Consider the following 56304-nt stretch of genomic DNA (forward strand, 5'->3'; position numbering starts at 1 on the left):
ACAGGGCGAGGATACCAGCAGCAAATTATCGCTGGTCTGCACGTACTACAAGCTGACCATGAACGGTAAAGAGCTGGTAGAAATCGACGTCCTCAACATGATTGAGAAGGTGAACGGCGTCGACCGACTCGACCAGCACCGCCGCAATATCGGCCTGTAATTTTTCCCCGGCCAGCATGCCTGGCCGGTTAATCCCGAATCCGTAAACAGCGAGAAAATCATGAGCAAAGAAAACATCGTCACCCTGGAAAACCCCATCAAACGCGGCGAGCAGGTAATCGAAAAAATCACCCTGATGAAGCCCAACGCCGGAACCCTGCGCGGTGTCAGCCTGGCCGACGTTGCGCGCTCTGAAGTCGACGCCCTGATTAAAGTGCTGCCGCGTATGACCAGCCCATCACTCACCGAGTCGGATGTCGTCATGATGGATTTACCCGATTTGATGGCGCTGGCAACAAAGGTGATCGGTTTTTTGTCGCCGAATTTGGCGGATTAAATTTTCCGAAAGATATGTCGGTCGATGACCTGATGGCGGATATCGCGGTGATTTTTCACTGGCCGCCATCAGAGTTATATCCCATGAGCCTGACCGAGCTCACCACCTGGCGCGAAAAGGCGCTACAGCGAAGCGGAAACACGAATGAGTAACGACGTTAAATTGCAGGTATTACTCAAGGCTGTTGACCAGGCGACCCGCCCGTTTAAAACCATCCAGACAGCGAGCAAAACGCTGTCTGGTGATATCCGGGACACTCAAAAATCACTGCGTGAACTGAATGGCCAGGCATCCCGTATTGACGGGTTTCGCAAAACCAGCGCGCAGCTCGCCGTTACTGGTCATGCGCTTGAGAAAGCAAAAGCTGAGGCAGAAGCTTTAGGTACTCAGTTTAAAAATACTGAACGCCCGACCCGTGCGCAGGCGCAGGTACTGGAATCAGCTAAACGCTCTGCGGAAGGATTACAGAAGAAATACAATAGCCTTACAGAGTCAGTTAAGCGGCAACAGCGTGAGCTCGGCGCAGTGGGAATTAATACCCGTAATCTTGCTAACGATGAAAAAGGGCTAAAAAACCGAATAAGCGAAACGACGTTACAGCTCAATCGCCAGCGTGAAGCACTGGCGCGCGTCAGCGCGCAACAGGCAAAGCTAAACGCGGTGAAGCAGCGATATCAGGCCGGTAAAGAGTTGGCCGGAAACGCGGCGGCAATGGGGGCCGCAGGTGTTGGTATGGCAACGACCGGAACGCTGGCCGGTGTGGCGCTTATGAAGCCGGGATATGATTTTGCGCAAAAAAACTCCGAGTTACAGGCCGTGCTCGGCGTGGCGAAAGAATCAGCCGAAATGATGGCACTGCGAAAGCAGGCCCGCTTGCTGGGCGACAATACTGCCGCCTCTGCTGATGATGCGGCAGGCGCTCAGATTATCATCGCGAAAGCGGGCGGCGATGCGGCAGCAATTCAGGCAGCGACACCCGTCACGCTTAATATGGCGCTGGCTAACCGTCGGACGATGGAAGATAACGCCGGTTTGCTAATGGGGATGAAATCAGCCTTCCAGCTCACTAACGATCAGGTCTCTCACATCGGTGATGTCCTGTCGATGACAATGAATAAAACCGCCGCCGATTTTGACGGGCTTAGTGATGCGCTGACATATGCGGCGCCGGTGGCAAAAAATGCCGGTGTCAGTATTGAGGAAGCCGCTGCAATGGTTGGTGCACTACATGATGCGAAAATTACGGGGTCAATGGCTGGTACTGGGAGCCGTGCCATTTTAAGTAGACTACAGGCACCAACCGGGCAAGCCTACGCGGCGATTAAAGAGCTCGGGATTAAAACGGCAGACAGTAAAGGGAACACCCGCCCTATATTTACCATTCTGAAGGAAATGCAGACCAGTTTTGAAAAAAATAAGCTGGGTACCGGTCAACGCGCTGAATACATGAAAACGATATTTGGCGAAGAGGCCAGCTCTGCCGCTGCTGTTTTGATGAACGCAGCTCAATCGGGAAAACTGGACCAGCTCACTGCTGCATTTAAAGCCTCGGACGGAAAAACTGAGGAACTGGTTAACGTCATGCAGGATAACCTCGGCGGCGACTTTAAAGAATTTCAGTCGGCGTATGAGGCTGTTGGCACCGACCTGTTTGACCAGCAGGAATCCTCATTACGCAAACTGGTGCAGACAGCGACCGGATACGTGCTCAAACTTGATAAGTGGATCCAGCGAAATAAAGAGCTCGCGCAGACGCTGGGGGTGATTACCGCCGTGGCGCTAGGCGTGGTGGGGATGATTGGGGCCATTGGGCTGATTGCCTGGCCGGTGATAACGGGCGTAAATGCCATCATCGCCGCTGCGACCGCGCTCGGTACCGTATTTACAACGGTGGCCGGAGGCATCATTACCGCTATTGGTGTGATTTCCTGGCCGGTTGTCGCTGTTGTGGCTGCGATTGTCGCCGGGGCATTGCTCATCCGTAAATATTGGGAGCCCATCAGCGCATTTTTCGGCGGCGTGATTGAAGGGTTGCGGGTCGCATTTGCGCCAGTAGCTGAACTGTTTACGCCGCTTAAACCGATGTTTGACTGGCTGGGCGGAAAACTTAAAGCCGCATGGGACTGGTTTAACAACCTGATTGCGCCGGTCAAATCATCGCAGGAAACCTTAAACAGTTTTCGTGATGCCGGTGTGTTGTTGGGTCAGCGCCTGGCTGACGCTCTTACGTTACCGCTTACAGCATTCAATAAGCTGCGCAGCGGTATTGATTGGGTGCTTGAAAAGCTCGGCATTATCAACAAAGAGTCCAGCACGCTTGACCAGACTGCCGCAAAAGCAAATGCAGCCACGCAGGGTAACTCTTATATCCCAGCTATCAGTACTTATAGCGGCTATCAGGTATATCAACCCGTCACTGCACCCGCCGGACGTTCTTACATCGACCAGAGTAAAAGCGAATATCACATTTCCGTTGATGGTGGTGGTAACGGCACGCAGCTCGATCGCCAACTACAGGATGCGCTCGAAAAATTTGAGCGTGAAAAACGCGCCCGCCAGCGTGCCAGCATGAACCACGACGGATAGGAGGTGACGAGAAATGATGCTCGCACTCGGTATGTTTGTTTTTATGCGCCAGACGTTGCCACACCAGACGATGCAACGCGACGCAGAATATCGGTGGCCGTCAAACTCCCGCGTTGGTAAACGGGATTCGTTTCAGTTTCTGGGGCCGGGTGAGGAAAAAATCACCCTGGCCGGAGTGCTTTACCCTGAGCTCACCGGCGGAAAGCTGACGATGACGGCTATTCGTCTGATGGCTGACCAGGGGCGGGCCTGGCCGTTACTGGACGGTACCGGCACGATTTACGGTATGTATGTCATCAATAATATCAGCGAGACAGGAAGCCTGTTTTTTGCTGACGGAACGGCGCGCAAAATTGATTTTACGCTGACGCTCACCCGCGTGGATGAATCCCTTGCGGCGCTGTATGGCGATATCGGCGAACAGGGCAAATCGCTAATTGGTAAGGCGGGTAATATGGCCTCCTCAGCGGCTGGCATAGTGGGGATTAGCTGATGCTGGATATGCTGAATCTGAATGCGGGTGGCGTACTGACGCCCGATTTTATGCTGATGCTCGACAGCAAAGACATTACCGGCAATATCAGTAACCGATTGATGAGCCTGACGATGACCGACAATCGCGGATTTGATGCCGACCAGCTCGATATCGAGCTTGACGACGCTGACGGGCTGGTCGAGCTGCCGTTACGCGGTGCGGTACTGACGCTTTACCTCGGGTGGAAAGGCGTTGCGTTGACGGGTAAGGGAAGTTTTACCGTCGATGAAGTTGAACATCATGGCGCGCCGGATACGGTGACCATTCGCGCCCGCAGTGCGGATTTTCGGGGAACGCTGAACTCACGTCGGGAAGAGTCCTGGCATGATAAGACGCTCGGCGAAATTGTGGCGGCGATAGCGGCACGTAACAAACTGACGTCGAGCGTCATGGCGGAACTGGCCGGAATAAAAATTCCGCATATCGACCAGTCACAGGAATCAGACGCCAAATTTCTAACCCGTCTCGCCGAGCGAAACGGCGGTGAGGTTTCGGTAAAAGCGGGGAAGTTACTTTTTCTGAAAGCCGGTCGTGGAGTGACTGCCAGCGGAAAAGCCATTCCGCAGGTCACGATCACCCGCAGCGATGGCGACCGCCATCAGTTTTCCATTGCTGACCGTGGGGCGTATACCGGCGTTACGGCAAAATGGTTGCACACCAAAGACCCGAAACCTCAGAAACAAAAGGTAGCATTAAAACGTAAACCTAAAGAGCAGCATTTACGCGCGCTACAGCACCCGAAAGCAAAACCAGTAACGAGGAAAAAAGCGGTGAAGACGCCGGAAGCCAGGGAAGGGGAATACATGGTCGGCGAGGATGACAACGTGTTTGCCATAACGACAATTTTTTCAACCAAAGCCCAGGCCATGCGAGCCGCCCAGGCCAAATGGGACAAACTGCAACGTGGTGTTGCTGAGTTTTCTATCAGGCTGGCGACGGGGCGAGCAGACCTTTACCCTGAGACGCCGGTACAGGTTGCGGGCTTTAAGCGCGTCATAGACGAGCAATCATGGACAATCGCGAAGGTTATGCACTCTCTGAGTAATAGCGGCTTTACGACGAGCTTAGAGCTAGAGGTGAGGTTATCTGATGTGGAATATGATGCCATAGATGATTAAGCGGGAAACAACCCGTAATTAAACGGGTTGTGGTCTTCTTCATTTTGAAATGTATAAGTGGGTGTTTTCATACATCAAACTTTTTGCTTCATCGTCCATCAGTTCACCCATTTTTTTACACGTAATTAGAGGGTTTTCGAACGTGTAGCCCTGAGCTGAAAATTTATTAACGACGTGTATCTCTTTGGCCTTTTTGAGATATCCATCAGGGGCATTTTTAACCCAAATAGGGGTGCAGACCCCCGATGATATCAATGCTTCATATGCATCCGAGGTTACAGTGGCAGTTGGTAACTTTACTTCCACAGAGTCCGTGTTATCCACAATTCCAATGGACTGCCACGGTTTAAGGCTTTTAATTAAAGTTTGAGCATCAAGGCTTTGCGAAATGGCATTGCTTGAAAGGGCTGCGACAGTACATAGAAGCGTTATTTTGAAGAGTTTCATGGGCATCCTTATCAACTAACTATGAATGTCTTTCGCTTTTGGTGAGTTGTTGTGTATCATTTATTCACATTATGTGAATGTAGGGGTGTAACAATGTTCCATTGTCCGAAATGCCAGCACGCGGCACATGCGCGTACCAGTCGCTATCTAAGTGAGAATACCAAAGAGCGTTACCACCAGTGCACTAACATAAATTGCAGTTGTACGTTTGTAACGATGGAATCGGTGGAGCGTTTTATTGTTACACCAGGTACGATAGTACCGGCCCCACCTCACCCGACTGTCGGTGGTCAGCGGCCATTGTGGCTCTGATACATTTCCGGTAAATGCCCGCCGCATGCGGGTTTTTTTATGCGCTCAGGAAACTAGTGATAAAAAATTCACCGCCATTTTATCGCCATTCAAAAACGGAGCAACAAAAAAGCCACTCGCTAGAGTGGCTTAATTATATGATTTTAAAGATAAAAATTGGTGGCCCCTGCTGGACTTGAACCAGCGACCAAGCGATTATGAGTCGCCTGCTCTAACCACTGAGCTAAGGGGCCGTGGCGAGGGATTATAAAGTAACTGGCAGATGCAATCCAGCCTAAAACGCGCGGCTGCTGTTTTTATAAACAACGCATTTTCAATCCTTTATAATTAGCTTTTAGCTATTGAGCAGGGGACAAGATGATTAACGATATTCTGGCACCGAACCTGCGGGTGGTCTTCTGCGGGATCAATCCGGGAAAATCCTCCGCCCATACCGGCTTTCACTTCGCGCACGCGGGAAACCGCTTCTGGAAGGTGATTCACCAGGCCGGCTTTACCGACCGGCTGCTGAAGCCGGAAGAGGAGCTCCAGCTGCTCGACACCCGCTGCGGGATCACCATGCTGGTGGAGCGTCCGACGGTGCAGGCCAGCGAAGTGGCGCTGCAGGAGCTGCGCAGCGGCGGGCGAGAGCTGGTGCGCAAAATAGAGGAGTATCAGCCGCGGGCGCTGGCGGTTCTCGGCAAGCAGGCCTTCGAGAAGGCATTTCAGGCGCGCAGCGTGAAGTGGGGCAGGCAGCAGGCGACCATCGGGGCGACCGAGCTGTGGGTGCTGCCGAATCCCAGCGGACTGAACCGGGCGACGCTCGATAAGCTGGTGGAGGCGTATCGCGAGCTTGACGATGCGCTGGCGACGCGCGGGCTATAGCCTTCGCGCCTGGGGGTAAACGCCGGGCAAAAAAAAAGCTCCCCGTGGGGAGCTTTTTGCATTTATTGCCTGACGATTAATCGTCGAGGAAGCTACGCAGAACCTCAGAGCGGCTCGGGTGGCGCAGCTTGCGCAGCGCTTTCGCTTCGATCTGACGAATACGTTCGCGGGTGACGTCGAACTGTTTACCCACTTCTTCCAGCGTGTGGTCGGTATTCATGTCGATACCGAAACGCATACGCAGGACCTTCGCTTCACGGGCGGTCAGGCCGGCCAGAACGTCGTGGGTGGCAGCGCGCAGGCTTTCCGTGGTGGCGGAATCCAGCGGCAGCTCGAGGGTGGTATCCTCGATGAAATCACCCAGATGCGAATCTTCATCGTCGCCGATCGGCGTTTCCATGGAGATCGGCTCTTTGGCGATTTTCAGCACCTTACGAATTTTATCTTCCGGCATCAGCATGCGCTCGGCCAGCTCTTCCGGCGTCGGCTCGCGGCCCATTTCCTGCAGCATCTGGCGAGAGATACGGTTGAGCTTGTTGATCGTCTCAATCATATGCACCGGAATACGGATGGTGCGCGCCTGATCCGCGATGGAGCGGGTGATTGCCTGACGGATCCACCAGGTTGCATAGGTGGAGAACTTGTAGCCGCGACGGTATTCGAACTTATCTACCGCCTTCATCAGGCCGATGTTACCTTCCTGAATCAGGTCGAGGAACTGCAGGCCGCGGTTGGTGTATTTCTTGGCGATAGAAATAACCAGACGCAAGTTTGCTTCAACCATCTCTTTCTTCGCACGGCGGGCTTTCGCTTCACCGATGGACATACGACGGTTGATATCCTTAACCTGCTCGATGGTCAGGCCGGTTTCTTCTTCAATCTGCTGCAGCTTCATCAGGCCGCGCTGAACGTCTTCTTTGACGTCGTGCAGCTTTTCAGACCACGGTTTGTTCATGGCCACGGCCGCGTTGAACCAGGTTTCGCTGGTTTCGTTGCCGGTGAACAGAGTGATGAAGTTTTTCTTCGGCATTTTGCACTGTTCGACGCACAGCTTCATGATGATGCGTTCCTGAGTACGCACTCGGTCCATCATGCTACGCATGCTGCCGACCAGGTAATCGAACTGTTTCGGTACCAGGCGGAACTGTTTAAAGACTTCAGACAGCTTGAGAATTTCTTCCTGTGCTGCAGCGTGGCTACGGCCTTTTGCTTTGATGGTGTCGCGGGTCAGTTCGTACTGCGTACGCAGCTCACCGAATTTCTCGCGCGCCAGCTCAGGGTCGATGCTGTTGTCGTCATCGCTGCTGTCGTCGTCTTCTTCTTCTTCATCTTCTTCGTCGTCATCCATCTCTTCCTGAGACAGTTCGGAGCCGACGTGCGTGGCGGTTGGCGCCATGTCTTCTTCGGCGTTCGGATCGACGAATCCGGTAATCAGGTCTGACAGACGCGCTTCTTCAGCTTCAACGCGATCGTACTGTTCCAGCAGATAGGTAATGGCTTCCGGATATTCGGCAACGGAGCACTGGACCTGATTGATCCCGTCTTCGATGCGCTTAGCGATGTCAATTTCGCCTTCGCGGGTCAGCAGTTCCACGGTACCCATTTCGCGCATATACATGCGCACCGGGTCGGTCGTGCGTCCGATCTCTGATTCAACACTGGACAGAACCTGTGCAGCAGCTTCTTCTGCATCTTCGTCGGTGTTGTTGCTGTTTTCAGCCAGCAGCAGATCGTCGGCATCCGGTGCTTCTTCCATCACCTGAATGCCCATATCATTGATCATTTGGATGATGTCTTCGATCTGATCGGAGTCGACGATATCTTCCGGCAGATGGTCATTGACCTCGGCATAGGTCAGATAGCCTTGCTCCTTACCACGTTGGACAAGAAGCTTCAGCTGTGACTGCGGGTTTTGCTCCATAAGACGGTATCCACACTTAATTCGTTTGATTGGTGTTGGCAGACAAACTGCCAGCATTTAAAGCGAGGGCGTACTTATATTATTGCCGCTGCGCCTCAGCGCGGCTGTCGGGGGCTTCCCGAACGATATTCGGCACTTAAGCCGTGCAATTCATTTTTTTGCCAGCTCCTGGCTGATAGTCCAGAGCTCCCGGCGTTCCTCGCTGCTTAAGCCGTGCGTGCGATCGCGAGCTATCAACTCTTCCTGTCGCAGTTCAAGCAGTGAATCAAACATATGGTTGAGCGAGTCGGTGAAGGTTTTTTCCGCGATATCTTTATCTGCTATATCGTCCCACATCGACAGTTTTTCAAGGGTGGCGGCCTCATTTGTGCCGCGATACTGCTCTAAAAGTTGTCCGGTGGTCAGACCTGGCTGAGACAGACAGGTGTTAACCAGTTCGCTGAATAAGCCCAGTCCCGGCATTCTACGCTGATCCAGGCCCGCTAAAGGCGGTACCAGCGGTGCCAGATCCGGATTTTGCACCAGCAGTCCTATCAGTATACGCATGGTCGTGCGTTTTAGCTGTGGAGCAGGGCGCGGTGCGCCATTTTCTGTCAGCTTTGGCATTAAACGTTCAAGCTGGGCGTCATCTAAAATCCCCAGCTTGTTGCCCAACTCCTGGCGCAGATAGATGCGCAGCGTCTCGCCTGGAACTTGGGTTATCAGCGGCAGCGCCAGCGTGCTGAGCTGCGCGCGCCCGTCCGGGGTGCTCAAATCAACCTGCGGCAGCAGGCTGTTAAACAAAAACGTGGAGAGCGGCTGAGCCTGCTCCATCCGCGCTTCAAACGCGGCCTTACCCTCTTTACGCACCAGCGTATCCGGGTCTTCACCGTCGGGTAGAAACATAAAGCGCAGCTGGCGGCCGTCGGTCATATACGGCAGCGCGGTCTCCAGCGCTCGCCAGGCTGCCTCGCGGCCCGCCCGGTCGCCGTCGTAACAGCAGATGACCTGATTGGTCGCCCGGAACAGCAGCTGAATATGGTCGGCTGTCGTCGAGGTGCCAAGGGACGCGACGGCATAGTTAATGTCGTACTGCGCCAGCGCTACGACGTCCATATAGCCTTCGACAACTAACAGGCGCGGCGGTTCGGCGTTGTTCTGCTGCGCTTCATACAGGCCGTACAGCTGACGACCTTTATGGAAAATATCGGTTTCCGGGGAGTTAAGGTACTTCGGCAGGGCATCACCCAGCACGCGACCACCAAAACCAATTACCCGGCCTCGCTTATCGCGGATCGGGAACATCACCCGTTCGCGGAAGCGGTCGTAACTGCGTCCCTTATCGTTAGTCACCAGCATGCCGGCGTCGATAAGCGACTGGCGGTTTTCTTGATTGCCGCCAAAACGTTTTAAAACGTTATCCCAACCGGGTGGCGCGTAGCCAATCGCAAAGCGCGCAATGACCTCGCTGCTTAAACCACGCTTGTCCAGATACTGGCGCGCAGGGTCGGCGGCGGGTTGCTGCAAAGACTGCTGATAAAACGCATTCAGACCATCCATCAGCTGATAGAGACTTTGCCGTTGATGGCGCTCTATCTGACTGGGTCCATTGCCCGCTTCGTACGGCACTTCAAGGTTGTGCATGGCGGCCAGCTCTTCGACCGTCTCCACGAACTCGAGCTTGTCGTAGTTCATCAGGAAGTCGACGGCGTTGCCGTGCGCACCGCAGCCGAAGCAGTGATAAAACTGTTTTTCACCGTTGACGGTAAAAGAGGGGGTTTTTTCGTTATGAAATGGACAGCACGCGTGGTAGTTCTTGCCCTGCTTTTTGAGCTTTACCCGCGCGTCGATAAGATCGACGATGTCGGTTCGCGCCAGCAGGTCATTGATAAATACGCGTGGGATTCGTCCAGCCATAGGCCCCGTAATTATACACCTGATCCAACAAGCTGCTTCAGCGCCGATGCGCCCCTGCCGCCGACGTCAGTCAGCTCCCGGGATTCGCTCTTATGCTGCTTTGATGCATCCTGAAGGGGTGAGTGTATATGCTAATGCATAAACGAAAATAAGCCGCGCATTCCTTCCGGAAGCACGGCCTTACAACTTACAACTCAGCCTGAATTGAGGGCTTTAGCCCTCAACAGATTAGTACAGACGAGTGCGGCGTGCGTTTTCGCGAGCCAGTTTCTTCGCGTGACGTTTCACTGCAGAAGCTTTAGCGCGCTTACGTTCGGTAGTCGGTTTTTCATAGAACTCACGACGACGAACTTCCGCCAGAACACCTGCTTTTTCACAGGAACGCTTGAAGCGACGCAGAGCTACGTCGAACGGCTCGTTTTCACGTACTTTAATTACCGGCATGTGCCTCTCACCTTTGATTAATTCGGTTTGCTGCTGGCATCAGCGCCAGCTTATTTCAAAATGGTGCGGAATTTTACTGCAACTACTGCTGCTTTGTAAAGCACCTGCGCCCTTTTTGAAAGGACTTTTATAAGGGTGAGGAGTATACACGAGGGTTCTTGCTGGGGCGAACAAAGTTTTATGTCCGCCGCGCCGGCGAGCGTCCCGCGCCAGGCTTTTACCGCCCGCCCTGGCCGCGTATCCCTTGTGGGCTCCGGCCCCCGTCGCGCTGCTGCCTGTAATTCTTAGGGTATACATCAACCCGCATTGGTCCTAAACTGCGCGGTATTAGAGCGAGGTAAAACAAGACATGCGTGTACTGGGTATTGAAACATCCTGCGATGAAACCGGCATCGCCATTTACGACGATAAGCAAGGCCTGCTGGCCAACCAATTGTATAGTCAGGTGAAACTTCACGCTGACTACGGCGGCGTGGTGCCTGAGCTGGCTTCGCGCGATCACGTGCGTAAAACGGTACCGCTGATCCAGGCGGCGCTGAAAGAGGCCGGACTGACGGCGAAAGATATTGATGCGGTTGCCTACACCGCCGGGCCGGGGCTGGTCGGCGCGCTGCTGGTTGGCGCCACGGTGGGCCGTTCGCTGGCGTTCGCCTGGAACGTCCCGGCGATCCCGGTACACCATATGGAAGGGCATCTGCTGGCGCCGATGCTGGAAGATAATCCGCCGGACTATCCTTTTGTGGCGCTGCTGGTTTCCGGCGGCCATACCCAGCTGATTAGCGTGACCGGCATTGGCCAGTATGAGCTGCTGGGCGAATCGATAGACGATGCGGCAGGGGAAGCGTTTGATAAGACCGCCAAGCTGCTGGGTCTCGATTATCCCGGCGGCCCGATGCTCTCTAAAATGGCCGCCCAGGGCAGCGAAGGCCGTTTTGTCTTCCCGCGGCCGATGACCGATCGCCCGGGGCTGGATTTTAGCTTCTCTGGCCTGAAGACCTTTGCCGCCAACACCATTCGTAATAATGAGAATGACGACCAGACCCGGGCGGACATTGCGCGGGCGTTTGAAGATGCGGTGGTGGATACGCTGATGATTAAGTGCCGTCGGGCGCTGGATCAGACCGGCTTTAAGCGGCTGGTGATGGCGGGCGGCGTGAGCGCCAACCGCACGCTGCGCGCGAAGCTGGCCGAGATGATGCAAAAGCGCGGCGGGGAAGTGTTTTACGCCCGCCCCGAGTTCTGTACCGACAACGGCGCGATGATCGCCTATGCCGGAATGGTGCGCCTGCGGACCGGCGCGAAGCCTGACCTCGGCGTCACCGTGCGCCCGCGCTGGCCGCTCGCCGAGCTGCCGGCGGCCTGATCCTGCTCACAGGCCGACCTCGCGTCGGCCTGACTTTTTGCACTCTACTGTTCTTCGCTATTCCATACTCTTACACAGCGAGCAAATGGCCCCCTGATGTTTTGCCGAGTGCATCACGTCCGGACGCTCGTACTCTTCCCGGCAGGTCACGCAGCGATACACGGTGGTGGAGGCGTTCCCCTGCGCGTCATAGCGCGGTTCGGCAATGCCATCATCGTGCTGTTTGATGTAGTAGCGCCCGCGGGTCAGAATGCCCATCAGCGGCGTCATCACTAGCGCTATAACCAGCGCAATCAGCGGCGAGAACGGGGCGAGGGTGGCGCCGAGCAGGCCGAAGAACGCGCAGATAGAGAGCCCGGCGGCGAGAGCAAAGGAAACCACCCCCACCGGGTTAACGTTATAGATCATTCCCCGACGATACTCCGGCTGGGCCGGCGCCAGCTTCAGCAGGCCCTTATTGACGGTAATATCGGTCGCCACCACCACGACCCAGGCAATGGCGAAGTTGGAGTAAAAGCCGAGGATCCACGACAGGGCGCTGAACATATCGCCCTCCATCAGCGCCAGCGCAATGGCGAGGTTGACGACAACAAAGACGATCCGCCCAGGATAGCTGCGGGTGGTGCGCGTCCAGGCGCTGGTCCAGGCCAGCGAGCCGGAGTAGGCGTTGGTGACGTTAATTTTAATCTGCGAGATAACCACCAGCACCACGGCCAGGGTCAGTGCCAGCCAGCCGGGCACCATGTTATCAAAGACGCTGACGAACTGCTGAACCGGCTCGGTGTTATGTACCGCCGGGAAGCGGGTCAGCAGGTAGAAGCCGAGGAAGGCGCCAATAATCTGCTTGATCGCCCCCAGCACCACCCAGCCCGGACCGGCGGAAAAGACCGCCAGCCACCAGCTCCTGCTGTTCTCCGCCGTTTTCGGCGGCATAAAGCGCAGATAGTCAATCTGCTCGCCGATCTGCATGATCAGCGACAGGCACACCCCGGCGCCCAGCATGATGGCGGTTAAATCCACGCGCGAGGCGTCGTTCTTGCCGGCAAAGTTCATAAAGCCATCCACCAGCTGCGGGTCTTTGGCGATAAGCCAGGCCACCGGCACGACCATCAGCACCAGCCACAGCGGCGTGGTCCAGACCTGCAGACGGGTCAGGGCCTTCATGCCGTAAACGACCAGCGGCAGCACCATCAGGGTGGCGATGAGGTAGCCCATCCACAGCGGGATCCCGAGGCCAACCAGCAGCCCCTGCGCCATAATCGAGCCCTCAAGGGCGAAGAAGATAAAGGTAAATCCGGCAAAAATGATGCTGGTAATGACCGAACCAAAATAGCCGAATCCGGCGCTGCGGGTGATTAAATCGAGGTCGATGTTATAGCGAGCGGCGGTGATCGCCAGCGGAATACCGGTCAGGAAAATCACCAGCGCGGCCAGCAGAATCGAGTAAATGGCGTTGGTGGTGCCCCACGCCATGCCGATGCTGGCGCCGATAGAAAAGTCGGCCAGGTAGGCTATGCCGCCCAGCGCGGTGACGGCGACGACGCCTGGCCCCCAGCGGCGAAAGCTCAGCGGAGCGTAGCGCAGGGTGTAATCTTCTAATGTTTCACGGGAGCCGGCGGTGCCGGTTTGCGCAGGTAGCTCAGTTTTTATATCCAGTGACGACATAGTCATTCCTTAATGGTCAGGTATGACTGTAATTAGCAAACCTTATGCCACTTCGTAGAGCAGGCGCCGCAGGGGCCGCGGGGGAGGGGAGGATAAAAAGAGGGCGTCGAATGCACCATCCGGGCGCGGGCGCGTCCGGATGGTGCACGGCCTAGCGGCGCAGCATGCCTTTGTCTTCGAGGAAGTCAATGATGCTCTGCAGGCCGTCGCCGCTTTTCAGGTTAGTAAAGGCCCACGGACGCTCGCCGCGCATCCGCATGGTGTCGCGCTCCATCACTTCCAGCGAGGCGCCCACATACGGTGCAAGGTCGGTTTTGTTGATCACCAGGAAGTCCGATTTGGTGATCCCTGGGCCGCCTTTACGCGGGATTTTCTCCCCTTCCGCCACGTCGATAACGTAGATGGTCAGATCGGCCAGCTCGGGGCTAAAGGTTGCGCTAAGGTTATCGCCGCCGCTTTCGACGAAGATAAGCTCGAGGTTACCGAATTTTTCGCTCAGCGCTTCCACCGCCGCCAGGTTCATCGACGCGTCTTCGCGGATGGCGGTGTGCGGACAGCCGCCGGTTTCGACGCCGACGATCCGTTCCGGCTCCAGCGCGCCGGCTTCGGTGAGGATGCGCTGATCTTCTTTGGTATAGATATCGTTGGTGACGACGGCCAGCTGATACGTATTACGCATGGCTTTACACAGCGCTTCCAGCAGCGCGGTTTTCCCGGAACCGACCGGGCCGCCGACGCCCACGCGCAGCGGATGTTTGTAGTTGTTCATGCTTTCTCCTAAGAACGGAATAGTCGGGAATACTGCGTTTCATGTCGGGCGGAGGCGATGGCGGTCAGCGGCGTGGAGGAGCCGATCGCCTCGTCCGGGGCGGCAAGCGCGCTGTCCATATCCGCCGCATAGCGATCGCACAGGCGGATGATCAGCTGCTGCGCCGCCTGTTGCCCAAAGGGCACCAGCTTAACGCCGGCCATTACCGCGCCCTCAATCCAGCTGTAGCCGAGGCTCAGCGCCAGGTCGGGGAGGCTAATTTGCCAGCGCACGCCAAGCCAGGCCATGCCGGCCAGCTGGCTTTGCTGGCACAGCGTCCGCCACTCTTTGGGACACTCCGGCTGCCAGTCGGCAAGCAGTCGGGTGAACGCCGCCCCGCGATTACGCTCCTCTTCGCGCAGCTCGCGGGTTTCTCTGCAGGCGAGCAGGTACGCCGCCCAGCGCTGAGCCTCGGCCAGGTTATTATCTTCGCAGGCGCGATAGAGGCGGGCGAACAGCGGCAGATCGACGGTAAAAAAGCTCTGCTCCATCTGCTGCAGCTGCCAGCGCTCGAAGGCCGGTGTATCGGCCACCCAGCCCGCTTCTACTGCCCACTCCAGCCCCTGCGACCAGCTATAGCCGCCGACCGGCAGGTTGCTGCTGGCCAGCTGCATCAGCCGCAGGCGTTTTTCCGGCGACGGCATTTAGTGACCGTGCCCGTGATGGTGGTCGTGGCCGCTATCGTGATGATGACCGTGGGCGTGCCCGTGGCTCTCGCTGGCGTAGGCGCCTGCTTCCGGTTCGAACGGCAGGTGGGCGAAGCTCACCTGCAGGCCGAACTGGCGCAGCATATCGTCCAGCACGTGGTCGTGGTGGTAGCGCAGCTCGCCGGGCATAATCTGCAGCGGAACGTGGCGGTTGCCGAGGTGATAGCAGGCTTTCGCCAGCGTAAACGGATCCTCGCAGCGCACGACGGAGACGCCCTCATCGGCGGCAACGACCGCGACGAACTCGCTGCCCTCTTCATTGCTCAGCACGTCACCGCCCCGCAGCAGCAGGCCGCGCGGCAGCAGCAGGCCCGCTTCGCGCCCGTCGTTAAGGGTGACTTTGATTCGACTTTTTACCCGCACATCAATCGGCAGCGTGACGCTGGCCGTTGCCTGCACCGGCGCATCCACGCGTTGGGTCAGATACAGCATCCGGACTCCTTAAAACAGAAAGTAACGTTGCGCCATCGGCAGCACTTCTGCCGGTTCGCTGGTGATTAGCTCCCCGTCAATACGCACCTCATAGGTTTGCGCATCAACGGTAATATTGGGCTGCAGGCCGTTATGGATCATGTCGGCCTTCTGCAGCGTTCGACAGCCCTTCACCGTGGCCGTGGCGCTGTGCAGATTGAGGCGCTGCGCCACGCCGCTCTCTACCGCCGCCTGCGACAGGAAGGTCAGCCGGCAGTGATGGCGGGCGCTGCCCAGCGCCCCGAACATCGGCCGATAGTGCACCGGCTGCGGGGTGGGAATCGAAGCGTTAATATCGCCCATTGGCGCGATGGCAATCATCCCGCCCTTCACCACGCACGCCGGCTTCACGCCGAAGAACGCCGGGGACCACAGCACCAGGTCCGCCATCTTGCCGGCCTCAATCGAGCCGACCTCGTGGGCGATACCGTGGGTCAGCGCCGGGTTTATGGTGTATTTCGCGATATAGCGCTTAACGCGAAAGTTATCGTTGTCGCCGCGCTCTTCCGCCAGCGGACCGCGCTGGACCTTCATGCGGTGGGCGACCTGCCAGGTGCGCAGCACCACCTCGCCGACGCGGCCCATGGCCTGCGAATCGGAAGAGGTCAGCGAGAAGGCGCCGATATCGTGCAGGACGTCCTCGGCGGCGATGGTCTCGCGGCGAATGCGCGATTCGGCAAACGCCACGTCCTCCGCGATGTCCGGGTCGAGGTGATGGCAAACCATCAGCATATCGAGATGCTCATCGATGGTATTGACGGTGTAGGGCAGCGTCGGGTTAGTCGAAGAGGGCAGAATATTGGGGTGCGCGCAGGCGGTAATAATATCCGGCGCGTGGCCGCCGCCGGCACCTTCGGTATGGAAGGTGTGGATGGTGCGACCGCCAATTGCCGCCAGGGTATCTTCGACAAAGCCGGACTCGTTGAGGGTATCGCTGTGCAGCGCGACCTGAACGTCCATCTCATCGGCGACGGTCAGCGCGCAGTTGATAGCCGCGGGCGTCGCGCCCCAGTCTTCGTGGATTTTCAGGCCAATCACGCCAGCCGCCACCTGCTCGCGCAGCGCGTCAGGGTTGGAGCCGTTGCCTTTACCCAGCAGGCCGATGTTAACCGGCAGGCTATCCGCCGCCTGCAGCATCCGCGAGATATACCATGGCCCGGGCGTGCAGGTGGTGGCGTGGGTGCCCGCCGCCGGCCCGGTGCCGCCGCCGACCATGGTGGTGACGCCGGAGACCAGCGCCTCTTCCGCCTGCTGCGGGCAGATCCAGTGGATATGCGTATCGACGCCGCCGGCGGTGACTATCTTACCTTCGGCGGCAATGATTTCCGTCGCCGCGCCGATAGGGATGGTGACGTCAGGCTGGATATCCGGGTTGCCCGCTTTGCCAACGGCGAAGATGCGCCCCTCTTTGACGCCGATATCCGCTTTCACGATCCCCCAGTGATCGACGATCAGCGCGTTGGTCAGCACCAGATCGACGCACTCCGCTGAGAGCATTTGCCCCTGGCCCATGCCGTCGCGAATCACCTTTCCGCCGCCGAACTTCACCTCTTCGCCGTAGGTGGTGAGATCGTCCTCGACCTCTATCCACAGCTCGGTATCCGCGAGGCGAACCTTATCGCCGGTGGTGGGGCCAAACATATCGGCATAGGCCTGGCGTGAAATATTACTCATCGGTTGCCTCCAGTTTTCCCATCACCGCCCCGCGAAAGCCGTACACCGCGCGGGAGCCGGCAACGGCAACCAGCTCCACTTCACGCTTTTGCCCGGGTTCAAAACGGACCGCGGTACCGGCGGCGATATTCAGGCGATAGCCCGTCGCCTGCTCGCGGTCGAACTTCAGCGCCGGATTCACTTCGGCGAAGTGATAGTGCGATCCCACCTGAATAGGCCGGTCGCCGTGGTTTTCAACGATTATGCTGCGGGTCATGCGGCCAACGTTAAGGGCTATCTGGCCGGGCTTCACTTGGTACTCACCTGGGATCATCGCGACACCTCAGATTATCGGATTGTGGACGGTGACCAGCTTCGAGCCGTCCGGGAAGGTGGCTTCGACCTGGATATCGGGGATCATTTCGGGCACGCCCTCCATCACCTGACTGCGGCTCAGGACGTGGCGGCCCTCTTCCATCAGCGCCGCCACGCTATTGCCGTCGCGGGCGCCCTCCATAATAAAGGCGCTAATTAACGCCACCGCTTCCGGGTAGTTCAACTTCAGCCCGCGGGCCAGGCGGCGCTCCGCCACCAGCGCGGCGGTAAACAGCAGCAGCTTATCTTTCTCTCTGGGGGTCAGTTCCATAGCGTTCTCTTAGGTCAGCCAGATTCGGGGAGGAACCGGGAGTTTCCCGGTCAGATGCGGGCGCATAAACTGCCAGATATCGCGCATCGCCCGCTGGCACAGCAAATTATCATCACTTAAAAATCGGACCGTCAGCAGGCCGTCGGTGAGGCTGGCGCCGGCGTAGGTAGCAAGCGCGGTGAGCCGTTCGCGCACGCCGTCGAGCAGGGTCTCGTTGGCCGGATAGAACAGCAGCGTTCCTATCCACGGCCGCTGGGCAATGCAGGCCAGCTGGCCGTCGGCGAGACGCAGGCGTTCTACCAGCAGCGGCGTCTCATCAACCCACACCTCCAGCCGATTCGCGAGGGTGCCGTGGCTAAAGGTTTCGCCCATCACCGGGCGGCCGAGGCACAGCAGATCCCAGGCTAAAAGCGTGCTGGTAGCGCGAAGATGGAAGGTGGTCTGCAGATTAGCCCGCGCGCCGGGGAAAAAAATGGCGTCCTGCGGCAGCCATTCAAGAATAGCGTGCGGCGCGACGGTGAAGCGCTGGTGCAGATGCGCCTGCGCGCCGCTGCTGCGGTAAAACTTGCTGGCGCCGGGCATGGTCATCAGCGCGTGGCTGCCGTCGTCGAGGGCGGCGGTAATCGTCAGCTCGTCGCCGCCAACGATGCCGCCCGGCGGATGCAATAAATAGAGGTGGCAGGTTTCTTCTTCGGGATAAAAAGGGCGCTGGACGGTTAACGGGCCAACGTGACGGGAAGAGGTCAGGACCGTTTTATCGCCGATAGATTGAAAGCGGAGATCCAGCGTAGCCTGCCAGCCTTTTTTTGTCTGTGGTAACACGGTGCTGTGCAATGTTGCGCCCCTGCAAACTCAAGAAAAAACAGCAGCGATGAGTATTGATCGGCCGCAAAGCATCCCGATCATATGAAAAGCTTATGCTTATTATCCCCGTAAACCGCCGCCGGCTGCGGATAGGGTCCATCCCTGGACCTTCCCCCGCAGGCGGGATCGCTACATGTTGAACGGTTGAGGGGCGGTGGGTAAAAGGCGCTCAGCGCGAGCGCCCGGGGGGAACGCTATTTATCCTGATAATCCTCGGCGTCGATATCGTAGCCCGACGGTTCCCAGCGGATGGCCAGCAGCGACAGCAGGCCAATGAGCGGCGCCGCGGCGATAACCCAAAATACGCGCGTATCCAGCGCCGCAACCAGCAGCGGGAAGAGGAACAGCGACAGCGTTGAGCTGCTGCGCATCAGGGTTTGGTTGAGGCCGACGCCAACGCCGCGTAGCGACGTCGGGTAGCTCAGCGAGGCAAAGGTCATGGTATGCGCGCCGGGGCCAAAGCCCTGGCCGAAGAGGAACAGCGCCAGCATGGCCACCGCGACGATCCCTTCGGTGGCCCCTTCCGGGCGGCCAATCAGCGCCAGCCCCAGCAGCGCCGCCAGCTGGCAGCCGTATCCCGCCAGCGACATTTTCCACGCCCCAAGGCGCGGCACCAGCCGTACCGCCAGCAGCCCGCCGACGAAGGCGAAGAGCAGGTTCAGGACCAGCGAGATCAGGATCGTGGTTAGCATCGACTGCACGAAGAAGCTGGAGATAATCACCGGCAGGCCAAAGGCGACGGCGTTATAGGCGAATGACGAGACCACCGAGAGCAGCGTCGCCAGGGTCGTACGCCGCAGGTAAACCCCCTGGAACAGGCGTAAATAGTTGCTCCACTGCGCCTTTTTCACCACCGGCGCCGGTTTATCCAGCGCGTCCTGCGCCACGTGGGCGTTGATGTTGTACGCCTGGCGCAGAATCGAGGCCGCTTCACGCAGGTTGCCCTGATTGGCGGCCCAAACCGGCGACTCGCTCATATAGCGGCTGCGAATGGCGATAATCACCAGCGCGGGGATTGCGCCGAAGCCGAGGATCAGCCGCCACAGCCAGTCGCTGTGGCTTTCCGGCAGCGCGGCGTAGAAAAACAGCACCAGCAGGTACGAAACGCTGATGGCGGCGTACCAGGTCGGGCACCACATGGCGACGCTGGCGGCTTTGTTTCCCGGCCCTTTGAGTTTAGAAAATTCGCTCAGGAAGGCCATCGCCACCGGCAGGTCGATGCCCACCCCGAGCCCCATGACAAACCGGGCGCCGGTGAGGACGTATTCGTTGGGCGCCAGCGCGCAGGCGATTGCGGCAACCACGAAGAACAGCATATCCGCCATAAAGACGCGGTAGCGGCCGATTTTATCCGTCAGATAGCCGCCCAGCAGCGCGCCGACGATGGCGCCGAAGGTGATGGCCGAGGCCACCATGCCGGTGCCGGCGGGCGTCAGGTTGAATTCACGGGTAATGTCCTTCAGGCCAAAGGCCAGGGAGCCAAGATCGTAGGCATCGAGAAAAATGCCGCCCAGCGCGATGCCCATGACGATGCGCGCGTTGTTGCGCCCGCTGCTGCCCTCGTTAATCAGGCGCGAAACGTCCGCCGCGCCGCGTATCCATTTAACTTCCCCGTCGGGTGACCCTGCCGCTGCAATCGGCGCCGAATTGATTACGTCTGTCATATTATTGTTCTGTTGTGTCTTATCAGGAGATTCAGAGTAAACATCGCCGGGCGGGCGAATAAATCATTTTTGGTTATAAGACATAACTAAGTGATTGTTACGAAAGGTTTATCTTTGAAGCGGCGGCGCGGAGGAATGATTGGCTGTCAGGCTGGGGAATCAAAAGATATTGTCGGGGAAAATCGTGCCCGGCGGCGCCGGGCGCGGCGGTTATTTCTGCTGCGGCTTTTTCCTGTTCTTCTTCAGCCGGGCCCAGATTTTGGTCTCCTGGCGACGCCACAGGCGCTGGATGTTGTCGTGATGGCGCAGGAGGATCAGGCAGGAGAGCATCGATACCGGAAAGGTGTACTGCGGCTTGAACCACCAGACGTAGAACGGCGCAATAAGCGCGCTGACGATAGCGCCGAGCGAAGAGTAGCCGCTGAGCAGAATGGTCAGTAGCCAGGTTCCGGCCATGACGCCGGTTAAATCCCAGCCGATGGGGGCAATGGCGCCGAAGGCGGTCGCCACGCCCTTGCCGCCGCGAAAATTAAAGAACACCGGCCAGATATGACCAATGCAGGCGGCGATCGCCACCAGGCCCAGCCAGAAAGGGGTCAGACCGAGTGCCCATGCGCCCCAGACCGGCAGCATGCCTTTGAGCACGTCGAAAATAAGCACCGTTACGGCCGCTCCCTTGCCGCCAATTCGCAGGACGTTGGTCGCCCCGGGGTTGCCTGAGCCGCTATCGCGAGGGTCGGGCAGGCCGGCGAGGCGGCAAACCAGAATGGCGCTGGAAATTGAGCCGCAGAGGTAGGCAAGGATAACGAGTCCAGGCGCGATTGCACTCATCAGCTGTTCCATTTTGAAAGTGTCGTTTTATCCCCGTCATCCTTGGCGCGGCCGGTGCGTTGGCTCTCCTCGCGCCCCCGGATACATAGTGATGCTATGCTCCCGGAAGCTCGCTGCGCCGCCGCCTTCCTGCAACGCAAATTATTTAGGGGATGTCTTTGCATCTGTGGATAATACGCATAATTCGCCGGAAGTGGTATCCGGTTTAGCCAAAAAGCAGGCAGGTCGTGATGGATATTGTATTTATAGAGCAACTTTCGGTAATCACCACTATCGGTGTTTATGACTGGGAACAAACCATCGAACAGAAGCTGGTGTTCGATATCGAAATGGCGTGGGATAACCGTAAAGCGGCGTCCAGCGATGATGTGAGCGATTGCCTTAGCTATGCCGATATTAGCGAGCTGGTTATCAACCACGTTGAGGGGGGGCGCTTTGCGCTGGTGGAGCGCGTCGCCGAAGAGATTGCCGATCTGCTGCTGGCAAAATTTTCCTCGCCGTGGGTGCGGATTAAAGTCAGCAAGCCGGGAGCGATTGCCCGCGCGGCCAACGTCGGTGTCATCATTGAGCGTGGCCTTAATCTGAAACAAAACTTTTCAGGTCATATTGATTAAACAAATTGGGCTTATACAGGTCTTAGTGCCGGCCATCAGGTTATTTATTTGCCATCTTCTCCTCGAACGGGGCTCGAATTCCTCACGTACTCCGTGTACGCTCCGGAATTGACGCGCTGTCCGAGGCCAAACTGGCTGCCCCAATGACGCCTGATGGCATGGCTCGTAGTGCCTGGTTTTTTCATTTTACTTTTAAAGGGTTTATGGGATGAGCGATATACACTCGCTGCTGGTGGCGGCAATATTGGGTGTGGTTGAAGGTTTGACAGAGTTTTTACCTGTTTCCAGTACCGGTCATATGATTATTGTTGGCCATTTACTGGGGTTTGAAGGTGATACTGCAAATACATTTGAGGTGGTCATTCAGTTAGGTTCAATTCTTGCCGTTGTCGTGATGTTCTGGCGTCGTTTGTTTGGCCTGATCGGTATTCATTTCGGTAAACCACCTGTGCATGAAGGGCAGGGCAGCGGTCGCTTATCGCTTATCCATATTCTGCTGGGGATGATCCCGGCGGTGGTGCTGGGCCTGATATTCCACGATACCATTAAGTCGCTGTTCAACCCGATAAACGTGATGTACGCGCTGATTGTCGGCGGCGTGCTGCTGATTGCCGCTGAGGTGCTGAAGCCGAAGGAGCCGCGCGCGGTAGCCGTTGACGATATGACCTATCGTCAGGCGTTCGTGATTGGCTGCTTCCAGTGCCTGGCGCTGTGGCCGGGCTTTTCTCGCTCCGGCGCGACGATTTCCGGCGGTATGCTGATGGGCGTGAGCCGCTATGCGGCCTCTGAGTTCTCGTTCCTGCTGGCAGTACCGATGATGATGGGCGCCACCGTGCTGGACGTTTATAAAAGCATCGGCTTCCTGAACGCCAGCGATATTCCGATGTTTGCCGTCGGCTTTATTATGGCGTTTATCGTGGCGCTGATTGCGATTAAAACCTTCCTGCAGCTGATTAAACGTATTTCGTTTATTCCGTTCGCAATCTACCGCTTTATCGTGGCGGCAGTTGTTTACGTGGTCTTCTTCTAAGACCCTGGCCCTCAGTCTTTTGGCTGAGGGCAGCGTTCTTCCTTCCACTGCGCGATGGCCGCAATACGCCGACGCGTCAGCTCCTCGCGAATCTCCGGCCCTTTAAACCCTTGTTCTACCACCTCTTTCGTCGATACCGACTGAGCGACATGCCACGCTTCAAGCAGCAGGCGCCCCTGCGGATAGTCGCAGGCCTCGAAGCCGGTTCGGCCGCGGACGTCGGCTTCGCTGGTGAGGGCAATTTTCTCCACCCGCTGCGGCTTGCGCCAGGCGTCGATGCTGTCGAACAGCTTGACCAGGGTTTTGGGCTGCAGAATCGGCAGGGTATGAATCAGATCGTGAAATTCGGCGACCAGCTTCGCCAGGTCGCGGATCTCATTCGGGACGCGCAGGCGGGCGCAAAGCTGCTCGACCAGCTTGACGCCGGCCAGCCCGTGGCCGTGATGACGTGGCCAGAGCTCTTTTGGCGTCAGCCCTTTGCCCAGATCGTGACACAGGGTCGCGAAACGCACGTCGATTTCCGGCGACAGCATGGCCGCCATGCTCAGGGTCATCAGGGTATGCAGGCCGGTGTCGATTTCCGGATGCCATTTGGCCGGTGCGGGGACGCCGTACAGCGCCTCGATTTCCGGGAACAGCACCCCGAGCGCGCGGCAGTCGCGCAGGGTCTGGAAAAAGACCTGCGGATTGCGGGTGCCCAGTGCGCTCTCGGTCTCTTTCCATACCCGCTCCGGCGTCAGGTGCGCCAGCTCGCCGGCATCGGCCATCGCGCGCATCAGCGCCATGGTGTCATCCGCAATGCGGAACCCGAGATGGGCGTAGCGGGCGGCAAAGCGCGCTACGCGCAAAACGCGCAGCGGATCTTCGCTAAAGGCCGGTGAAACGTGGCGCAGCAGGCGCTGGCGCAGATCGGACTGGCCGCCGTAGGGGTCGATAATCTGGCCGTCTGAGTCCTGGGCCAGGGCGTTAACCGTCAGGTCGCGGCGGAGCAAATCCTGTTCGAGGGTGACGTCGGGCGCGGCGTAGCAGGTGAAGCCGGTGTAGCCGGCGCCTGACTTACGCTCGGTTCGCGCCAGGGCGTACTCTTCCCGGCTTTGTGGGTGCAGGAACACGGGAAAATCGCGGCCTACCTGCTGGTAGCCCGCGTCAAGCAGCTCTGAGGGCGCGGCACCCACCACCACCCAATCTCTGTCTTTGACCGGTAGTCCGAGTAATGCATCCCGGACGGCACCGCCGACCAAATAAATCTTCACGCCTGCTTCTCCCGTATCCACTTTGCGCTGGATGATACGTAAGTCTGGCAGAGAAGACGAATTAGTTCATCCACCGATCTTTACGCTTGCGGCTCGGGATCAGGTGCGGCAGCACCAGACCAAGCAGCAGGCCGACGCCCAGCACGCCGCCGCCGTACATAAACCACTGCATAATGATGGTGCGCTGCTTATCATCAAGCTGCAGATTAGCGGCATTGACCTTTTTCTGCGCGACAACCAGCTCATTTTTCAGCTTCTGGTTCTCATCTTTCAGGGCATTAATGGCGTTATCGCTCCCGGCGACCTTTTTCTGCATGTCTGCAGTGCGCTGGTTCCAGGTGGTGTCGATGTTATTAAGCTTATCGGTCAGGGTCTTAACCTGATTTTCGAGATCCGGTACGCGGGTGCGCAGGCTGGGCTCGTTGCTCAGCTCTTTTAGCGGGATCCAGGCGGTACGGCCGTTGCCGTCGCGGATCTGGGCGTAGTTGGTGCTGTCGTTGGTCTGCAGCAGAGAGACCTGCTCCCCGGCATTAATGGTTCCCTGGAGGCGATAATTATCGCCAGGACCGGTGCGGACCCAGGTGTTCAGTTCATCAGAAACATAGCGTTTTTCTTCTGCATGAACCGCCGTAGCGGCGCTAAGCGCCAGCAAAGTTATCGTAATCAGGCGTAATTTAGGCATCAGGTCATCGTTTGGTCATAAAAAGTTGAACGATAGTAGTGGCATCACCATAGCGACGCAAAGTTTTCCGCCACAATCGGAAACATCCAGGAGGTGGCCCGGCAAATTGCGCATTGCATGGCGATTCGCCGCAAAATATTATCTACTGACAAGAAATATCGGCGTTAGTTCGCCGTATTTTCCCTGCAGAGCACAGAAGCGGAAGAATTCAGTTATGGCGCAAGAAATCGAATTAAAATTTATCGTCTCCGACAGCGGTGTGGAAACACTGCGTCAGCACCTTAATACGCTCAATGCGCAGCATACGCCCGCAGGACAGCTGCTCAATATTTATTATGAAACGGCGGATAACTGGCTGCGTCGTCACGATATGGGGCTGCGTATTCGCGGCGATCGCGGTCGTTACGAAATGACGCTGAAAATTGCCGGACGAGTGGTGGGTGGGCTGCATCAGCGCCCGGAGTACAACATCCCGCTGGAGAAACCGGAGCTGGCCCTGAGCCTGCTGCCGGCGGAAGTCTGGCCGCAGGGCGAACTGCCTGCCGAGCTGGAGAACAGCGTACAGCCGCTCTTCAGCACTGATTTTGAACGTGAAAAATGGGTGGTCAGCGAAGGCGATAGCCAGATTGAGATCGCCCTCGATCGCGGCGAGGTAAAGGCCGGTGAGCATCAGGAAGCGATTTGTGAACTGGAGCTGGAGCTGTTGTCCGGCAATACCGCCGATCTCCTGGCCCTCGCCCGTGGTCTGCTGGATACCGGCGCGCTGCGTCAGGGAAGCCTGAGCAAGGCGGCGCGAGGCTACCATCTGGCCCAGGGCAACGGCGAACGGTCGCCGATCGCGCTGGATATCCTGCCGGCCATCGCGAAGGCCAGCGTCGAGCAGGGAATGGAGGCGGCGCTGGAAAATGCCCTGGCCCACTGGCTCTATCACGATGAAGTCTTGAGCCGCGGCAACCCGGCGGCAAAAGGCGAAATTCTGCGCGCGATTGCCCGCCTGCGCCATACGCTGGCGCTGTTTGGCGGCATCGTACCGCGTAAAGCCAGCGCGGCGCTGCGCGAGCAGCTGAGCGCAGCGGAAGCGGCGCTGTCAGAGGCCGAAAATGCGCAGGCGGCGCTGTTCAACATTGCCGCAGTGAGAGCGAAGCTGATGCTGACGGAATGGCTGGTAAGCCGCGGCTGGCGCGAGTTCCTCAACGAGAATGGGCAGAAGAAAATTGCCGGATCTTTTAAACGCTTTGCCGATATTCAGCTTTCGCGGGCGGCGGCAGAATTAAAAAATGTCTTCCTGCAGTCGCTGGGCGACGAATATGAAGGTCAGCTTCCGCGGCTGGCGCGCGAAATCGACACTGTTCAGCTGTTAGCCGGCGCTTACGCCGAGGCCGCATCGCCGTGGCTGGAAAACTGGAAAGAGCTTCGCCGGGCCGTTGAGCATCGGGACAGCAGCGTCATTGAATATTTCCGTCGCCAGGCGCTGGCCGCGGAACCGTTCTGGCTGCATAGTGGAAAACGATAATTTCAGGCCAGGGAGACCCCTATAATGCCGCTTTCTTCGCAGTTACAGCAGCACTGGCAGACGGTTGTAGACCGGCTACCAGCGGATTTTCCATTATCCACGTTAAGTCCGCAGGCGCAGTCGGTTATGGCGTTCAGCGATTTTGTCGAGCAGAGCCTGATCGCCCAGCCGCAGTGGCTGGCTGAGCTGGAGAGCTCGCCGCCGGAAGCGGATGAGTGGCGTCACTATGCCGACTGGCTGCAGGCGGCGCTGGCGGAGGTGAATGACGAAGCGGCGCTGATGCGCGAGCTGCGCCTTTTCCGCCGCCGGATTATGGTGCGCATCGCCTGGGCACAGGCGCTGTCGCTGGTCAGCGAAGAGAGTAGTTTGCAGCAGCTTAGCGCGCTGGCGGAGACGCTGATTGTCGCCGCCAGGGACTGGCTATACGCCGCCTGCTGCCGGGAGTGGGGAACGCCCTGCAGCGCCGAAGGCAAACCGCAGCCGCTGCTGATCCTCGGGATGGGTAAACTCGGCGGAGGAGAGCTCAACTTCTCTTCCGATATCGACCTGATTTTTGCCTGGCCGGAGCACGGCGCAACCCGCGGCGGGCGCCGCGAGCTGGATAACGCCCAGTTCTTTACCCGCCTCGGCCAGCGTTTAATTAAGGCCCTCGATCAGGCCACCCAGGACGGCTTTGTCTACCGCGTAGATATGCGCCTGCGCCCGTTTGGCGACAGCGGCCCGCTGGTGCTGAGCTTCGCCGCGCTGGAGGATTACTACCAGGAGCAGGGGCGAGACTGGGAGCGCTATGCGATGGTTAAGGCGCGGATCATGGGCGATAACGAAGGCATCTATGCCAGCGAGCTGCGCGCCATGCTGCGGCCGTTCGTCTTCCGCCGCTACATTGACTTCAGCGTGATCCAGTCGCTGCGTAATATGAAAGGGATGATTGCCCGCGAGGTTCGCCGCCGCGGGCTGAAGGACAATATCAAGCTCGGCGCCGGCGGGATCCGCGAAATTGAATTTATCGTCCAGGTATTTCAGCTGATCCGCGGCGGCCGCGAGCCTGCGCTGCAGCTGCGGGCGCTGCTGCCAACCCTGGCGGCTATCGAGGAGCTGCATCTGCTGCCGGAAGGCGATGCTTCCCGGCTGCGCGAGGCCTACCTGTTTTTACGTCGTCTCGAAAACCTGCTGCAAAGCATCAACGATGAGCAGACGCAAACTCTGCCGCAGGATGAGCTCAACCGCGCTCGCCTGGCGTGGGGAATGCACGTTGCCGACTGGGCGACGCTCAGCGCGCAGCTGGAAGAGAAAATGGCCAGCGTCAGGCGGGTATTCAACGATCTGATTGGCGATGACGAAGCGCAGTCGCCGGATGAACAGCTTGCCGAGTACTGGCGCGAGCTGTGGCAGGACGCGCTGGAGGAGGATGACACCAGCCCGGCACTGGCGCACCTCGATGATACCGATCGGCGCAGCGTGCTGGCGCTGATCGCCGATTTCCGCAAAGAGCTCGACAGGCGCACCATTGGTCCGCGCGGGCGGCAGGTGCTGGATCAGCTGATGCCGCATCTGCTCAGCGAAGTGTGCTCGCGCGCGGATGCGCCGGTGCCGCTGGCGCGCATTACGCCGCTGCTGACCGGCATCGTGACCCGCACGACCTATCTTGAGCTGCTCAGCGAGTATCCCGGTGCGCTCAAGCACCTGATCTCCCTGTGCGCCGCCTCGCCGATGGTCGCCAGCCAGCTGGCGCGCCACCCGCTGCTGCTGGACGAACTGCTGGACCCCAATACGCTCTATCAGCCGACGGCGACCGACGCCTATCGCGATGAGCTGCGCCAGTATTTACTGCGCGTACCGGAAGAGGACGAAGAGCAGCAGCTGGAGGCGCTGCGCCAGTTCAAGCAGGCGCAGCTGCTGCATATTGCCGCCGCAGATATCGCCGGCACGCTGCCGGTGATGAGAGTGAGCGATCACTTAACCTGGCTGGCCGAGGCGATGATCGATGCGGTGGTCCAGCAGGCGTGGATGCAGATGGTGGCGCGCTATGGCCAGCCGACGCACCTGCGCGACCGTCAGGGGCGCGGCTTTGCCGTCGTCGGCTACGGCAAGCTGGGCGGCTGGGAGCTGGGCTACAGCTCCGATTTGGATCTGGTATTCCTCCATGATTGCCCGCAGGAGGCCATGACCGACGGCGAACGCGAGATTGACGGCCGCCAGTTCTATCTGCGGCTGGCGCAGCGCATTATGCATCTCTTCAGCACCCGCACCTCTTCAGGGATCCTCTATGAAGTGGATGCCCGCCTGCGTCCGTCGGGCGCTGCGGGCATGCTGGTCACCACCACCGATTCCTTCGCCGACTATCAGCAAAATGAAGCCTGGACCTGGGAACATCAGGCGCTGGTCCGCGCGCGGGTGGTCTACGGCGATCCCGAGCTGCAGACCCGGTTTGATGAGATTCGCCGCGCGATCCTCACCCGCCAGCGCGAGGGGGCGACTTTGCAGACCGAGGTGCGGGAAATGCGCGAAAAAATGCGCGCCCATCTTGGCAATAAGCAGCGCGATCGCTTTGATATTAAAGCCGATGCCGGCGGGATCACCGATATTGAATTTATCACCCAGTATCTGGTCTTACGCTATGCCTACGACAAGCCGAAGCTGACGCGCTGGTCCGATAACGTGCGCATTCTGGAGCTGCTGGCACAGAACGACATTATGGATGAAGAAGAGGCCCGGGCGTTGACCCATGCCTACACCACGCTGCGCGATGCGCTGCACCATCTGGCGCTGCAGGAGCTGCCGGGCAACGTCGCGCCGGAGGCCTTTGCTCGTGAACGTGAGCAGGTTAGCGCCAGCTGGCAGAAGTGGTTGATGGCTTAACTAAAAAACCGGGTGTGCTATTATCGCGCGCAAAGTTTGCATCTCGCAGGAGAGAGTAATGAAAGTAACGCTGCCGGAGTTTGAACGAGCAGGAGTGTTGGTGGTTGGCGATGTGATGCTGGACCGCTACTGGTATGGTCCCACCAGCCGTATTTCCCCTGAAGCCCCGGTGCCGGTGGTGAAAGTGGAAAATATCGAAGAGCGTCCCGGCGGCGCGGCAAACGTCGCGATGAACATCGCGTCGCTCGGTGCAACCTCGCGGCTGGTGGGCCTGACCGGGATTGACGATGCCGCCCGCGCGCTGAGTAAAGCGCTGGCCGACGTCAACGTGAAGTGCGACTTCGTTTCGGTGCCGACCCACCCCACCATCACCAAGCTGCGCGTGCTGTCGCGCAACCAGCAGCTGATCCGCCTCGATTTTGAAGAGGGCTTTTCCGGCGTCGATCCGCAGCCGATGCACGAGCGCATTCAGCAGGCGCTGGGCTCTATCGGGGCGCTGGTTCTGTCTGACTATGCGAAAGGCGCGCTGGCCAGCGTGCAGACGATGATTAAGCTGGCGCGGGATGCGGGCGTACCGGTGCTGATCGATCCGAAAGGCACCGAATTCGAGCGCTATCGCGGCGCCACCCTGCTGACCCCGAACCTCTCTGAGTTTGAAGCGGTGGCGGGGAAATGTAAGGACGAAGCGGAAATCGTTGAGCGCGGCCTGAAGATTATTGCTGATTTTGAACTCTCTGCGCTGCTGGTGACCCGCTCCGAGCAGGGCATGACGCTGCTGCAGCCGGGCAAACCGCCGCTGCATATGCCAACCCAGGCTCAGGAAGTGTATGACGTCACCGGTGCCGGCGATACGGTGATTGGCGTACTGGCGGCGACCCTCGCCTCAGGCAATACGCTGGAAGAGGCGTGCTATTTCGCCAACGCGGCGGCCGGCGTGGTTGTCGGCAAGCTGGGGACCTCAACCGTTTCGCCGATTGAGCTGGAAAACGCGGTGCGCGGGCGCGCTGAGACCGGTTTTGGCGTGATGAATGAAGAAGAGCTCAAGCAGGCGGTGGCCGCGGCGCGCAAGCGCGGTGAGAAAGTGGTGATGACCAACGGCGTGTTTGACATCCTGCACGCGGGCCACGTTTCGTATCTGGCAAACGCGCGCAAGCTGGGCGATCGCCTGATTGTGGCGGTTAACAGCGATGCGTCGACAAAACGTCTGAAAGGGGAGTCCCGTCCGGTGAACCCGCTGGAGCAGCGGATGATTGTCCTGGGCGCGCTGGAGGCCGTTGACTGGGTGGTCTCTTTCGAAGAGGACACTCCGCAGCGTCTGATCGCCGGGATCCTGCCGGATCTGCTGGTGAAGGGCGGGGACTATAAGCCGGAGCAGATCGCCGGGAGCGAAGAGGTCTGGGCAAACGGCGGCGAAGTGCTGGTGCTCAATTTTGAAGATGGTTGTTCGACCACCAACATTATCAAAAAGATCCAGAAAGATAGCGGGAAGTAATATTTCCCCGCCGAGCGGCGGCTCGACCATCGTCCCGGTAAGCATCGTGCGGCCGGAAGGGTAGCGAGAAAGCCGTACTTAAAGAGGCCTGCGATCGTCCGATCGCGGGCCTTTTTTATTTAATTGATGGCGGAAATGATTCAGCGCAATAATTGTTCTTGTTTTGCGCATTTTTCGCGCAAAAAAAGTTAACGTAAGGATAAATACTGAAGTCAGTAAAGCATATGACCACTCAGAACACCCACAGCTGAAGGAGTATGCGGATGAACCATAACGAACTGTATTCAATGAAGAATTTTGACTTTCTGGCGCTGAGCTTTGCCAGGATGCACGCGCAGGGCCACGTCGTCGATCTCGAGGCCATTGTCGGCAATATGGATGAGGATCATCGTGAATGGTTTTGCCAGCGCTATGCGCTCTACTGTCGTCAGGTTAGCCAGCCAGAGACGCCGGCGACAGAGCTGGAACACTGATACAACAACGGGCCTGATGGCCCGTTTTTTTACTGCTTCTCTTCGACGCTCGGCGCGGCCGTTCGGCTTTCCAGATCGCTAATGCGCTGTTCGAGTAGCGCCAGCTTTTCGCGCGTGCGCAGCAGCACCTGAGTCTGCACGTCAAACTCTTCACGGCTGACCAGATCGAGGCGGGTCAGCTGCGACTGGAGCACCTGACGGATCTTTTTCTCGACGTCTTCCCCAAGGTCACGAAGGCCTTTCGGCATCGATTCATGGACCTGGCGGGCGATTTGTTCAATTTTTTTCGGGTCAATCATGATGGTTTCCTGCTCTGGTCGATTTACCGTCCATTGTAGTGCGATCGGCGCCGCCTATAAACCAGAAATGTTTGAAGCTTATGCATTGCCGAGGATAATCAATAGCGTTATAGTTACTTTGCTTATTCTCAGGGCGGGGCGAAATTCCCCACCGGCGGTAAATCAACCCTAGCGTTGAAAGCCCGCGAGCGCTTTTTGCGAAAGCAAAAAGGTCAGCAGATCCGGTGTAATTCCGGGGCCGACGGTTAGAGTCCGGATGGGAGAGAGTAACGGCTCAGTCGGATTGCGATCCGCTTGCGTTGACTTTTTTGCCGCTTAACCCGGCACTCCTAAGACTGCCCTGATTCTGGTAACCATAATTTTAATGAGGTTTTTTTACCATGAATCAGACGCTCCTTTCTTCTTTTGGTACCGCTTTTGAACGCGTAGAACACGCGTTAAATGCACTGCGCGAAGGCCGCGGTGTGATGGTACTTGACGATGAAGACCGTGAAAATGAAGGCGATATGATTTTCGCCGCCGAAACCATGACCGTTGAGCAGATGGCGCTAACTATTCGCCACGGCAGCGGTATTGTTTGCCTGTGCCTGACCGATGAACGCCGCAAGCAGCTCGACCTGCCGATGATGGTGGAAAATAACACCAGCGCCTACGGTACCGGCTTCACCGTGACCATCGAAGCCGCAGAAGGCGTCACGACCGGCGTATCCGCGGCCGACCGCGTCACCACCGTGCGCGCCGCGATTGCCGATGGCGCAAAACCTTCTGACCTGAATCGCCCTGGCCACGTATTCCCGCTGCGCGCCCAGGCGGGCGGCGTGCTGACCCGCGGCGGCCACACCGAAGCCACTATCGATCTGGTGACTCTCGCAGGCTTCAAGCCGGCGGGGGTTCTGTGTGAGCTGACTAACGACGATGGCTCGATGGCCCGCTCGCCGCAGTGCATCGAATTTGCTCAGCAGCACAATATGGCCGTGGTCACTATTGAAGATCTGGTGGCCTATCGCCGCGAGCACGAGCGTAAAGCCAGCTAAGCCGGCTTCGCTGTACTCTAAAGCCCACTTCACCGTGGGCTTTGTTGTTTTTGGCGCTAGCCAATGCCCATCGCCTGCAGGGCCACGAGGCTAAATCCCATCACCGACATACCGCACAGCACGCCATAGCTTGGGTTGCTTTGCGGATCGATCTCTTTTGCCAGCGGCATGAGCTCATCCACCGACAGCGCCACCATAATCCCGGCGACGGCGGCCATAATGGCGCCCATCACCACCGGCGATACCAGACTGCCGAGGATCAGCCAGGCCAGCAGGCCGCCGAGGATCTCGGCCATTCCGGAGAGTCCGGCCCAGAAAACCGCCTTGCGGCGCGAACCCGTTGCGGCATACACCGGGCCGGCAACCGCCAGCCCTTCCGGAATATTATGCAGGGCGACCGCCAGCGCGACGCCCATGCCCAGCTCCAGGTTATTGCTGGCCGTCACAAAGGTGGCGATGCCCTCCGGGAAGTTATGCAGGCTGATACCGAGGGTTAGCAGAATGGCGGCGCGGCGCAGATTGCGCGGGCGCGGGACGCCGGGCGACATCAGATCCTGCGGATGAGCGTGCGGCAGCATACGGTCCAGCGCAAAGTAGCCCAGCAGGCCGATAACAAACATGCCGTAACCGAGCAGCGCCGACATCCCCTCGGCGTTCAGCGCGGCGGGCAGCATCTCCATCAGCGAAATAAGCAGCATGATCCCGGCGGCGAAACCGAGAGAAAAACCCAGCAGACGGTTGGACGGTTTCTGGCCCAGTACGCCGAAAATCGCGCCGATAAAGGTGGCGCTACCGGCCAGCAGGGTCAATATAAGAGGGGATGACATCACTCAGCTCCTTTGATAATGATTATCATTCATAATATCCATCTTACCCGATGGCAGCGAGAGGGAAATGACGCCTTTACCGCGGCTTACATTCAAATTTTCTGATGATGATCATCATGCTTATCTGAGTTTATCCTGATGCAAAAACGCGTAATGTGAAGGCATTAAATCTCCTCTACTCAAGGATATCATCATGTCCCTTACCCGAATGCCAGCGTTGTTTTTAGGCCACGGCAGCCCGATGAACGTGCTGGAAGATAACATCTATACCCGCGCCTGGCGGCATCTGGGCGAAACGCTACCGCGTCCGCGGGCGATTGTGGTGGTCTCCGCCCACTGGTTTACGCGCGGTACCGGCGTCACGGCGATGGAAGCACCGAAAACGATCCATGATTTTGGCGGCTTCCCGCAGGCGCTGTACGATACGCACTATCCGGCTCCGGGCTCTCCTGAGCTGGCGCAGCGCCTGGTTGAGCTGCTGGCACCCGTGCCGGTGACGCTGGATAAAGAAGCCTGGGGCTTCGACCACGGCTCGTGGGGCGTGCTTATCAAAATGTATCCGGATGCCGATATTCCGATGGTGCAGCTGAGCATCGACAGCAGCAAGCCGGCGGCCTGGCACCTCGAGATGGGGCGCAGGCTGGCGGCGCTGCGCGATGAAGGCATTATGCTGATTGCGAGCGGTAACGTGGTGCATAACCTGCGCACGGCGCGCTGGCATGGCGAAAGCACGCCGTATCCCTGGGCGGAATCGTTTAACGAGTATGTGAAAACGAACCTGGCCTGGAAAGGGCCGACGGAGGAACACCCGCTGGTGAACTATTTGGCGCACGAGGGCGGATCGCTCTCGAACCCGACGGCGGAACACTTCCTGCCGCTGCTGTACGTGCTGGGTGCCTGGGACGGTGAAGAGCCGATTTCCGTGCCGGTAGAAGGAATGGAAATGGGGTCGCTAAGCATGCTGTCAGTGCTGGTCGGCGCGTAGCGGGAAAGTGCAGATGCCCCGGCAGGCGTAATGCCGCCGGGGCAGGAGACTACTCGACAAAAATATGCGGATAGAAGCGTGAAAGATCCTGGGTGATCAGCGCCCGGTCTTCGCGAACGCCGATCCCGGCTGGCTTATCGTTGATCAGCCAGCTGCCGATCAGCGTATAGCTATCGCCAAACTTCGGCAGCGGATAGAACTCCTGCACGATGGTACCTTCTTCACCGTACGGGCCTTCGACCGCTTCCACCACCTTGCCGTTTTCAACGATCGACACGTTTGCGCCTTCGCGGGAGAAAATCGGCTTGATGACGTACTTCTCCATTTCGGGATGCGCGTCTTCGCTGAACCAGGATGCCAGCAGGTTAGGGTGATTCGGGAACATCTTCCACAGCAGCGGCAGCAGCGCTTTGTTGGAGATAATGCTCTTCCATGCCGGCTCAAGCCAGCGTACGCCGGCATCTTCCAGCTTGGTGGAGAAGACCTCGCGCAGCATATACTCCCACGGATAAAGCTTGAACAGATTGCCGATGACCTGATCCTGAACGTCGGTAAACTGGCCCTTTTCGCCGAGGCCGATATCTTCGATATAGAGGAATTCGGTGGCGACGCCAGCTTCGGCCGCACAGTCCTGCAGATACTGTACGGTACCGCGATCCTCTTCGGTATCGCGGCAGCACGCCATATGCAGCAGCTGGAAGCCAAACTGTTCCCGGAGCTCGGTAAAGCGCTCAATCAGCTTTTCCTGCAGGCTGTTGAACTGGTCGCTGCCTGCCGGCAGCTGGCCGGCGTTGAGCTGATCTTCCAGCCAAATCCACTGAAAGAACGCCGCCTCATACAGCGAGGTTGGCGTATCGGCGTTGTTCTCCAGCAGCTTGGGCTCGCCAACGCCGTCCCACGCCAGGTCGAGGCGTGAATAGAGCGACGGCTGGTTGGTTTTCCACGATTGACGCACGAAGCCCCAGGTGTGTTTGGGGATGCGGAATTTAGCCATCAGCTCATCGCTGCCGATAACGGTTTCTACCGCCTGCAGGCACATCTGATGCAGCTCGGCGGTAACGTCTTCCAGTTTCTCAACCTGCGCCAGGGTCAGCTTGTAATAGGCCTCTTCGCTCCAGTACGGCTCGCCGTACATGGTATGAAAGCTAAAGCCATATTCGCTCGCTTTTTCGCGCCAGTCCGGGCGCTCCGTGATGCTGATTCTTTCCATGAGTTTTAGCCGCCCATTGAGCGTTTGGATGAGGTGGTACCTGCGGCGCTACGCTGCATGGTGGACTGTTTCGCCACCGACTCGCCGAAGCCGCCGCGGGTAACGGTGCTGGTGGTCGCAGGTTTTGGCGCCATCGCTGTCTTAGGTACGTTCATAGAACGACCCGGCTGCGCTGCGCCGTAGCTCTTGCCACCGGCATCGGTGTACTGACCATAGGCCGGGCTGGCCGGGTTTTTCGAGCTGAACAGCGGCTGCTGCGCGCCCATGCCGCCGCCCATCATGCGGCCCATCATGTAGCCGGCCATCAGCGGCATCCAGAAGCTGCCGCTGCTTTGTGCCTGAGCCTGGTTTTCCGGCGCTACGCCTGCCTGAGCCGGCGTTTGCTGGCACTGGCCTTCACCGAACTCCGCCACGCAATCTTCACGGGTGGCGTATTTTGGCGCGGTACGTTCAGCTTCTTTGGTCGCGTTATTAAAGGCGGTGGTGCACTCTGCGCCTTTGCCAGGGTTGGCCGCAGAGCAGTCATCGGCATTTTGATACAGAGAAACCGTCTCGTCGGTTTTTTCGCAGCCGGCGAGCATAAAGACGGCCGTCACGGCGAGCGCGACCGGCGTCAGATGGCGAGCGCTCCAGCTTTTGCGGAACGAGGCATGATTAATATTTTTTGTCCGTTTCATGTTTGTCTTCCTGGACCCAGTGGTATGGCGGTTTGTTAACGCTCAGGATAGAGGATGAGTGGTGGAAAATGAAGCGACCAGGGGCGGAAAGGAGGGGAAAGGAGGGGATCTTTACGTTGCCTTACGTTTAGCGCTCCGCTTAGCGGAGCGCTATGACGCAACGAAGGTTATTGGCGGAAAGGATTCGCGCCGCTGGTTTTCGTGGTGTGAACGGCTGCCGGTTTAGCCGCTGGCGCAGCGCTGCTGGCGTAGCCGTCTGCGCTGGCGTCCTGCTGCGGGGTTTCCGGCGCAACGCTATCCGGTGAGGTCGCGACAGGTTTGCCCAGCGTATTGTTCAACGCAACCAGATCCTGCTCGTTCAGCGTACCGAGCGCGGACTTGATGTTCAGCTGGTTAATCAGATAGTTATAACGCGCGCTTGAGAGCTGCTGCTTGGCGTTGTACAGCGTAGTTGTCGCATCCAGCACGTCAACGATGGTACGTGTACCAACGGAATAGCCGGCTTCCATCGCATCAAGGGAGCTCTGGGCAGAGACCACGGCCTGTTTGTAGGCATTGATGCTGCTGATAGAGGCGTTGATGTTATTAAAGGATGAGCGAACGGTCTGCACCACGGTGCGGTGCGAGCTTTCCAACTGCTCGCTGGCGCCGACGAAGTTGTACTGCGCCTGTTTCACCTGCGAGTTAACCATCCCGCCCTGATACAGCGGCAGCGAGAAGCTCAGGCCGATTTTGTTCTGGCCGGCATCGTTGTCTGGCGTCGAATTATTGGAACCGCTATATCTGGAGTTGGATACGCCGGTAGAGGCGTTTAAATCCAGCGTCGGCATGTGGCCATCCTGCGCCTGGCGAATCTGTTCACGCGCCAGGTCCTGGTTCAGGCGAGCCTGCAGCAGCGAGAGGTTGCGGTTTTCCGCTTCCTTCAGCAGCGCGTTCACCGTTTCCGGCTTGTTGGTTTTGAAGCCGTCAACGTTCAGCGACGACAGCTGCGGGTAGTAGTTGCCGGTCACCTGACGCAGCGATTCAACCGCGTTGTCGAGGTTGTTACGCGCGGTGACTTCGTTGGCCAGCACGGAGTCGTACTGGGAACGGGCGTTCTGCACGTCGGTAATGGCAACCAGGCCCACGTTAAAACGCTGAGTGGTCTGATCCAACTGACGATAGATCGCCTGCTTCTGCGCTTCGGTATAGGAGAGCGTATCGATGGCGCTCAGCACGTTAAAGTAGGCCGTGGCGGTATTCAGAATCAGCGTCTGCTGATCGGTCTGATAGGTGACGTCCTGAATACCGGCCTGTTTTTCCTGCAGCGTCAGGGCGCGCCATTTTGACATATCGAACAGCGTTTGCGTGAGCTGCAGCGCTCCGCTGGTGACGTTGGAGTCCTGGCCATTGGCATCGCGATAGCCGTTGGTATAAGTATAATCTGCACCCAGACCGAGCTGAGGCAGTAACGGGCTACGTGCTTCGTTGATCTTTTCGAATGCAGCATCACGATCGGCTGCTGATTTACGCAGGTCAGGGTTGCTGATGCGCGCCTGCTGATAAACCTGCATCAGGTTTTCTGCCTGGCTTATGGCGCTGAAGCCAGTCAGGCCCAGGCCGATAAGGATGGGGAAAAATTTCTTCATTTGCATTCCTTGTTGTGAAGCATAAAGCGCTGCCCAAAAGCTAAATATATCTGCTGATTGTATAGAGTCTGTCGCCGTAAAAAGTTGGCGTTACGTGCCATCCGGCGGTAATTTGCACCAATCTAACATACGGACTGTAAAACGGTAGCCAAACGGCTTATAAATCCCTACTTTCGAATTCGCAGGACACCGACAATGAGCAAGCCCAACAAGCAGGGAATTACCTTCGCTAAAAACGATGTAGAAATTATTGCACGCGAAACGCTTTATCGTGGTTTTTTTTCGCTGGATTTATACCGCTTTCGCCACCGTCTGTTCAACGGCGGGATGAGCGGCGAAGTGACGCGCGAAATTTTTGAGCGCGGGCACGCCGCCGTCTTGCTACCCTTTGACCCGATACGTGATGAAGTTGTGCTGGTCGAGCAGATTCGCATTGCCGCCTATGATACCAGCGAGAGCCCGTGGCTGCTCGAAATGGTTGCCGGCATGATTGAAGAAGGCGAAACGCCCGAGGAGGTCGCCCGCCGTGAAGCGGTGGAAGAGGCGGGCCTTGAAGTCGGCCGGACAAAACCGGTTCTGAGCTATCTGGCCAGCCCCGGCGGCACCAGCGAGAGGCTGTCGATTCTGGTGGGGGAAGTCGATGCGACGACGGCAAAAGGCATCCACGGACTGGCGGATGAAAATGAGGATATTCGGGTTCATGTGGTCAGTAGGGAGCAGGCCTATCAGTGGGTAGAAGAAGGGAAAATCGACAACGCAGCTTCTGTCATCGCGCTGCAATGGCTACAGCTGCACTATCACAATTTACGTAATGAGTGGTCAAAATGAAGCGTTATACGCCTGACTTCCCTGAAATGATGCGCCTGTGTGAAACCAATTTTGCCCAGTTGCGCCGCCTGCTGCCTCGAACCGATGCAGTGGGCGATATGGCGGGCTACCAGGTGGGCAGTGCGCAGTACCGGCTAACTATCGTCGAGTCGACCCGCTACACTACACTGGTGTCGATTGAGCAAACCGCGCCGGCGGTGAGCTACTGGAGTTTACCGTCCATGACGGTACGCCTGTATCATGACGCGATGGTGGCCGAAGTGTGTTCGAGTCAGCAGATTTTTCGCTTCAAAGCGCGGTATGATTATCCTAATAAAAAGTTGCATCAACGCGACGAAAAGCATCAAATTAACCAGTTCTTAGCCGACTGGCTGAGATACTGTTTAGCACATGGAGCGATGGCGATTCCGGTTTGTTAGCGTCGTGAAACCTAAGGACACCATTTGGAAAGCCTGTTAAACCTTCCTTTGGCTGGTGAGGCCAGAGTCAGGATATTACAAATTACTGATACTCACCTGTTTGCTGAAAAACATGAAACGCTGTTAGGCATCAATACCTGGGAAAGCTATCAGGCCGTGCTGGAAGCCATCCACGCCTCGCAGCGCCAGTGCGATCTGATTGTCGCGACAGGCGATCTGGCACAGGACCACTCGGCCGCGGCCTATCAGCACTTCGCTGAGGGTATCGCGAGTTTTGCTGCGCCCTGCGTCTGGCTGCCGGGCAATCATGACTTTCAGCCAGCAATGTACAGCACGCTGCAGGAATCAGGCATTTCCCCCGCCAAGCGCGTTCTGCTCGGCGATCGCTGGCAAATACTGCTGCTGGACAGCCAGGTATTCGGCGTTCCCCACGGTGAATTAAGCGATTTTCAGCTGGAGTGGCTTGAGCACAAGCTCGCGGCAGAACCGGAACGCTATACGCTGCTGCTATTGCATCATCATCCTCTCGCCTCGGGCTGCAGCTGGCTGGATCAGCATAGCCTGCGCAACGCCGCGGCGCTCGATCGCGCGCTAGCCGCCTTTCCCCGCGTCAGGCATCTGCTGTGCGGTCATATTCATCAGGAGCTGGATCTCAACTGGGGCGGGCGACGCATGATGGCCACGCCGTCAACCTGCGTGCAGTTTAAGCCGCACTGCGACAACTTCACGCTGGATACCGTTTCTCCCGGCTGGCGCTGGCTGGATCTGCATCCCGACGGCACCCTGACGACCGAAGTTTGCCGCCTTAGCGGCGTGAAATTTCACCCGGATATCGCTTCAGAAGGATACTGATGGCTACGCTCCTCTATCTACACGGATTTAACAGCTCGCCGCGCTCGGCTAAAGCGAAGGCGCTGAAGGCGTGGCTGGCGCAAAATTATCCTGAAATTAACATGGTGGTACCGGAGCTGCCGGTTTACCCCGCTGAAGCGGCGGAGCTGCTGGAAGCGATCGTTCTCGAGCACGGCGGGGAACCGCTGGGCGTTGTCGGCTCTTCGCTGGGAGGCTACTACGCAACCTGGCTATCGCAGTGTTTTATGCTGCCGACTGTGGTTGTAAACCCGGCCGTACGCCCATTTGAGCTGCTGAACAATTTCCTCGGCCTCAATGAGAATCCGTACACGGGGCAGCAATATGTGCTAGAGTCTCGCCATATTTACGATCTCAAAGTCATGCAAATCGACCCGCTGGAATCGCCTGATTTACTCTGGCTGTTACAGCAAACGGGCGATGAAGTGCTGGATTATCGCCAGGCCGTTAGCTACTACGCTTCATGTCGGCAGACGGTAGAGGAGGGCGGCAATCATGCATTTGTCGGCTTTGAAGATCATTTCACTCAGATTATCGATTTTCTGGGCCTGCGCTAAGCATTCCTGGACTACCTACGAATACACACCATGACGCAATCTTCATACAACGCTGATGCCATTGAGGTACTCACCGGGCTAGAGCCGGTTCGCCGCCGCCCGGGAATGTACACCGACACGACACGTCCTAACCATCTTGGTCAGGAAGTTATTGATAACAGTGTGGATGAAGCACTGGGCGGCCACGCCAAACGCGTGGAAGTCATTCTTCATGCCGATCAATCGCTGGAAGTTATCGACGACGGACGAGGAATGCCGGTTGATATCCATCCTGAAGAAGGGGTTCCGGCAGTTGAGCTGATCATGTGTCGGCTGCACGCCGGCGGCAAGTTTTCCGGCAAGAACTACCAGTTCTCCGGCGGCCTGCACGGGGTAGGTATTTCGGTGGTCAACGCCCTGTCGAAGCGCGTTGAGGTTAACGTACGCCGCGACGGCCAGGTCTACAGCATTGCGTTTGAGAACGGCGATAAGGTTGAAGAGCTGCACGTCACCGGCACCTGCGGCAAGCGTAATACCGGTACCAGCGTCCACTTCTGGCCGGATGAAAGCTTCTTCGACAGCCCGCGCTTCTCCGTATCGCGCCTGACCCATTTGCTCAAGGCCAAAGCCGTACTGTGCCCCGGCGTGGAGATCGTCTTCCGTGACCTGGTGAACAACAGCGAGCAGCGCTGGTGCTATGAAGATGGCCTGACGGACTATCTGCGCGAAGCGGTGAACGGCCTGCCGCTGCTGCCGGAACAGCCGTTTGTCGGCAACTTCTCCGGTGAAACCGAAGCGGTCGACTGGGCGCTGCTGTGGCTGCCGGAAGGCGGCGAGCTGCTCACCGAAAGCTACGTCAACCTGATCCCGACCATGCAGGGCGGGACGCACGTTAACGGCCTGCGCCAGGGCCTGCTGGAGGCGATGCGCGAGTTCTGCGAATATCGCAATATTCTGCCGCGCGGCGTCAAGCTCTCGGCGGAGGATATCTGGGATCGCTGCGCCTACGTGCTGTCGGTAAAAATGCAGGATCCGCAGTTCGCCGGCCAGACTAAAGAGCGCCTCTCCTCGCGCCAGTGCGCGGCCTTCGTTTCCGGCGTGGTAAAAGACGCCTTTAGCCTGTGGCTGAACCAGAACGTTCAGGCCGCGGAGCTGCTGGCCGAAATGGCGATTTCCAGCGCCCAGCGCCGGATGCGCGCGGCCAAGAAGGTGGTGCGTAAAAAGCTGACCAGCGGCCCTGCGCTGCCGGGCAAGCTGGCGGACTGTACCGCCCAGGATCTCAACCGTACCGAGCTGTTCCTCGTGGAAGGGGACTCGGCGGGCGGCTCTGCCAAGCAGGCGCGCGATCGTGAGTATCAGGCGATCATGCCGCTGAAGGGCAAGATCCTCAATACCTGGGAGGTCTCCTCCGATGAAGTGCTGGCCTCGCAGGAGGTGCACGATATTTCGGTGGCGATCGGTATCGATCCGGATAGCGATGATTTGAGCCAGCTGCGCTACGGCAAGATCTGTATCCTCGCGGATGCGGACTCCGACGGCCTGCACATCGCCACGCTGCTCTGCGCGCTGTTCGTTAAGCACTTCCGCACGCTGGTCAAGCACGGACACGTCCACGTGGCGCTGCCGCCGCTGTACCGCATTGACCTCGGCAAAGAGGTTTACTACGCGCTGACGGAAGAAGAGAAAGCCGGGGTGCTTGAGCAGCTCAAGCGCAAGAAGGGTAAGCCGAACGTTCAGCGCTTTAAAGGGCTGGGCGAAATGAACCCGATGCAGCTGCGTGAAACCACGCTTGACCCCAATACCCGCCGCCTGGTTCAGCTGATTATCAGCGATGAGGACGAGCAGCAGACCAACGCGATGATGGATATGCTGTTAGCCAAGAAGCGCTCGGAAGATCGCCGCAACTGGCTGCAGGAAAAAGGCGATATGGCGGATATTGAAGCCTGATCCGGCTGACCGCGGTAAGCATACAAAAAAGGGAGCCAGTGGCTCCCTTTTTGCTGGCCGGCATAGCGCAGGCCAGCGGATCTACTTATTGACTTAAACGCCCGGCTGCAGGATGCGAATGCTGGTTTCCAGCACGTCGCCCTTCACCGCTTCGCCGTACGCTTTCATATGCGGGGTTTGCAGGTGCGCTTCGAGATGCGCCACGCTTTCCCACTGCTCAACCATGACGATAGAGTCAGGCGAAGTGGTCTGAAAACTGACGCCAGCGGCGTGGTCAACCAGCGGCGCATAGCCGTGGCAGCCCTCTTCCTGCAAAACCGCAGGAATAATTTTTGCGAACTGATCGAGCACCGCCTGGCGATGGTGCTGGCCCGGGCGGGTGCGAATTTCTGCAATCACTGTCAACATGATGTACTCAACTCCTTCTGTATGTAGATCTTTAGTTAACCAAAAATCTGCGCCAGATGCTTGCGATATTCTGCGATGTAATGCGGAACATCAGGCATTTTAATCACGTCGTTGGCGATAAACGTCGGCAGGGCGGTCATGCCGAGGAACTGATTGGCTTTGTGGAACGGCAGGTAAACGCCGTCGACGCCGACGCCGTGGAAGAACTGCTCTTCATCGGTAAAGGCGTCCATCGGGGCGTTCCAGGTCAGGGAGAGCATGTAGCGCTTGCCCTGAATTAACCCGCCTGAGCCATATTTTTTGCTGGCATCGGAGCGGGTGCGGCCGTCGCTGGCGTACAGCGAGCCGTGGCCTTCGGTGAAGACATCATCGATATACTTTTTCACGGTCCAGGGCGCGCCCATCCACCAGCCCGGCATTTGCCAGATGATGACGTCGGCCCAGAGGAAATTTTGTACTTCTGCTTTAACGTCGTATTCGCTTTCGGCGCGGACGATTTTAACATCATGCCCGGCGTCGCGCAGATACCCATCCGCGACCTCGGTCAGGGTGTCGTTCAGCTGGCCGTTAGAGTGAGCGAATTTTTTCGCTCCGTTGATAATCAGAATGTTGCTCATTTTTTACCCCTGGCGTTTCAATTTTGTCGACTATTTTACCCCGCAGGGCGGGGCGGTAAAATGAGCAAAATGTGCAAAGTCTTTTGCTTTTTTCGCAATAATCACGCTACCAGCCGACCCGCGCTTCAAAGCCGCCGTCGGGAGCATTACCGAAGGTGACGGTCATGCCGTGCAGGGCGGCAATACGCCGGACGATAGACAGCCCCAGTCCGCTGCCCGGCGCATCCTGGCCGGGAGGGCGATAAAAGCGCTCGCCGAGACGCGCCAGCGCTTCGGCGCTGATACCCGGGCCGTTATCGCAAACGCGAAATCCGCGGGCGTCGAGGGTAATATCCACCCGGCTTCCGCGCGGGCTGTAGCGCACGGCGTTATCCAGCAGGTTACGCACCAGCAGGCCAAGCAGCAGCGGCTGACCCACGTGCGTCACCTGCGCGGCATGCGGATGCAGACGCAGCTCGATGCCCGCCTGCTGCGCCGGATGGTACATCTCCATCACCGCCGACTGCAGCAGCTCGTTGATGGCAACGCTATCCACGTCCTCGAGCGCGGCCAGGGAGTCGAGGCGCGACAGGGTCAGGAGCTGATCGACCAGCCGGGTTGCGCGATCGATCCCGACGTGCAGCTGCGCCAGCGCTTTTTCACGCCCCTGAGGGTCGTCCATCGACAGCTGGGCGACCTCGGTTTGCACCTTCAGCGCCGCCAGCGGGCTGCGCAGCTCGTGGGCGGCGTCGGAGGTAAAGCGGCGCTCGCGGATCATGGTGTCGTGAGTTCGGGCAAACAGCTGATTGAGCGCATCGACCAGCGGGCGGACTTCGCTGGGGATACTATCGACGTTAAGCGATTCCGCCGAGTCCGGGGCGCGCAGGCGCAGGGTGCGGGCGAGCCGCTTCAGCGGCGCCAGCTCCCGGCTGAGCAGGACGATCAGCAGCAGGAACATCAGCGGCAGCGCCACCAGCCAGGGGGTGAGCTGGGAGGTGACGATGTCCAGCGCCATCTCCCGGCGATAGTCCCACTCCTGGCCGACGACAATGCGGTAGCGGCCATCGGCGGTGGTGAGCTGCAGGAAGCGCCACTCATCATCATCGTTACGCAGATAGCCGTCGCTGAAGCCTTCCCGCAGCCTATTCCACGGAATATCTTCGCCGTTTTCGCCATCGTGCAGCACCATGTTGCCGTCGGTGGTGAAGATGGCGAAGGCCAGGGCGTCGTCGTCAAGGTGGCCATGCCTGACCTTCTTTTTCACCCGTACCTGCGGGGGAGCGGTATGCAGCTCATCGAAATTCATCGCGCTCAGACGGCGGGCAAACAGCAGCTGCTGGGTATCAAACAGCTTATCCAGCTTATGGGCGGTCTGCTGCCAGGCAATAAACGAGGCTATTCCCCATGCCAGGCTGGTGAGCAGGAAGAAAAGTAGCGTCAGACGAACGCGCAGGCTTAGCCGACCCAGCCGCTTCATGCGTCCCCCAGGGTGTAGCCAATGCCGTGAACGGTGCGAATAAACTCGCTCCCGAGCTTGCGGCGCAGATGGTGCACGTGAACCTCCACGGCGTTGCTTGAGACATCGTCATCCCAGCTATAGAGCTTTTCTTCAATGAGCTTGCGCGGCAGCACGCGCCCGGCGTTACGCATCAGCAGCTCGAGTAGGGCGAACTCTTTGGGCTTTAGCGCCAGCGGCTCCCCGGCGAGGGTGACCGTCAGGCGTCCGGGGTCGAGGGTGACGTTTCCGTGGCGCAGCTCGCTGCTGCTCTGGCCGTGGGCGCGACGGATCAGCGCCTCGAGGCGGGCGGCAACCTCAATAAGGGCGAAAGGCTTACACAGATAGTCATCGGCGCCGAGCCGAAGCCCTTCGACCCGCTGGCTGAGCGCATCGCGCGCGGTGAGGATCAGCACCGGCTCGTGGTGACCTTTATCGCGCCATTCGCGCAGGATATCGAGACCGTCGATGCCGGGCAGCGTCAAATCAAGGATGACCGCGTCATAGGGCGCGGCGTAGAGCGCGGCTTTTCCCTCTTCACCGCGCGTGAACCAGTCGATGCTAAAGCCCATTTTGCTCAGCCCGGCCTTGATGCCGTCGCCGATGAGTTTGTCGTCTTCCACCACTAAAATACGCATTGGCCTGCTCCTGTGGCTCGCGGATGTATGCGCAGTAAAACGCGTTGCGGCGCGTTCTGTACAGCAATAAAATTTCTTTTTTCCGCTTAAGAAGTTGTTAAGTTCTGCCAGGCTTAATAGTGACGATATCAACATAAAGGGAGAACACATCATGAAGAAAATCGCCGCAATTACCGCAATCGTTGCTTTAGTTTCTATGCCGGTGCTGGCCGCCGAGCAGGGTGGTTTTTCCGGCCCTGGCGCCGCGCAAACCAGCCAGACAACCGCGCAAAAAGGCGGCTTTGTCGGCCCGAACGGCAGCGTGACGACGGTGGAGAATGCCAAATCCCTGCGTGACGACACCTGGGTGACCCTGCGCGGTAAAATCGTTGAGCGCATTTCCGACGATCTTTACAAATTCCAGGATGCCTCCGGGACGGTGAATGTCGATATTGACCACAAGCGCTGGAATGGCGTCACCGTCACCCCGAAGGATACGGTCGAAATTCAGGGTGAGGTCGATAAGGACTGGAACTCGGTGGAAATCGACGTGAAGCAGATAAGCAAAGTCGCCCCGTAAAGCCTCTGAGCGGGGCGCCGCTGCCGCTCCGCGTAGCAGAATCCTCAACCGGTCTAACGCCCTGTGACTCAGGGCGTTAGATAGGGTATTATCGCGGGTAGTTTTGCCGTCCGAACGGTCGGTACCCAGATTGAGGATTCACGATTAATGAGCGATATGGCAGAGCGCCTTGCGCTGCATGAATTTACGGAAAACGCCTACCTGAATTATTCCATGTACGTCATCATGGACAGGGCGTTGCCGTTCATTGGCGATGGCCTGAAACCGGTCCAGCGGCGCATCGTTTATGCGATGTCCGAACTGGGTCTGAACGCCACCGCTAAATTCAAAAAATCCGCGCGCACCGTCGGCGACGTGCTGGGTAAATATCACCCGCACGGCGATAGCGCCTGCTATGAGGCGATGGTGCTGATGGCGCAGCCGTTCTCTTACCGCTACCCGCTGGTGGACGGTCAGGGCAACTGGGGCGCCCCGGACGATCCCAAATCCTTCGCCGCGATGCGTTATACCGAATCCCGCCTGTCAAAGTATGCGGAGCTGCTGCTGGGCGAGCTGGGTCAGGGAACCGTTGACTGGGTACCTAACTTTGACGGTACGATGCAGGAGCCGAAAATGCTGCCTGCGCGTTTGCCGAATATTCTGCTCAACGGCACCACCGGTATCGCCGTGGGGATGGCCACCGATATTCCGCCGCACAACCTGCGCGAAGTGGCCAAAGCGGCCATCACCTTGATTGAAAAGCCGCAGACCTCGCTCGACGAACTGCTGGATATCGTTCACGGGCCGGACTACCCCACCGAAGCTGAAATCATCACCCCGCGCGCCGAGATCCGCAAAATCTATCAGAACGGTCGCGGCTCGGTTCGCATGCGTGCGGTGTGGAAAAAAGAGGACGGCGCGGTGGTGATTAGCGCCCTGCCGCATCAGGTTTCCGGCGCCCGCGTGCTGGAGCAAATCGCCGCCCAGATGCGCAATAAAAAGCTGCCGATGGTTGACGATCTGCGCGACGAGTCGGATCACGAAAACCCGACCCGCCTGGTTATCGTCCCGCGCTCTAATCGCGTGGATATGGATCAGGTCATGAACCATCTGTTCGCGACCACCGATCTCGAAAAAAGCTACCGCATCAACCTGAATATGATTGGCCTGGACAACCGTCCGGCGGTCAAAAACCTGCTGGAGATCCTGACGGAGTGGCTCACCTTCCGTCGCGATACCGTCCGTCGCCGCCTGAACTATCGTCTGGAGAAGGTGCTCAAGCGCCTGCACATCCTCGAAGGTTTGCTGGTTGCGTTCCTCAACATCGATGAAGTTATCGAAATCATCCGCCACGAAGATGAGCCCAAGCCGGCCCTGATGTCGCGCTTTGGCATCAGCGAAACGCAGGCGGAAGCAATCCTCGAACTGAAGCTGCGTCATCTCGCCAAACTGGAAGAGATGAAAATCCGCGGCGAGCAGGGCGAGCTGGAAAAAGAGCGCGATCATCTGCAGGCTATTCTGGCGTCCGAGCGCAAGATGAATAACCTGCTGAAGAAAGAGCTGCAGGCCGACGCCGACGCGTTTGGCGACGACCGCCGTTCGCCGCTGCGCGAGCGTGAAGAAGCGAAGGCGATGAGCGAGCACGATATGCTGCCGTCCGAACCGGTGACCATCGTGCTGTCGCAAATGGGCTGGGTGCGCAGCGCCAAAGGCCACGACATTGACGCTCAGGGGCTAAGCTACAAGGCGGGAGACAGCTGGAAGGCGTCGTCGAAGGGCAAGAGCAACCAGCCGGTGGTATTTATCGATACAACCGGACGCAGCTACGCCATCGATCCGATTACCCTGCCGTCGGCCCGCGGCCAGGGCGAGCCGATTACCGGCAAACTCACGCTGCCGCCGGGCGCCAGCGTCGAACATATGCTGATGGAAGGTGACGACCAGAAGCTGCTGATGGCCTCTGACGCCGGCTACGGCTTTGTCTGCACCTTCAACGACCTCGTCGCGCGCAACCGCGCCGGTAAGGCACTGATCTCGCTGCCGGAAAATGCGCGGGTGATGCCGCCGCTGGTGATTGAAAACGAGTCCGACATGCTGCTGGCCATCACCTCTGCCGGACGCATGCTGATGTTCCCGGTCAGCGATCTGCCGCAGCTGTCGAAAGGCAAAGGTAATAAAATCATCAATATTCCGTCTGCGGATGCCGCTTCCGGTCAGGATGGCCTGGCGCACCTGTTCGTGCTGCCGCCGCAGAGTACGCTGACGATCCACGTCGGTAAACGGAAGATCAAGCTGCGTCCGGAAGAGCTGCAAAAAGTCACCGGCGAGCGCGGTCGCCGCGGTTCGCTGATGCGCGGGCTGCAGAAAATCGATCGCGTGGACGTTGATTCGCCTCATCGCGCCTCGGCGGGCGATAGCGAAGAGTAATACGGGCACCCGCCTCCACAGGGAGGCGGGTGTTAACATTTGCCGCCAAATCGTTGTTTATTCGGCCGTTGCGATTAACAATAGACGCAAAATCATTCAAGATATGCCGGGGTAGTCAGTCGCTCCCGGCGTCTTCAACGGGCGAATAACGAATCTGTATCCTGATTAATACCAGCGGCGGTCCGCAAGGGCCGGACAGGGCAGCCTGCGCACAAGCAGCCTGCGGTATAACGGGTATTATTCTCGGCGGTTTGGGTTTTAGAGGTAGCTATGCTATTTATTTTTCGACTAATTATCGTTGTTATTTACTGTATCTTTGTGTGCATATTTGGCTGTATTTACTGCTTGTTCAGCCCGCGTAACCCGAAACACGTGGCGACCTTCGGTCATCTTTTTGGTCGACTCTCTCCGGTATTTGGCCTGAAGGTGGAAACGCGCAAGCCCGCCGGAGCGGAAAGCTACGGCAACGCGATATACATCGCTAATCACCAGAACAACTATGATATGGTGACGGCGGCAAACATCGTGCAGCCGCCTACCGTCACCGTGGGTAAAAAGAGCCTGCTGTGGGTGCCGTTCTTTGGCCTGCTGTACTGGCTGACGGGAAACCTGCTGATCGACCGTAATAACCGGACCAAGGCGCACGGAACCATCGCCCAGGTGGTGGATACGTTTAAAAAACGCAAAATATCTTTTTGGATGTTCCCGGAAGGTACGCGTAGCCGCGGCCGCGGCCTGCTGCCGTTTAAAACCGGCGCTTTTCACGCGGCTATCGCCGCTGGCGTGCCGATTATTCCGGTATGCGTTTCCAATACTTCGAATAAAATTAAGCTCAATCGCCTGAATAACGGCCTGGTGATTGTTGAAATGCTGCCGCCGGTTGATACCAGCGGGTTTGGTAAAGACGGCGTGCGCGCGCTGGCGAAACACTGCCGCGAGCTGATGGCCGCGAAGATTGAAGAGCTGGATCGCGAAGTGGCTGAACGTGAAGCCGCGGGTAAGCAATAAACAGGAAACGCCGCGGTAACGCGAGCCGGTGCTAGCGGGAAATGAATTCCCTTTCTGATTTGTCAGTATTTCATGGAGTTAATATGTCACTCAGTCGGCGTCAGTTTATTAAGGTTTCAGGCGTAGCGCTGTGCGCGGGCGCCGCGCCGCTGAACGCACATGCCGCCGGCCAACAGCCAGCACTGCCGGTTCCTCCGCTGCTGGAGTCCCGCCGCGGCCAGCCGCTGTTTTTAACCCTGCAGCGCGCGCACTGGTCATTTACGCCGGGTACCCGCGCGTCGGTGTGGGGCGTGAACGGCCGCTATCTTGGGCCGACCATTCGCGTATGGAACGGCGATGACGTTAAGCTGATTTACAGCAACCGGCTGACTGAAAACGTCGCCATGACCATCCGCGGCCTGCAGGTTCCCGGCCCGCTGATTGGCGGCGCGGCGCGCATGATGTCGCCGAACGCCGACTGGGCGCCGGTGCTGCCTATCCGCCAGAGCGCCTCCACCCTGTGGTACCAGGCGAATACGCCAAACCATATGGCCCAGCAGGTCTACAACGGCCTGGCGGGGATGTGGCTGGTGGAGGACGAGATCAGCAAAAACCTTCCCATTCCTAACCACTACGGCGTGGATGATTTTCCGGTCATCATCCAGGACAAGCGGCTGGATAACTTCGGCACGCCTGAATACAGCGAGCCGGGCAGCGGCGGCTTCGTCGGCGATACGCTGCTGGTGAATGGCGTACAGGGCCCGTACGTGGAGGTTTCGCGCGGCTGGGTGCGTCTGCGCCTGCTGAACGCCTCTAACTCCCGCCGCTACCAGCTGCAGATGAGCGACGGTCGACTGCTGCACGTTATCTCCGGCGATCAGGGATTTCTGCCGGCGCCGGTCTCGCTGAAGCAGCTCTCTCTGGCTCCCGGCGAGCGGCGTGAGATCCTGGTGGATATGACCAACGGTGATGAGGTGTCGATTACCTGCGGCGAGGCGGCGAGCATCGTCGATCGCATTCGCGGTTTCTTCGAGCCCTCAAGCATCCTGATTTCGACGCTGCTTTTAACCCTGCGCCCAACGGGCCTGCTGCCGCTGGTTACCGACAGCCTGCCGGTGCGCCTGCTGCCGACGGAAATTTTAACCGGCACGCCGATCCGCAGCCGCGACATCTCGCTCGGCGACGATCCGGGAATTAACGGCCAGCTATGGGATCCGCAGCGCATTGATATTACCGCCCAGCAGGGCACCTGGGAGCGCTGGACGGTACGTGCCGACCGGCCGCAGTCGTTCCACATCGAAGGGGTGATGTTCCAGGTGCGCAACGTCAACGGCTCGACGCCGTTCCCGGAGGACCGCGGCTGGAAAGATACCGTCTGGATCGACGGACAGGTGGAGCTGCTGGTGTACTACACGCAGCCGTCGTGGTCGCATTTCCCGTTCCAGTTCCTTAGCCAGACCCTGGAGCTCGCCGACCGCGGCTCGATTGGCCAGATCCTGGTTAACCCGGCGCCGTAACGCCCGCAACCCTAACCGGACAACGGTTAGGGTATGAGAAAATCCTCCTTCATTTCCTGCGTCAATCCGGCTTATAATCGCCGCCCTTTGGTTATTTTTTTATCATTTTTTTTCCCGGAAGCAATATGAGCGCAATATCCCTGATCCAACCGGATCGTGACCTATTTTCCTGGCCGCAGTACTGGGCCGCCTGTTTTGGCCCCGCGCCGTTTTTACCCATGTCACGCGAAGAGATGGATCAACTTGGCTGGGATAGCTGCGACATCATCCTGGTAACCGGCGATGCGTACGTCGATCACCCAAGCTTCGGCATGGCTATCTGCGGCCGCATGCTGGAGGCGCAGGGGTTCCGCGTCGGGATTATTTCCCAACCGGACTGGAACAATAAAGATGACTTTATGCGCCTCGGTAAACCGAACCTGTTCTTCGGCGTCACCGCCGGCAACATGGACTCGATGATCAACCGCTACACCGCCGACCGCAAGCTGCGCCATGACGACGCCTATACCGCAGGCAACGTTGCCGGCAAGCGTCCGGATCGCGCCACCCTGGTCTATACCCAGCGCTGCAAAGAGGCGTGGAAAGACGTCCCGGTTATTCTCGGCGGCATTGAGGCCAGCCTGCGTCGTACCGCGCACTATGACTACTGGTCCGATACCGTGCGCCGCTCGGTGCTGGTTGATTCCAAGGCCGATATGCTGATGTTCGGCAACGGCGAGCGTCCGCTGGTAGAAGTGGCGCACCGTCTGGCCGCCGGCGAGCCGATCGCCCAGATCCGCGACGTGCGCAATACCGCCATCATGGTGAAAGAAGCGCTGCCGGGCTGGAGCGGCGTCGACTCTACCCGCCTCGATACGCCGGGTAAAATTGATCCGATCCCGCATCCGTACGGCGAAGATCTGCCGTGCGCGGATAACAAAACCGTTGAGCCGGCAAAGCAGGAGGTGAAACAGGTCACCGTTCAGCCGCCGCGCCCGAAGCCGTGGGAAAAAACCTACGTTCTGCTGCCGTCCTTTGAGAAGGTCAAAGGGGATAAGGTGCTGTACGCCCACGCGTCGCGCATTCTCCACCATGAAACCAACCCGGGCTGCGCGCGCGCGCTGATGCAAAAGCACGGCGAACGCTATATTTGGGTTAACCCGCCGGCCATTCCGCTGTCGACGGAGGAGATGGACAGCGTGTTTGCGCTGCCGTACAAGCGCGTTCCGCACCCGGCGTACGGCGATAGCCGCATCCCGGCATATGAGATGATCCGCTTCTCTATCAACATTATGCGCGGCTGCTTTGGCGGCTGTTCCTTCTGTTCGATAACCGAGCATGAAGGGCGTATTATTCAGAGCCGTTCCGAAGACTCGATCATTAACGAAATCGAAGCGATTCGCGACACGGTCCCGGGCTTCACCGGGGTCATCTCCGACCTCGGCGGCCCGACGGCCAATATGTATATGCTGCGCTGCAAGTCGCCGCGCGCGGAGCAGACCTGCCGTCGCCTGTCGTGCGTTTATCCGGATATCTGCCCGCATATGGATACCAACCACGAGCCGACGATTAATCTCTACCGCCGCGCCCGCGATCTGAAAGGTATCAAGAAAATCCTCATTGCCTCCGGCGTGCGCTACGACATTGCCGTGGAGGACCCGCGCTACATCAAAGAGCTGGCGACCCACCACGTGGGCGGCTACCTGAAGATTGCCCCTGAGCATACCGAAGAAGGCCCGCTGTCGAAGATGATGAAGCCGGGAATGGGCAGCTACGATCGCTTCAAAGAGCTGTTCGATAGCTACTCAAAACAGGCGGGTAAAGAGCAATATCTGATCCCGTACTTTATCTCCGCGCATCCGGGCACCCGCGATGAAGATATGGTGAACCTGGCGCTGTGGCTGAAGAAAAACCGTTTCCGTCTGGATCAGGTGCAGAACTTCTATCCGTCGCCGCTGGCTAACTCAACCACCATGTATTACACCGGCAAGAACCCGCTGGGCAAGATTGGCTATAAAAGCGAAGACGTGGTGGTACCGAAAGGGGATAAGCAGCGCCGCCTGCATAAAGCGCTGCTGCGCTACCACGATCCGGCAAACTGGGCGCTGATTCGCCAGGCGCTGGAGGCGATGGGCAAAAAGCACCTGATCGGCTCACGCCGCGACTGCCTGGTGCCTGCGCCAACGCTGGACGAGATGCGTGAAGCGCGTCGCCAGAATCGTCATACCCGTCCGGCCTTGACCAAGCATACGCCGGTTGAGCATCAGCGGCAGACGCCGGCCAGCGGAGCGAAAAAACGCGTTCGCTCTGCGTCCCGCTAAAATGAAGTGCCCCGGCAGCGCAAGGCTGGCCGGGGAGATGGAATAAGGGATGAGGTCGCCCGGAGCGGGCGGCCGCTGCGTTACCGTCCGGGATAACCGAAAAACCGCTCTGCGGTCAGGAAGAAAGGTTAGCCGCCAAACTGGTCAGGATCTGGCCCGAGGCGCTTGTTGATATCGAGTTTCGCCATGGCTCCCAGTTCGTCTTTATCAAGACGGAAGTCCCAGACGTTAAAGTTCTCCACGATACGCGAAGGGGTCACCGATTTAGGGATCACCACCAGGCCGTTATCGAGATGCCAGCGGATGACAATCTGCGCCGGCGTTTTGCCGTACTTATCGGCCAGCTCGCGGACGATTTTCTGATCGAATACGCCTTCGCCCCCCTGAGCCAGCGGGCTCCAGGATTCGGTCTGGATTTTATGCGTCGCGTTCCAGGCGTGCAGCTGGCGCTGCTGGAGCAGAGGATGGAGCTCTACCTGATTAATCACCGGCACGACGCCGGTTTCATCAAGCAGCCGCTGCAGGTGGTGGACCTGGAAATTACAGACGCCGATGCTTTTGGCCAGCCCCTGTTTTTGGAGCTCAATCATGCCCTTCCAGGCTTCAACAAAATGGTCGATCGCCGGAACCGGCCAGTGCATTAAATAGAGATCGACGTAGTCGAGCTGCAGCTTGCTCAGGCTCTCCTGCAGGGCTTCATGCGGACGTTTTTGATCGTCGTTCCAGAGCTTGGTGGTGATAAACAGCTCATCGCGAGAGACGCCAGCCTGGCTCAGCGCGCTGCCGACGCCGGCTTCGTTTTGGTACGCGGCGGCGGTGTCAAAAGAGCGATAACCGACTTCCAGCGCCTTGTGAATGGCGGAGACGACCTCCTCGTTGCCTGCTTTCCACACGCCGAGACCCAGCTGTGGCATCAGGTTGCCGTCGTGCAGTTTTATCACGGTTGGATGTGTCATGCCTTCCTCCTGTTAATGAAACTTAGCGGGGTACATTTCGCTAAGGGGTAGCATTAAGTCTGGACGAAATAGCTAAAAACGGTAGTTAAACTCCTCTCCTTCGCATTCGATGACGCGAAGGAGAGGGCGTATCAGCAGGGGAAAATCAGCGTGCAGCCTCGTAAATACGGCGGCTGACGTCGAGAGTGATATCCTGGTTTTCACCGAGCTGAGTCATGCCGTGCTCTTCCAGTTTAGCCAACAGCGCCGGGATAGAGCTACCGTCAAGACCGTAGCCGCTCAGGCGAGTCGGCACGCCGAGCTGCTCGAAGAAATTGCGCGTTGCGGCGATGGCCGCGTCGATGCGCTCATCTTCAGAACCTTCGGTAATATTCCACACGCGGGCGGCGTACTGCAGCAGCTTAGCGCGTTTGGTGTCGCGTTTTTCATTCCACAGCACCGGCAGAACGATGGCCAGGGTCTGGGCATGGTCAAGGCCGTGCATGGCGGTCAGCTCATGTCCCAGCATATGCGTTGCCCAGTCCTGCGGCACGCCGGCGCCAATCAGGCCGTTTAACGCCTGGGTCGCCGCCCACATAATGTTGGCGCGAACGTCGTAGTTTTCCGGCTCTTGCAGCGCTTTCGGGCCATCTTCAATCAGGGTCAGCAGAATGCCTTCGGCAAAGCGGTCCTGGATTTTGCCATCAACCGGGTAGGTCACGTACTGCTCCACGGTATGGACAAATGCGTCAACCACGCCGTTAGCAACCTGACGCGGCGGCAGGGTGTAGGTGTAAACCGGATCGAGGATCGCAAACACCGGCTGCACGTGGGAGGACATAAAGGCGCGCTTGTCGCCGGTGGTTTTACGCGACACGACGGCGCCTTTATTGGACTCGGAGCCGGTCGCCGGCAGCGTCAGCACGGAGCCCATTGGAATGGCGCTTTTGACGTTTTGACCGTAGGTTTCGAGAATTTCCCACGGATCGACGCTTTCATCATAGTGCGCGGCTGCGGCGATAAACTTCGTGCCGTCGAGCACCGAACCGCCGCCGACGGCCAGCAGGAAGGTGATCTGCTGTTCACGGGCAATTTTGACCGCGTTCATCAGCGTTTCGTAGGATGGGTTCGGTTCAATACCGCCGAATTCCAGCACTTCAAAATCGCTCAGCGCGCTCAGGGCCTGATCCAGGACGCCGGTTTTTTTCACGCTGCCGCCGCCGTAGGTGACCAGAATGCGGGCCCCTGCCGGGATTTGATCGCGCAGGTTTTCGATGGTGCCTTTACCAAACAGGATACGGGTTGGGGTATACAGATCGAAATTATTCATTGCTCATGACCTCAATAAGAGAAAACTGCCGGCGGAGAAGATATCCCGGCCAGATGACGAACATTGTGGTCCTGTCATCCGTTCCCCTCAATGCACATTCCTGCCGATGTCTTGCCCATTTCTCCGTAGGGCTGGAGAAAAGGCAGCGGAGTGCGCACAATAGAGACGTGGAAAAACGACTGGAGAGTCACCGTAAATGAAGCGTGCCCAGATATGTCAGCTGCTAACGGAAAAGGTTAACAAGCTGAAAGATAACGAAGAAAACCTCAGCGAGCTGCTGCCTGATATTCGGTTATTGTACGGCACGCAGCCGGGGACGCGCACGCCGGTGATGTACCAGCCCGGCATCGTTTTTCTCTTTTCCGGTCATAAAATTGGTTACATTAATGAACGGACTTTTCGTTACGACACCAACGAATATCTGCTGCTGACGGTACCCCTGCCGTTTGAGTGTGAGACCTTCGCGACGCCGGAGGTTCCGCTGGCGGGGCTGCGGCTGAACGTTGATATTCTGCAGCTGCAGGAGCTGCTGATGGATATTGGCGAGGATGAGCGCTTCCAGCCGGCGGTGGCGTCGAGCGGGATTAACTCGGCGGCACTCTCTGAGGAGATTTTGTGCGCCGCTGAACGGCTGCTGGACGTGATGGAGCGGCCGCTGGATGCGCG

Annotated in this window: 54 protein-coding genes, 1 tRNA gene, 2 pseudogenes and 1 riboswitch (2 of these 58 running past the window's edge); of the genes and pseudogenes, 29 read left to right on the plus strand and 28 right to left on the minus strand. The window is 58.2% G+C overall.

Annotation, left to right across the window (positions count from 1 at the left end):
• The 6 genes in view from HCK03_RS03290 to HCK03_RS03315 are tightly spaced (at most 60 nt apart) and all read left to right on the plus strand, a layout consistent with a single transcriptional unit that may run on beyond the window.
• A protein-coding gene (locus HCK03_RS03290; protein ID WP_014343412.1) for a phage major tail tube protein crosses the window boundary here: on the plus strand, window positions 1-160 show its 3' end. The gene continues 356 nt to the left of window position 1, outside the view; only the last 160 of its 516 coding nucleotides appear in the window; the start codon falls outside the window, past its left edge; its stop codon occupies window positions 158-160.
• 60 nt (window positions 161-220) lie between these two features.
• On the plus strand, window positions 221-496 hold the full coding sequence (locus HCK03_RS03295) for a phage tail assembly protein (RefSeq protein ID WP_004195711.1): 276 nt from the start codon (window positions 221-223) through the stop codon (window positions 494-496).
• 32 nt (window positions 497-528) lie between these two features.
• Window positions 529-648, plus strand: coding sequence for a GpE family phage tail protein (locus tag HCK03_RS03300; protein WP_014343413.1), 120 nt, complete (start codon window positions 529-531; stop codon window positions 646-648).
• Window positions 641-3082: a phage tail tape measure protein gene (locus HCK03_RS03305; protein ID WP_167691144.1), complete on the plus strand. Its 2442-nt coding sequence runs from the start codon at window positions 641-643 to the stop codon at window positions 3080-3082. The genes HCK03_RS03300 and HCK03_RS03305 overlap by 8 nt, the downstream gene beginning before the upstream one ends.
• Window positions 3083-3095: 13 nt before the next feature.
• The gene (locus HCK03_RS03310) at window positions 3096-3575 is read left to right on the plus strand and encodes a phage tail protein (RefSeq protein WP_167691145.1); all 480 of its coding nucleotides are present in this window, start codon (window positions 3096-3098) and stop codon (window positions 3573-3575) included.
• Window positions 3575-4735 carry a phage late control D family protein gene (locus HCK03_RS03315; protein ID WP_167691146.1) on the plus strand — a complete coding sequence of 387 codons (1161 nt, stop codon included), beginning with the start codon at window positions 3575-3577 and terminating at the stop codon, window positions 4733-4735. The genes HCK03_RS03310 and HCK03_RS03315 overlap by 1 nt, the downstream gene beginning before the upstream one ends.
• Before the next feature lie 39 nt (window positions 4736-4774).
• Here HCK03_RS03315 and HCK03_RS03320 read toward each other — a convergent pair whose 3' ends face one another.
• Window positions 4775-5182, minus strand: a complete 408-nt coding sequence (locus tag HCK03_RS03320) for a hypothetical protein (RefSeq protein ID WP_167691147.1) — start codon at window positions 5180-5182, stop codon at window positions 4775-4777.
• Window positions 5183-5275: 93 nt separating this feature from the next.
• Here HCK03_RS03320 and HCK03_RS03325 point away from each other — a divergent pair, with 93 nt between their 5' ends.
• Complete coding sequence (locus tag HCK03_RS03325) at window positions 5276-5494, plus strand: DNA-binding transcriptional regulator (protein WP_032420109.1); 219 nt, start codon at window positions 5276-5278, stop codon at window positions 5492-5494.
• 157 nt (window positions 5495-5651) lie between these two features.
• Here HCK03_RS03325 and HCK03_RS03330 read toward each other — a convergent pair.
• Window positions 5652-5727 (minus strand) — tRNA-Ile (locus tag HCK03_RS03330).
• Window positions 5728-5851: 124 nt separating this feature from the next.
• Here HCK03_RS03330 and mug point away from each other — a divergent pair.
• Window positions 5852-6358, plus strand: coding sequence for a G/U mismatch-specific DNA glycosylase (mug, locus tag HCK03_RS03335; RefSeq protein ID WP_041147304.1), 507 nt, complete (start codon window positions 5852-5854; stop codon window positions 6356-6358).
• Between the two features lie 76 nt (window positions 6359-6434).
• Here mug and rpoD read toward each other — a convergent pair whose 3' ends face one another.
• From rpoD to rpsU, 3 genes are all read right to left on the minus strand, one after another.
• A complete protein-coding gene (gene rpoD / locus HCK03_RS03340; RefSeq protein ID WP_041147303.1) occupies window positions 6435-8279 on the minus strand; it encodes an RNA polymerase sigma factor RpoD in 1845 nt (614 codons plus the stop codon).
• 150 nt (window positions 8280-8429) lie between these two features.
• Window positions 8430-10175, minus strand: a complete 1746-nt coding sequence (gene dnaG / locus HCK03_RS03345; RefSeq protein ID WP_041147302.1) for a DNA primase — start codon at window positions 10173-10175, stop codon at window positions 8430-8432.
• Between the two features lie 228 nt (window positions 10176-10403).
• Window positions 10404-10619, minus strand: coding sequence for a 30S ribosomal protein S21 (gene rpsU / locus HCK03_RS03350; protein ID WP_001144069.1), 216 nt, complete (start codon window positions 10617-10619; stop codon window positions 10404-10406).
• Between the two features lie 349 nt (window positions 10620-10968).
• On the opposite strand from rpsU, the gene tsaD reads away from it, so the two are divergent.
• Window positions 10969-11982 carry a tRNA (adenosine(37)-N6)-threonylcarbamoyltransferase complex transferase subunit TsaD gene (gene tsaD / locus HCK03_RS03355; RefSeq protein WP_041147301.1) on the plus strand — a complete coding sequence of 338 codons (1014 nt, stop codon included), beginning with the start codon at window positions 10969-10971 and terminating at the stop codon, window positions 11980-11982.
• 57 nt (window positions 11983-12039) lie between these two features.
• Here the strand turns inward: tsaD and HCK03_RS03360 are convergent, their stop codons facing one another.
• The 8 genes from HCK03_RS03360 to HCK03_RS03395 all read right to left on the minus strand — a co-directional run bounded on the left by HCK03_RS03360 (window position 12040) and on the right by HCK03_RS03395 (window position 18766).
• Complete coding sequence (locus HCK03_RS03360; protein ID WP_041147300.1) at window positions 12040-13647, minus strand: purine-cytosine permease family protein; 1608 nt, start codon at window positions 13645-13647, stop codon at window positions 12040-12042.
• Window positions 13648-13798: 151 nt separating this feature from the next.
• Window positions 13799-14416 (minus strand): urease accessory protein UreG, encoded by a 618-nt coding sequence (gene ureG, locus HCK03_RS03365; protein ID WP_041147299.1) that lies wholly within the window; start codon window positions 14414-14416, stop codon window positions 13799-13801.
• 8 nt (window positions 14417-14424) lie between these two features.
• On the minus strand, window positions 14425-15099 hold the full coding sequence (locus HCK03_RS03370) for an urease accessory protein UreF (protein ID WP_148250320.1): 675 nt from the start codon (window positions 15097-15099) through the stop codon (window positions 14425-14427).
• Window positions 15100-15594: an urease accessory protein UreE gene (gene ureE, locus HCK03_RS03375; RefSeq protein WP_041147297.1), complete on the minus strand. Its 495-nt coding sequence runs from the start codon at window positions 15592-15594 to the stop codon at window positions 15100-15102.
• Window positions 15595-15603: 9 nt separating this feature from the next.
• On the minus strand, window positions 15604-17307 hold the full coding sequence (gene ureC, locus HCK03_RS03380) for an urease subunit alpha (protein ID WP_041147296.1): 1704 nt from the start codon (window positions 17305-17307) through the stop codon (window positions 15604-15606).
• Window positions 17300-17620, minus strand: coding sequence for an urease subunit beta (locus HCK03_RS03385; RefSeq protein WP_041147295.1), 321 nt, complete (start codon window positions 17618-17620; stop codon window positions 17300-17302). The genes ureC and HCK03_RS03385 overlap by 8 nt, the downstream gene beginning before the upstream one ends.
• Before the next feature lie 9 nt (window positions 17621-17629).
• Complete coding sequence (locus HCK03_RS03390; protein ID WP_041147294.1) at window positions 17630-17932, minus strand: urease subunit gamma; 303 nt, start codon at window positions 17930-17932, stop codon at window positions 17630-17632.
• 9 nt (window positions 17933-17941) lie between these two features.
• Window positions 17942-18766, minus strand: coding sequence for an urease accessory protein UreD (locus tag HCK03_RS03395; RefSeq protein ID WP_135183947.1), 825 nt, complete (start codon window positions 18764-18766; stop codon window positions 17942-17944).
• On the opposite strand from HCK03_RS03395, the pseudogene HCK03_RS26250 reads away from it, so the two are divergent.
• Window positions 18756-18839 (plus strand): annotated as a pseudogene (locus HCK03_RS26250) (short-chain dehydrogenase); the annotation flags it as partial. The gene HCK03_RS03395 and the pseudogene HCK03_RS26250 sit on opposite strands and share 11 nt — an antisense overlap.
• A 151-nt stretch (window positions 18840-18990) precedes the next feature.
• Here HCK03_RS26250 and HCK03_RS03400 read toward each other — a convergent pair.
• Entirely contained in the window at window positions 18991-20460 is a 1470-nt protein-coding gene (locus HCK03_RS03400; RefSeq protein WP_041147292.1) for an MFS transporter, read from the minus strand.
• A gap of 210 nt (window positions 20461-20670) precedes the next feature.
• Entirely contained in the window at window positions 20671-21291 is a 621-nt protein-coding gene (gene plsY, locus HCK03_RS03405) for a glycerol-3-phosphate 1-O-acyltransferase PlsY (protein ID WP_041147754.1), read from the minus strand.
• Window positions 21292-21521: 230 nt separating this feature from the next.
• Between plsY and folB the strand changes: the two genes are divergently transcribed.
• Both folB and bacA read left to right on the plus strand, forming a co-directional pair.
• Entirely contained in the window at window positions 21522-21905 is a 384-nt protein-coding gene (gene folB, locus HCK03_RS03410; RefSeq protein ID WP_041147291.1) for a bifunctional dihydroneopterin aldolase/7,8-dihydroneopterin epimerase, read from the plus strand.
• A 208-nt stretch (window positions 21906-22113) separates the two neighbouring features.
• Window positions 22114-22935, plus strand: coding sequence for an undecaprenyl-diphosphate phosphatase (gene bacA, locus HCK03_RS03415; RefSeq protein WP_041147290.1), 822 nt, complete (start codon window positions 22114-22116; stop codon window positions 22933-22935).
• 11 nt (window positions 22936-22946) lie between these two features.
• Here bacA and HCK03_RS03420 read toward each other — a convergent pair whose 3' ends face one another.
• Together HCK03_RS03420 and HCK03_RS03425 are read right to left on the minus strand one after the other, a co-directional pair.
• On the minus strand, window positions 22947-24188 hold the full coding sequence (locus HCK03_RS03420) for a multifunctional CCA addition/repair protein (protein ID WP_123551924.1): 1242 nt from the start codon (window positions 24186-24188) through the stop codon (window positions 22947-22949).
• A gap of 61 nt (window positions 24189-24249) precedes the next feature.
• The gene (locus HCK03_RS03425; protein ID WP_041147288.1) at window positions 24250-24870 is read right to left on the minus strand and encodes a TIGR04211 family SH3 domain-containing protein; all 621 of its coding nucleotides are present in this window, start codon (window positions 24868-24870) and stop codon (window positions 24250-24252) included.
• A gap of 214 nt (window positions 24871-25084) precedes the next feature.
• Here HCK03_RS03425 and HCK03_RS03430 point away from each other — a divergent pair, with 214 nt between their 5' ends.
• The 4 genes from HCK03_RS03430 to glgS all read left to right on the plus strand — a co-directional run bounded on the left by HCK03_RS03430 (window position 25085) and on the right by glgS (window position 31207).
• Window positions 25085-26383 (plus strand): CYTH domain-containing protein, encoded by a 1299-nt coding sequence (locus HCK03_RS03430; protein WP_167691148.1) that lies wholly within the window; start codon window positions 25085-25087, stop codon window positions 26381-26383.
• Between the two features lie 21 nt (window positions 26384-26404).
• Window positions 26405-29242 (plus strand): bifunctional [glutamate--ammonia ligase]-adenylyl-L-tyrosine phosphorylase/[glutamate--ammonia-ligase] adenylyltransferase, encoded by a 2838-nt coding sequence (gene glnE / locus HCK03_RS03435; RefSeq protein ID WP_167692386.1) that lies wholly within the window; start codon window positions 26405-26407, stop codon window positions 29240-29242.
• 58 nt (window positions 29243-29300) lie between these two features.
• The gene (gene hldE / locus HCK03_RS03440; protein ID WP_076946620.1) at window positions 29301-30734 is read left to right on the plus strand and encodes a bifunctional D-glycero-beta-D-manno-heptose-7-phosphate kinase/D-glycero-beta-D-manno-heptose 1-phosphate adenylyltransferase HldE; all 1434 of its coding nucleotides are present in this window, start codon (window positions 29301-29303) and stop codon (window positions 30732-30734) included.
• Window positions 30735-30997: 263 nt separating this feature from the next.
• Window positions 30998-31207: a cell surface composition regulator GlgS gene (gene glgS, locus HCK03_RS03445; protein ID WP_115191857.1), complete on the plus strand. Its 210-nt coding sequence runs from the start codon at window positions 30998-31000 to the stop codon at window positions 31205-31207.
• A 29-nt stretch (window positions 31208-31236) separates the two neighbouring features.
• On the opposite strand, the gene ubiK is transcribed toward glgS, so the two are convergent.
• Window positions 31237-31506 (minus strand): ubiquinone biosynthesis accessory factor UbiK, encoded by a 270-nt coding sequence (gene ubiK / locus HCK03_RS03450; protein ID WP_041147283.1) that lies wholly within the window; start codon window positions 31504-31506, stop codon window positions 31237-31239.
• 120 nt (window positions 31507-31626) lie between these two features.
• A riboswitch (FMN riboswitch) is annotated at window positions 31627-31778 on the plus strand.
• Window positions 31779-31886: 108 nt separating this feature from the next.
• Between ubiK and ribB the strand changes: the two genes are divergently transcribed.
• Window positions 31887-32540: a 3,4-dihydroxy-2-butanone-4-phosphate synthase gene (ribB, locus tag HCK03_RS03455; RefSeq protein WP_167691149.1), complete on the plus strand. Its 654-nt coding sequence runs from the start codon at window positions 31887-31889 to the stop codon at window positions 32538-32540.
• Between the two features lie 56 nt (window positions 32541-32596).
• Here the strand turns inward: ribB and zupT are convergent, their stop codons facing one another.
• Window positions 32597-33367, minus strand: a complete 771-nt coding sequence (gene zupT, locus HCK03_RS03460; RefSeq protein WP_041147281.1) for a zinc transporter ZupT — start codon at window positions 33365-33367, stop codon at window positions 32597-32599.
• Between the two features lie 193 nt (window positions 33368-33560).
• On the opposite strand from zupT, the gene ygiD reads away from it, so the two are divergent.
• Window positions 33561-34352 carry a 4,5-DOPA-extradiol-dioxygenase gene (gene ygiD, locus HCK03_RS03465; RefSeq protein ID WP_041147280.1) on the plus strand — a complete coding sequence of 264 codons (792 nt, stop codon included), beginning with the start codon at window positions 33561-33563 and terminating at the stop codon, window positions 34350-34352.
• A 49-nt stretch (window positions 34353-34401) separates the two neighbouring features.
• On the opposite strand, the gene HCK03_RS03470 is transcribed toward ygiD, so the two are convergent.
• From HCK03_RS03470 to tolC, 3 genes are all read right to left on the minus strand, one after another.
• The gene (locus HCK03_RS03470) at window positions 34402-35562 is read right to left on the minus strand and encodes a glutathionylspermidine synthase family protein (protein WP_115191859.1); all 1161 of its coding nucleotides are present in this window, start codon (window positions 35560-35562) and stop codon (window positions 34402-34404) included.
• Between the two features lie 5 nt (window positions 35563-35567).
• Window positions 35568-36239 carry a DUF1190 family protein gene (locus HCK03_RS03475; protein ID WP_041147278.1) on the minus strand — a complete coding sequence of 224 codons (672 nt, stop codon included), beginning with the start codon at window positions 36237-36239 and terminating at the stop codon, window positions 35568-35570.
• Between the two features lie 167 nt (window positions 36240-36406).
• Window positions 36407-37867: an outer membrane channel protein TolC gene (gene tolC / locus HCK03_RS03480; RefSeq protein ID WP_123551929.1), complete on the minus strand. Its 1461-nt coding sequence runs from the start codon at window positions 37865-37867 to the stop codon at window positions 36407-36409.
• Window positions 37868-38062: 195 nt separating this feature from the next.
• Here tolC and nudF point away from each other — a divergent pair, with 195 nt between their 5' ends.
• From nudF to parE, 5 genes are read left to right on the plus strand one after another with little or no spacing between them, the layout of a single operon-like run.
• Complete coding sequence (nudF, locus tag HCK03_RS03485; protein WP_041147276.1) at window positions 38063-38695, plus strand: ADP-ribose diphosphatase; 633 nt, start codon at window positions 38063-38065, stop codon at window positions 38693-38695.
• Entirely contained in the window at window positions 38692-39114 is a 423-nt protein-coding gene (locus HCK03_RS03490; protein WP_041147275.1) for a DUF1249 family protein, read from the plus strand. The genes nudF and HCK03_RS03490 overlap by 4 nt, the downstream gene beginning before the upstream one ends.
• A gap of 24 nt (window positions 39115-39138) precedes the next feature.
• A complete protein-coding gene (gene cpdA / locus HCK03_RS03495; protein WP_123708859.1) occupies window positions 39139-39966 on the plus strand; it encodes a 3',5'-cyclic-AMP phosphodiesterase in 828 nt (275 codons plus the stop codon).
• The gene (gene yqiA, locus HCK03_RS03500; RefSeq protein ID WP_167691150.1) at window positions 39966-40541 is read left to right on the plus strand and encodes an esterase YqiA; all 576 of its coding nucleotides are present in this window, start codon (window positions 39966-39968) and stop codon (window positions 40539-40541) included. The genes cpdA and yqiA overlap by 1 nt, the downstream gene beginning before the upstream one ends.
• A gap of 30 nt (window positions 40542-40571) precedes the next feature.
• On the plus strand, window positions 40572-42467 hold the full coding sequence (parE, locus tag HCK03_RS03505; protein WP_041147272.1) for a DNA topoisomerase IV subunit B: 1896 nt from the start codon (window positions 40572-40574) through the stop codon (window positions 42465-42467).
• A gap of 93 nt (window positions 42468-42560) precedes the next feature.
• Here parE and HCK03_RS03510 read toward each other — a convergent pair whose 3' ends face one another.
• The 4 genes from HCK03_RS03510 to qseB all read right to left on the minus strand — a co-directional run bounded on the left by HCK03_RS03510 (window position 42561) and on the right by qseB (window position 45604).
• Complete coding sequence (locus tag HCK03_RS03510) at window positions 42561-42875, minus strand: putative quinol monooxygenase (protein ID WP_041147271.1); 315 nt, start codon at window positions 42873-42875, stop codon at window positions 42561-42563.
• Window positions 42876-42910: 35 nt separating this feature from the next.
• Entirely contained in the window at window positions 42911-43492 is a 582-nt protein-coding gene (locus HCK03_RS03515; RefSeq protein ID WP_041147270.1) for an NAD(P)H-dependent oxidoreductase, read from the minus strand.
• 106 nt (window positions 43493-43598) lie between these two features.
• Window positions 43599-44948 (minus strand): quorum sensing histidine kinase QseC, encoded by a 1350-nt coding sequence (qseC, locus tag HCK03_RS03520; RefSeq protein ID WP_167691151.1) that lies wholly within the window; start codon window positions 44946-44948, stop codon window positions 43599-43601.
• Window positions 44945-45604 (minus strand): quorum sensing response regulator transcription factor QseB, encoded by a 660-nt coding sequence (gene qseB / locus HCK03_RS03525; protein ID WP_115191863.1) that lies wholly within the window; start codon window positions 45602-45604, stop codon window positions 44945-44947. The genes qseC and qseB overlap by 4 nt, the downstream gene beginning before the upstream one ends.
• Window positions 45605-45755: 151 nt before the next feature.
• Between qseB and HCK03_RS03530 the strand changes: the two genes are divergently transcribed.
• The 5 genes and pseudogenes from HCK03_RS03530 (at window position 45756) to HCK03_RS03550 (ending at window position 53419) form a co-directional block, all read left to right on the plus strand.
• Complete coding sequence (locus tag HCK03_RS03530) at window positions 45756-46163, plus strand: YgiW/YdeI family stress tolerance OB fold protein (RefSeq protein WP_041147267.1); 408 nt, start codon at window positions 45756-45758, stop codon at window positions 46161-46163.
• A gap of 147 nt (window positions 46164-46310) precedes the next feature.
• Window positions 46311-48569 (plus strand): DNA topoisomerase IV subunit A, encoded by a 2259-nt coding sequence (gene parC, locus HCK03_RS03535; protein WP_041147266.1) that lies wholly within the window; start codon window positions 46311-46313, stop codon window positions 48567-48569.
• A gap of 270 nt (window positions 48570-48839) precedes the next feature.
• Window positions 48840-49577, plus strand: a complete 738-nt coding sequence (gene plsC, locus HCK03_RS03540; protein ID WP_041147265.1) for a 1-acylglycerol-3-phosphate O-acyltransferase — start codon at window positions 48840-48842, stop codon at window positions 49575-49577.
• A gap of 83 nt (window positions 49578-49660) precedes the next feature.
• Entirely contained in the window at window positions 49661-51073 is a 1413-nt protein-coding gene (ftsP, locus tag HCK03_RS03545) for a cell division protein FtsP (protein ID WP_041147264.1), read from the plus strand.
• A 33-nt stretch (window positions 51074-51106) separates the two neighbouring features.
• Window positions 51107-53419 (plus strand): annotated as a pseudogene (locus tag HCK03_RS03550) (YgiQ family radical SAM protein).
• 82 nt (window positions 53420-53501) lie between these two features.
• On the opposite strand, the gene dkgA reads toward HCK03_RS03550, so the two are convergent.
• Both dkgA and yqhD read right to left on the minus strand, forming a co-directional pair.
• Window positions 53502-54329 (minus strand): 2,5-didehydrogluconate reductase DkgA, encoded by an 828-nt coding sequence (dkgA, locus tag HCK03_RS03555; RefSeq protein WP_135183952.1) that lies wholly within the window; start codon window positions 54327-54329, stop codon window positions 53502-53504.
• A 145-nt stretch (window positions 54330-54474) separates the two neighbouring features.
• Window positions 54475-55638: an alcohol dehydrogenase gene (gene yqhD, locus HCK03_RS03560; RefSeq protein WP_167691152.1), complete on the minus strand. Its 1164-nt coding sequence runs from the start codon at window positions 55636-55638 to the stop codon at window positions 54475-54477.
• 196 nt (window positions 55639-55834) lie between these two features.
• Between yqhD and HCK03_RS03565 the strand changes: the two genes are divergently transcribed.
• A protein-coding gene (locus HCK03_RS03565) for an AraC family transcriptional regulator (RefSeq protein WP_041147260.1) crosses the window boundary here: on the plus strand, window positions 55835-56304 show its 5' portion. It continues 430 nt past the right edge of the window; the window shows 470 of its 900 coding nt (coding positions 1-470); the start codon lies at window positions 55835-55837; its stop codon lies off the right edge, out of view.

Source organism: Klebsiella terrigena, from assembly GCF_012029655.1.
Lineage (GTDB): Bacteria > Pseudomonadota > Gammaproteobacteria > Enterobacterales > Enterobacteriaceae > Klebsiella > Klebsiella terrigena.

Bases quoted from the DNA above. Each gene is read 5' to 3' on its own strand.
- HCK03_RS03295 (WP_004195711.1), top strand. From the start codon at position 221: ATGAGCAAAGAAAACATCGTCACCCTGGAAAACCCCATCAAACGCGGC.
- HCK03_RS03300 (WP_014343413.1), top strand. From the start codon at position 529: ATGGCGGATATCGCGGTGATTTTTCACTGGCCGCCATCAGAGTTATAT.
- HCK03_RS03305 (WP_167691144.1), top strand. From the start codon at position 641: ATGAGTAACGACGTTAAATTGCAGGTATTACTCAAGGCTGTTGACCAG.
- HCK03_RS03310 (WP_167691145.1), top strand. From the start codon at position 3,096: ATGATGCTCGCACTCGGTATGTTTGTTTTTATGCGCCAGACGTTGCCA.
- HCK03_RS03315 (WP_167691146.1), top strand. From the start codon at position 3,575: ATGCTGGATATGCTGAATCTGAATGCGGGTGGCGTACTGACGCCCGAT.
- HCK03_RS03320 (WP_167691147.1), bottom strand. From the start codon at position 5,182: ATGAAACTCTTCAAAATAACGCTTCTATGTACTGTCGCAGCCCTTTCA.
- HCK03_RS03325 (WP_032420109.1), top strand. From the start codon at position 5,276: ATGTTCCATTGTCCGAAATGCCAGCACGCGGCACATGCGCGTACCAGT.
- mug (WP_041147304.1), top strand. From the start codon at position 5,852: ATGATTAACGATATTCTGGCACCGAACCTGCGGGTGGTCTTCTGCGGG.
- rpoD (WP_041147303.1), bottom strand. From the start codon at position 8,279: ATGGAGCAAAACCCGCAGTCACAGCTGAAGCTTCTTGTCCAACGTGGT.
- dnaG (WP_041147302.1), bottom strand. From the start codon at position 10,175: ATGGCTGGACGAATCCCACGCGTATTTATCAATGACCTGCTGGCGCGA.
- rpsU (WP_001144069.1), bottom strand. From the start codon at position 10,619: ATGCCGGTAATTAAAGTACGTGAAAACGAGCCGTTCGACGTAGCTCTG.
- tsaD (WP_041147301.1), top strand. From the start codon at position 10,969: ATGCGTGTACTGGGTATTGAAACATCCTGCGATGAAACCGGCATCGCC.
- HCK03_RS03360 (WP_041147300.1), bottom strand. From the start codon at position 13,647: ATGTCGTCACTGGATATAAAAACTGAGCTACCTGCGCAAACCGGCACC.
- ureG (WP_041147299.1), bottom strand. From the start codon at position 14,416: ATGAACAACTACAAACATCCGCTGCGCGTGGGCGTCGGCGGCCCGGTC.
- HCK03_RS03370 (WP_148250320.1), bottom strand. From the start codon at position 15,099: ATGCCGTCGCCGGAAAAACGCCTGCGGCTGATGCAGCTGGCCAGCAGC.
- ureE (WP_041147297.1), bottom strand. From the start codon at position 15,594: ATGCTGTATCTGACCCAACGCGTGGATGCGCCGGTGCAGGCAACGGCC.
- ureC (WP_041147296.1), bottom strand. From the start codon at position 17,307: ATGAGTAATATTTCACGCCAGGCCTATGCCGATATGTTTGGCCCCACC.
- HCK03_RS03385 (WP_041147295.1), bottom strand. From the start codon at position 17,620: ATGATCCCAGGTGAGTACCAAGTGAAGCCCGGCCAGATAGCCCTTAAC.
- HCK03_RS03390 (WP_041147294.1), bottom strand. From the start codon at position 17,932: ATGGAACTGACCCCCAGAGAGAAAGATAAGCTGCTGCTGTTTACCGCC.
- HCK03_RS03400 (WP_041147292.1), bottom strand. From the start codon at position 20,460: ATGACAGACGTAATCAATTCGGCGCCGATTGCAGCGGCAGGGTCACCC.
- plsY (WP_041147754.1), bottom strand. From the start codon at position 21,291: ATGAGTGCAATCGCGCCTGGACTCGTTATCCTTGCCTACCTCTGCGGC.
- folB (WP_041147291.1), top strand. From the start codon at position 21,522: ATGGATATTGTATTTATAGAGCAACTTTCGGTAATCACCACTATCGGT.
- bacA (WP_041147290.1), top strand. From the start codon at position 22,114: ATGAGCGATATACACTCGCTGCTGGTGGCGGCAATATTGGGTGTGGTT.
- HCK03_RS03425 (WP_041147288.1), bottom strand. From the start codon at position 24,870: ATGCCTAAATTACGCCTGATTACGATAACTTTGCTGGCGCTTAGCGCC.
- HCK03_RS03430 (WP_167691148.1), top strand. From the start codon at position 25,085: ATGGCGCAAGAAATCGAATTAAAATTTATCGTCTCCGACAGCGGTGTG.
- hldE (WP_076946620.1), top strand. From the start codon at position 29,301: ATGAAAGTAACGCTGCCGGAGTTTGAACGAGCAGGAGTGTTGGTGGTT.
- glgS (WP_115191857.1), top strand. From the start codon at position 30,998: ATGAACCATAACGAACTGTATTCAATGAAGAATTTTGACTTTCTGGCG.
- ubiK (WP_041147283.1), bottom strand. From the start codon at position 31,506: ATGATTGACCCGAAAAAAATTGAACAAATCGCCCGCCAGGTCCATGAA.
- ribB (WP_167691149.1), top strand. From the start codon at position 31,887: ATGAATCAGACGCTCCTTTCTTCTTTTGGTACCGCTTTTGAACGCGTA.
- zupT (WP_041147281.1), bottom strand. From the start codon at position 33,367: ATGTCATCCCCTCTTATATTGACCCTGCTGGCCGGTAGCGCCACCTTT.
- ygiD (WP_041147280.1), top strand. From the start codon at position 33,561: ATGTCCCTTACCCGAATGCCAGCGTTGTTTTTAGGCCACGGCAGCCCG.
- HCK03_RS03470 (WP_115191859.1), bottom strand. From the start codon at position 35,562: ATGGAAAGAATCAGCATCACGGAGCGCCCGGACTGGCGCGAAAAAGCG.
- HCK03_RS03475 (WP_041147278.1), bottom strand. From the start codon at position 36,239: ATGAAACGGACAAAAAATATTAATCATGCCTCGTTCCGCAAAAGCTGG.
- tolC (WP_123551929.1), bottom strand. From the start codon at position 37,867: ATGAAGAAATTTTTCCCCATCCTTATCGGCCTGGGCCTGACTGGCTTC.
- nudF (WP_041147276.1), top strand. From the start codon at position 38,063: ATGAGCAAGCCCAACAAGCAGGGAATTACCTTCGCTAAAAACGATGTA.
- HCK03_RS03490 (WP_041147275.1), top strand. From the start codon at position 38,692: ATGAAGCGTTATACGCCTGACTTCCCTGAAATGATGCGCCTGTGTGAA.
- yqiA (WP_167691150.1), top strand. From the start codon at position 39,966: ATGGCTACGCTCCTCTATCTACACGGATTTAACAGCTCGCCGCGCTCG.
- parE (WP_041147272.1), top strand. From the start codon at position 40,572: ATGACGCAATCTTCATACAACGCTGATGCCATTGAGGTACTCACCGGG.
- HCK03_RS03510 (WP_041147271.1), bottom strand. From the start codon at position 42,875: ATGTTGACAGTGATTGCAGAAATTCGCACCCGCCCGGGCCAGCACCAT.
- HCK03_RS03515 (WP_041147270.1), bottom strand. From the start codon at position 43,492: ATGAGCAACATTCTGATTATCAACGGAGCGAAAAAATTCGCTCACTCT.
- qseC (WP_167691151.1), bottom strand. From the start codon at position 44,948: ATGAAGCGGCTGGGTCGGCTAAGCCTGCGCGTTCGTCTGACGCTACTT.
- qseB (WP_115191863.1), bottom strand. From the start codon at position 45,604: ATGCGTATTTTAGTGGTGGAAGACGACAAACTCATCGGCGACGGCATC.
- HCK03_RS03530 (WP_041147267.1), top strand. From the start codon at position 45,756: ATGAAGAAAATCGCCGCAATTACCGCAATCGTTGCTTTAGTTTCTATG.
- parC (WP_041147266.1), top strand. From the start codon at position 46,311: ATGAGCGATATGGCAGAGCGCCTTGCGCTGCATGAATTTACGGAAAAC.
- plsC (WP_041147265.1), top strand. From the start codon at position 48,840: ATGCTATTTATTTTTCGACTAATTATCGTTGTTATTTACTGTATCTTT.
- ftsP (WP_041147264.1), top strand. From the start codon at position 49,661: ATGTCACTCAGTCGGCGTCAGTTTATTAAGGTTTCAGGCGTAGCGCTG.
- dkgA (WP_135183952.1), bottom strand. From the start codon at position 54,329: ATGACACATCCAACCGTGATAAAACTGCACGACGGCAACCTGATGCCA.
- yqhD (WP_167691152.1), bottom strand. From the start codon at position 55,638: ATGAATAATTTCGATCTGTATACCCCAACCCGTATCCTGTTTGGTAAA.